General features: G+C 54.5%; 46 protein-coding genes and 1 other RNA gene (2 of these 47 cut by a window edge). 11 read left to right on the top strand and 36 right to left on the bottom strand.

The genetic code is table 11. The features are described 5' to 3' along the window. Positions 1 to 451, top strand: partial view of a right-handed parallel beta-helix repeat-containing protein gene (locus PKY88_02035; protein ID HOQ03981.1) — the end only. 1,613 nt of this gene lie to the left of the window's left edge; the window shows 451 of its 2,064 coding nt (coding positions 1,614-2,064); its start codon lies beyond the left edge, outside the window; the stop codon is at positions 449 to 451. A 72-nt stretch (positions 452 to 523) separates the two neighbouring features. On the opposite strand, the gene PKY88_02040 is transcribed toward PKY88_02035, so the two are convergent. From PKY88_02040 to PKY88_02125, 18 genes are all read right to left on the bottom strand, one after another. Next, complete coding sequence (locus tag PKY88_02040) at positions 524 to 1,033, bottom strand: prepilin-type N-terminal cleavage/methylation domain-containing protein (protein HOQ03982.1); 510 nt, start codon at positions 1,031 to 1,033, stop codon at positions 524 to 526. Between the two features lie 18 nt (positions 1,034 to 1,051). Next, on the bottom strand, positions 1,052 to 1,483 hold the full coding sequence (locus PKY88_02045; protein ID HOQ03983.1) for a type II secretion system protein: 432 nt from the start codon (positions 1,481 to 1,483) through the stop codon (positions 1,052 to 1,054). A 17-nt stretch (positions 1,484 to 1,500) separates the two neighbouring features. Further along, positions 1,501 to 2,661 (bottom strand): type II secretion system F family protein, encoded by a 1,161-nt coding sequence (locus PKY88_02050; GenBank protein ID HOQ03984.1) that lies wholly within the window; start codon positions 2,659 to 2,661, stop codon positions 1,501 to 1,503. Between the two features lie 14 nt (positions 2,662 to 2,675). Further along, positions 2,676 to 3,782 (bottom strand): type IV pilus twitching motility protein PilT, encoded by a 1,107-nt coding sequence (locus PKY88_02055; protein ID HOQ03985.1) that lies wholly within the window; start codon positions 3,780 to 3,782, stop codon positions 2,676 to 2,678. Beyond that, a complete protein-coding gene (locus tag PKY88_02060) occupies positions 3,779 to 5,713 on the bottom strand; it encodes an ATPase, T2SS/T4P/T4SS family (protein ID HOQ03986.1) in 1,935 nt (644 codons plus the stop codon). The genes PKY88_02055 and PKY88_02060 overlap by 4 nt, the downstream gene beginning before the upstream one ends. Then, on the bottom strand, positions 5,710 to 6,357 hold the full coding sequence (locus tag PKY88_02065; protein ID HOQ03987.1) for a hypothetical protein: 648 nt from the start codon (positions 6,355 to 6,357) through the stop codon (positions 5,710 to 5,712). Before PKY88_02065 ends, PKY88_02060 begins: the two co-directional genes overlap by 4 nt. 51 nt (positions 6,358 to 6,408) lie before the next feature. Further along, entirely contained in the window at positions 6,409 to 6,945 is a 537-nt protein-coding gene (gene pilO / locus PKY88_02070; protein ID HOQ03988.1) for a type 4a pilus biogenesis protein PilO, read from the bottom strand. A 17-nt stretch (positions 6,946 to 6,962) separates the two neighbouring features. Continuing rightward, positions 6,963 to 7,697: a PilN domain-containing protein gene (locus PKY88_02075; GenBank protein HOQ03989.1), complete on the bottom strand. Its 735-nt coding sequence runs from the start codon at positions 7,695 to 7,697 to the stop codon at positions 6,963 to 6,965. Between the two features lie 36 nt (positions 7,698 to 7,733). Beyond that, positions 7,734 to 8,708: a pilus assembly protein PilM gene (pilM, locus tag PKY88_02080; GenBank protein HOQ03990.1), complete on the bottom strand. Its 975-nt coding sequence runs from the start codon at positions 8,706 to 8,708 to the stop codon at positions 7,734 to 7,736. Positions 8,709 to 9,130: 422 nt separating this feature from the next. After that, complete coding sequence (locus tag PKY88_02085; GenBank protein ID HOQ03991.1) at positions 9,131 to 10,126, bottom strand: NAD(P)H-dependent glycerol-3-phosphate dehydrogenase; 996 nt, start codon at positions 10,124 to 10,126, stop codon at positions 9,131 to 9,133. A 62-nt stretch (positions 10,127 to 10,188) separates the two neighbouring features. Beyond that, on the bottom strand, positions 10,189 to 11,511 hold the full coding sequence (gene hflX / locus PKY88_02090; GenBank protein HOQ03992.1) for a GTPase HflX: 1,323 nt from the start codon (positions 11,509 to 11,511) through the stop codon (positions 10,189 to 10,191). A gap of 122 nt (positions 11,512 to 11,633) precedes the next feature. Beyond that, positions 11,634 to 12,902 (bottom strand): hypothetical protein, encoded by a 1,269-nt coding sequence (locus PKY88_02095; GenBank protein HOQ03993.1) that lies wholly within the window; start codon positions 12,900 to 12,902, stop codon positions 11,634 to 11,636. Further along, positions 12,899 to 13,732: an outer membrane lipoprotein-sorting protein gene (locus PKY88_02100; protein ID HOQ03994.1), complete on the bottom strand. Its 834-nt coding sequence runs from the start codon at positions 13,730 to 13,732 to the stop codon at positions 12,899 to 12,901. Before PKY88_02100 ends, PKY88_02095 begins: the two co-directional genes overlap by 4 nt. A gap of 13 nt (positions 13,733 to 13,745) precedes the next feature. Further along, positions 13,746 to 13,934: a DUF2892 domain-containing protein gene (locus PKY88_02105; GenBank protein HOQ03995.1), complete on the bottom strand. Its 189-nt coding sequence runs from the start codon at positions 13,932 to 13,934 to the stop codon at positions 13,746 to 13,748. A gap of 3 nt (positions 13,935 to 13,937) precedes the next feature. Next, positions 13,938 to 16,790, bottom strand: a complete 2,853-nt coding sequence (locus tag PKY88_02110; protein HOQ03996.1) for an MMPL family transporter — start codon at positions 16,788 to 16,790, stop codon at positions 13,938 to 13,940. A gap of 26 nt (positions 16,791 to 16,816) precedes the next feature. Then, a complete protein-coding gene (locus PKY88_02115; GenBank protein ID HOQ03997.1) occupies positions 16,817 to 18,514 on the bottom strand; it encodes an FAD-dependent oxidoreductase in 1,698 nt (565 codons plus the stop codon). A gap of 22 nt (positions 18,515 to 18,536) precedes the next feature. After that, complete coding sequence (locus tag PKY88_02120; protein ID HOQ03998.1) at positions 18,537 to 18,818, bottom strand: metalloregulator ArsR/SmtB family transcription factor; 282 nt, start codon at positions 18,816 to 18,818, stop codon at positions 18,537 to 18,539. Between the two features lie 199 nt (positions 18,819 to 19,017). After that, entirely contained in the window at positions 19,018 to 21,333 is a 2,316-nt protein-coding gene (locus PKY88_02125) for a TonB-dependent receptor (GenBank protein ID HOQ03999.1), read from the bottom strand. Positions 21,334 to 21,592: 259 nt separating this feature from the next. Between PKY88_02125 and PKY88_02130 the strand changes: the two genes are divergently transcribed. Beyond that, positions 21,593 to 23,566, top strand: a complete 1,974-nt coding sequence (locus PKY88_02130) for a TonB-dependent receptor (GenBank protein HOQ04000.1) — start codon at positions 21,593 to 21,595, stop codon at positions 23,564 to 23,566. Positions 23,567 to 23,628: 62 nt separating this feature from the next. Here the strand turns inward: PKY88_02130 and PKY88_02135 are convergent, their stop codons facing one another. The 7 genes from PKY88_02135 to PKY88_02165 all read right to left on the bottom strand — a co-directional run bounded on the left by PKY88_02135 (position 23,629) and on the right by PKY88_02165 (position 35,692). After that, positions 23,629 to 27,225, bottom strand: coding sequence for a DUF1080 domain-containing protein (locus PKY88_02135; GenBank protein ID HOQ04001.1), 3,597 nt, complete (start codon positions 27,223 to 27,225; stop codon positions 23,629 to 23,631). Between the two features lie 137 nt (positions 27,226 to 27,362). Continuing rightward, the gene (locus PKY88_02140) at positions 27,363 to 29,438 is read right to left on the bottom strand and encodes a hypothetical protein (GenBank protein HOQ04002.1); all 2,076 of its coding nucleotides are present in this window, start codon (positions 29,436 to 29,438) and stop codon (positions 27,363 to 27,365) included. 125 nt (positions 29,439 to 29,563) lie between these two features. Continuing rightward, positions 29,564 to 30,415 (bottom strand): LamG domain-containing protein, encoded by an 852-nt coding sequence (locus PKY88_02145; GenBank protein ID HOQ04003.1) that lies wholly within the window; start codon positions 30,413 to 30,415, stop codon positions 29,564 to 29,566. A gap of 84 nt (positions 30,416 to 30,499) precedes the next feature. Beyond that, the gene (locus PKY88_02150; GenBank protein HOQ04004.1) at positions 30,500 to 32,506 is read right to left on the bottom strand and encodes an alpha-L-arabinofuranosidase C-terminal domain-containing protein; all 2,007 of its coding nucleotides are present in this window, start codon (positions 32,504 to 32,506) and stop codon (positions 30,500 to 30,502) included. A 62-nt stretch (positions 32,507 to 32,568) separates the two neighbouring features. Then, positions 32,569 to 33,438, bottom strand: coding sequence for a prepilin-type N-terminal cleavage/methylation domain-containing protein (locus PKY88_02155; GenBank protein HOQ04005.1), 870 nt, complete (start codon positions 33,436 to 33,438; stop codon positions 32,569 to 32,571). A 56-nt stretch (positions 33,439 to 33,494) separates the two neighbouring features. Continuing rightward, complete coding sequence (locus tag PKY88_02160; GenBank protein HOQ04006.1) at positions 33,495 to 35,159, bottom strand: hypothetical protein; 1,665 nt, start codon at positions 35,157 to 35,159, stop codon at positions 33,495 to 33,497. Positions 35,160 to 35,173: 14 nt separating this feature from the next. Continuing rightward, positions 35,174 to 35,692 (bottom strand): sigma-70 family RNA polymerase sigma factor, encoded by a 519-nt coding sequence (locus tag PKY88_02165; protein ID HOQ04007.1) that lies wholly within the window; start codon positions 35,690 to 35,692, stop codon positions 35,174 to 35,176. A 360-nt stretch (positions 35,693 to 36,052) separates the two neighbouring features. Here PKY88_02165 and PKY88_02170 point away from each other — a divergent pair, with 360 nt between their 5' ends. The 3 genes from PKY88_02170 (at position 36,053) to PKY88_02180 (ending at position 38,793) form a co-directional block, all read left to right on the top strand. Further along, positions 36,053 to 37,015 (top strand): glycoside hydrolase family 43 protein, encoded by a 963-nt coding sequence (locus PKY88_02170; GenBank protein ID HOQ04008.1) that lies wholly within the window; start codon positions 36,053 to 36,055, stop codon positions 37,013 to 37,015. 9 nt (positions 37,016 to 37,024) lie between these two features. Then, positions 37,025 to 37,966, top strand: coding sequence for a family 43 glycosylhydrolase (locus PKY88_02175; protein HOQ04009.1), 942 nt, complete (start codon positions 37,025 to 37,027; stop codon positions 37,964 to 37,966). 152 nt (positions 37,967 to 38,118) lie between these two features. Then, positions 38,119 to 38,793 (top strand): PEP-CTERM sorting domain-containing protein, encoded by a 675-nt coding sequence (locus PKY88_02180; GenBank protein ID HOQ04010.1) that lies wholly within the window; start codon positions 38,119 to 38,121, stop codon positions 38,791 to 38,793. 12 nt (positions 38,794 to 38,805) lie between these two features. Here the strand turns inward: PKY88_02180 and PKY88_02185 are convergent, their stop codons facing one another. Both PKY88_02185 and PKY88_02190 read right to left on the bottom strand, forming a co-directional pair. Beyond that, a complete protein-coding gene (locus PKY88_02185; protein HOQ04011.1) occupies positions 38,806 to 40,314 on the bottom strand; it encodes a sodium:solute symporter in 1,509 nt (502 codons plus the stop codon). A gap of 55 nt (positions 40,315 to 40,369) precedes the next feature. Next, a complete protein-coding gene (locus tag PKY88_02190) occupies positions 40,370 to 41,314 on the bottom strand; it encodes a dihydrodipicolinate synthase family protein (GenBank protein ID HOQ04012.1) in 945 nt (314 codons plus the stop codon). Positions 41,315 to 41,542: 228 nt separating this feature from the next. Here PKY88_02190 and PKY88_02195 point away from each other — a divergent pair, with 228 nt between their 5' ends. Further along, positions 41,543 to 42,718, top strand: coding sequence for a DNA-binding transcriptional regulator (locus PKY88_02195; protein HOQ04013.1), 1,176 nt, complete (start codon positions 41,543 to 41,545; stop codon positions 42,716 to 42,718). Between the two features lie 408 nt (positions 42,719 to 43,126). On the opposite strand, the gene ssrA is transcribed toward PKY88_02195, so the two are convergent. From ssrA to PKY88_02215, 4 genes are all read right to left on the bottom strand, one after another. Then, positions 43,127 to 43,481: a transfer-messenger RNA gene (gene ssrA, locus PKY88_02200) on the bottom strand. Positions 43,482 to 43,546: 65 nt separating this feature from the next. Continuing rightward, entirely contained in the window at positions 43,547 to 44,272 is a 726-nt protein-coding gene (locus PKY88_02205) for a prepilin-type N-terminal cleavage/methylation domain-containing protein (protein ID HOQ04014.1), read from the bottom strand. Between the two features lie 58 nt (positions 44,273 to 44,330). Further along, complete coding sequence (locus PKY88_02210) at positions 44,331 to 46,025, bottom strand: AarF/ABC1/UbiB kinase family protein (protein HOQ04015.1); 1,695 nt, start codon at positions 46,023 to 46,025, stop codon at positions 44,331 to 44,333. A gap of 15 nt (positions 46,026 to 46,040) precedes the next feature. Next, complete coding sequence (locus tag PKY88_02215) at positions 46,041 to 46,328, bottom strand: hypothetical protein (GenBank protein HOQ04016.1); 288 nt, start codon at positions 46,326 to 46,328, stop codon at positions 46,041 to 46,043. Between the two features lie 326 nt (positions 46,329 to 46,654). Here PKY88_02215 and PKY88_02220 point away from each other — a divergent pair, with 326 nt between their 5' ends. After that, positions 46,655 to 47,593 (top strand): hypothetical protein, encoded by a 939-nt coding sequence (locus PKY88_02220; protein ID HOQ04017.1) that lies wholly within the window; start codon positions 46,655 to 46,657, stop codon positions 47,591 to 47,593. A 28-nt stretch (positions 47,594 to 47,621) separates the two neighbouring features. Here the strand turns inward: PKY88_02220 and feoB are convergent, their stop codons facing one another. Genes feoB through PKY88_02235 form a run of 3 tightly spaced genes read right to left on the bottom strand, consistent with a single transcriptional unit; the run spans position 47,622 to position 50,440 of the window. Then, positions 47,622 to 49,700, bottom strand: a complete 2,079-nt coding sequence (gene feoB, locus PKY88_02225) for a ferrous iron transport protein B (protein ID HOQ04018.1) — start codon at positions 49,698 to 49,700, stop codon at positions 47,622 to 47,624. An 8-nt stretch (positions 49,701 to 49,708) separates the two neighbouring features. After that, positions 49,709 to 49,957, bottom strand: a complete 249-nt coding sequence (locus PKY88_02230) for a FeoA family protein (GenBank protein HOQ04019.1) — start codon at positions 49,955 to 49,957, stop codon at positions 49,709 to 49,711. Then, on the bottom strand, positions 49,958 to 50,440 hold the full coding sequence (locus tag PKY88_02235) for a metal-dependent transcriptional regulator (protein HOQ04020.1): 483 nt from the start codon (positions 50,438 to 50,440) through the stop codon (positions 49,958 to 49,960). Between the two features lie 200 nt (positions 50,441 to 50,640). Between PKY88_02235 and glmS the strand changes: the two genes are divergently transcribed. Continuing rightward, entirely contained in the window at positions 50,641 to 52,509 is a 1,869-nt protein-coding gene (gene glmS / locus PKY88_02240; GenBank protein ID HOQ04021.1) for a glutamine--fructose-6-phosphate transaminase (isomerizing), read from the top strand. 86 nt (positions 52,510 to 52,595) lie between these two features. Further along, entirely contained in the window at positions 52,596 to 53,465 is an 870-nt protein-coding gene (gene prmC, locus PKY88_02245) for a peptide chain release factor N(5)-glutamine methyltransferase (GenBank protein HOQ04022.1), read from the top strand. Here prmC and PKY88_02250 read toward each other — a convergent pair. Both PKY88_02250 and PKY88_02255 read right to left on the bottom strand, forming a co-directional pair. Continuing rightward, a complete protein-coding gene (locus PKY88_02250) occupies positions 53,462 to 54,244 on the bottom strand; it encodes a TatD family hydrolase (GenBank protein ID HOQ04023.1) in 783 nt (260 codons plus the stop codon). The genes prmC and PKY88_02250 overlap by 4 nt on opposite strands. Before the next feature lie 26 nt (positions 54,245 to 54,270). Beyond that, entirely contained in the window at positions 54,271 to 55,746 is a 1,476-nt protein-coding gene (locus tag PKY88_02255; GenBank protein HOQ04024.1) for a glycine--tRNA ligase, read from the bottom strand. 176 nt (positions 55,747 to 55,922) lie between these two features. Between PKY88_02255 and PKY88_02260 the strand changes: the two genes are divergently transcribed. Both PKY88_02260 and PKY88_02265 read left to right on the top strand, forming a co-directional pair. Then, positions 55,923 to 57,479: a DUF5684 domain-containing protein gene (locus PKY88_02260; protein ID HOQ04025.1), complete on the top strand. Its 1,557-nt coding sequence runs from the start codon at positions 55,923 to 55,925 to the stop codon at positions 57,477 to 57,479. A 76-nt stretch (positions 57,480 to 57,555) separates the two neighbouring features. After that, positions 57,556 to 57,671: the 5' end (the start) of a 6-carboxytetrahydropterin synthase gene (locus PKY88_02265; protein ID HOQ04026.1), read on the top strand. 253 nt of this gene lie beyond the right edge of the window; the window shows 116 of its 369 coding nt (coding positions 1-116); its start codon is at positions 57,556 to 57,558; the stop codon falls past the right edge of the window.

Below are 57,671 nucleotides of genomic sequence, written 5' to 3' on the forward strand. Positions count from 1 at the left end.
CCAAAAGGGGGTCGAAGCGGAACCTACCTACTTCTCTCTTTATTTAGTTCGGGGTTTTGCCTATCTTCCCCGATGGTATGGAACCCCCGGACAGTATGAAAAACTGGCCGCACAGGCAGCCGAGCTTACAAAAGACAAACTTGGACAGTCCCTTTATTTTCTGCTGGCCAACCAAATGGTTCGTTACGAAAAAAGTATTGAACAATTTCAAACATCCGGTTTCGACTACAAGCGAATTCAGGAGGGAAAGAAAGATTTCGAAAAGCAATTTCCGGATTGTTTGGACATTCCAACCTTAAACCGTCTGTGTTTTATGGCCTGTGCCGCCGGCGACAAAGAAGATGCGAGAGATTATTTTCTGGATATCGGCGACCAATGGGACAAAAAAATCTGGCAGAATTTCGAAACCTTCGAAAAATACAAGAAATGGGCAAGAAACAGAGAAAACTGACCCGCAAACCGCCTTCATCAGGAGAAGGTTTGCGTTTGGAAAAGGAATCTTCGGTATCCGTTATTGGGGAATTTACAGGTTTCTTCGGACGACGGCGGCAGCGACCAGTTTCTTGGCCATCTGGCCCGCGTCATCGGTAATTGTCATTGTAATTCGGACATTGCGGACGAGGGTGGGCTGGCCGGGAACCATAGCCCGTGTAAAGGTCATCCCTGCAATATTTTTGCAAAGGACATAGGAACTCGTCGAGCCGGCGGAGTAAACATCCAGATACAAGACCTTTTGGTTTCCATCAAACCGATAGGTGATATCCGCTTCACCGTCGCCGTCTTTGTCGATGCTGCACTGTGTATTGTCCGCATCGGCGACAATTCCGCGGGCCGTACGGATGTCGTTTGTCATCCGCAGAAGAGCTGCACGGGCGATATTCATCTGTTTGGCCAGCCCTTCGTTATCCTTGTAGTTTTTCATGGAGGCATCGAACGCCACCGCAACGGCCGCCATCAGAACGGCCAGGATGGTCATCGAAATCAGGACCTCTATCATCGTAAAGCCGTTTGGAACGAAACGGAGCGTTTTCATATTCATTCTCCCGTACTCTTACAGGCGAGCCCGAATCCAGCTGGCCGAACTGACAGGCCGGCCGTTTTTGAGAATCGTGACAGTCATCCGGATAAAATCGGTGGGACCTGTAACGGTTTGGGTTAAATCCGAGGCATTCACGTAATCCACCTGAATCTGCTGGGTAAAAACCGCAAAATCCTCCAGCAGATTTTTCTGCACGTCGATGGGCGGATTGTAGGACTGGCCGTCATAGGCCGTCAGAGAATCAAACGGTTCTGAAGCCGTCATTTCCCGAATTTCCTCAATGAGAAACTCCGCTGTGGACAGGTCCACACCGGCGGCGTTCTTCATCGTAAAGGCGCTGCTGGTACCCAGGAGCGCGGCAATCGCCAGGCCGATCAGAACGGCGGCAAAGAGCGCCTCCAGCAGAGTAAATCCCATGCTCCTTCGATTTTTTGCATCGGTCATAGAATAAACCTCCTGCATCAGCCGCTGGTGACAACGCTGGACATTTTGAAGATGGGCAGAATAATGCTCATCGCAATAAAGCCCACCAGCAGTCCCATCACGACAATCATCAGCGGTTCAATCATACTGGTTACGGTTTTGATGACGGTCCGCAATTCTCGGGCATAAAACTGGGAGATGTCATTGAGAACATCGCCGAGAGTTCCGGATTCCTCGCCGGACTGAATCATCTGAACCACATTGGAAGGCATCAGCGTAAACTGTGCCAGACTGGAGGCAATCTTCTTGCCCTGCCGCACCTCTTCAAAAACCCCCTTCCACATGCTCTCATAGAGCGTATTGCCGGTGATTTGCGCGGTAATCGAAATGGTATCGAGGATGGGCACGCCTGCATTGGTCAGCACTCCCATCGTATGCATGCTGCGGGTAATATACAGGCTTCGGCACAGAGTTCTCAAGAGAGGAATCCGCAGTTTTGTGCGGTCCCACCATCGTTTTCCAATGGGGGTTTTTCGGGTGAAATACCAGAAGCCGACCAACAGCATTCCGATAGCCGGAAAGACAATGAACCAATAGGAGCGAACTCCGGTGCTGAGGGCCATAATCAGTTTGGTCGGAGCCGGCAGGAGATGCTCCTTGCCTTCAAAAACAACCAGAAACCGCGGCAGAACAAAGGTCAGCAGGAAGGTCACGCAGGTAACCGCCATGACGCCGATAATGATTGGGTAAATCATAGCGCTGATGACCTGGCTTCGGGTTTCCGCCTCCTGGTCGAGGTATTCGGCCAGACGCTGGAGCATCGAACTCATTGAGCCGGAGATTTCAGCGGCCGCCACCATATTGATGTACAGATTGCTGAAAACTTCCGGATGGGCGCTGAGAGCCTGCGAGAAGCTTTTGCCCGCTTCAATCTGCTGTTTGAGGTCCAGCACAATCCTGCGAAACTTCTGTTTCTGGATTTGGGCCCCGATGGATTCGAGGGCATCCTGCAGACTGATGCCCGCCCGCAGCATCACTGCCAGCTGATTGGTAAAGTTCAGAATATCTTTGCGGCTTGGGCCGAATTCGATTCGAAACCCCCGGGACTTGGGTTTGGGGGCCGCATGAGAGACGGCCGCAGCTTCTTCCAGCCGCTGCGAACGGGAGGTCTGTGTACCGAGTTTCTCCAGAATATTCATCTTTTCTTACTCCATCAGGCGGTTACTTTGGCTTTAGCAGAAGGAGCGGTTTTCCGGACGGGGGCCGGCGAAAGCAGTTTTTCCATCTTGGCCGGGTTGCTGGAGCGGTTAATCGCCTCTTCGCGGTCAATATAGCCGGCTTCATACATCTGCTGAATGCTGAAATCCATGCTCTGCATTCCCAGACGCCGGGAGGTTTCAATAATGTTGGGAATCTCATAAATCCGGTTTTCACGGATGCAGTTGCGGACCGCCGAGGTGCACAAAAGGATCTCCGTGCAGGGCACCATTCCCGGCTGGTCAACGCGCCGAAACAGCGTCTGGGAAATCACCGCCTGCAGCGTGTTGGCCAGCATCGCCCGAATCTGGTTCTGCTGGCTGGCCGGATAAATATCAATGATACGCTCGACGGTCTGAGACGCGTTCACCGTGTGCAGAGTGGACAGCACCAAATGGCCCGTTTCGGCGGCGGTAATCGTCGCACTGGTGGTTTCCAGGTCGCGCATTTCGCCGACCAGAATGATGTCGGGGTCCTGACGAAGGGCATGCCGCAGACCGGAGGCAAAAGTCGGACAGTCCGAGCCGATTTCCCGCTGTTCAATCATGCAGGACTGATTTTCAAGCAGATATTCGATAGGGTCTTCAAGGGTAATAATGCGTTTTTTGTATTTTTTGTTGATGACGCCGATCATCGAGGCCAGTGTGGTGCTTTTGCCCGACCCGGTATGACCGGTGACAATCACCAGACCGCGCGGCAGGTCCGTCAGTTCCTTGACGATTTCCGGCAGATGCAGGTCGTTGATATCCGGCACTTTGTTGGAAATGGCACGGAAAGAAATGGCGATGCTTTCCTTCTGGTAATGGGCATTGACGCGGAATCGGCTGCCGTCGTCAATCATCGTCGAAAAGTCCAGGTCTCGCTTTTCCTCAAACTTCTTGAATTTTTCCGGTCCGACCATCTCCAGCACCATCGCGGCCGCATCCTCCGCGGACACCTCCGGCATATCCATCAGAATCAGTTCCGTGTTGATGCGCATCACCGGAGGCAGATTGGTGTTGATATGCACGTCCGACGCACCGGACTGAATAGCAATCGCCAGGATATCTTTGACTGAAATCATACTTTTTTCCTCGCTCGTTCCGTTCGTTTCTTTTCCGTCGAAGCATTCTCCCCGGAAACAACCGACGATTCCGAAGCCGTTTTAACGGCCGCCTTGGCTGGCGGTTCCTCTTCTTCCAGACGGACCTCTTCGGTCACCCGAAGGACTTCTTCAATGGTAGTGATTCCTTTCTTGACTTTCTGAAGACCGTCTTCACACAGCGTCGGCCAGCCGCTTTTGGCGAAGGCCTTCCGCATGCTGTGGACAGAGGGGTCTTCGTGAATCAGCTGGCGGAATTTTTCATCCACAACCAGCAGTTCAAAAATGCCCGCTCGGCCGGAATAGCCGCTCTGGCGGCATTTGTCGCAACCTTTGCCGCGCATCATTTCATTAATCTCAATCCGGGCCCGCTCGAAATACCGCCGCACCGCATCCGGAACAGGAACAGATTCCTTGCAATTCTCACAGATTCGCCGCACAAGGCGCTGGGCCAGGATGGCATTCAGCGAGGCGGCAATCAGGTACGGTTCTACGCCGATATTCACCAATCGGGAGACGCTGCTGGGAGCATCGTTGGTGTGCAGTGTAGACAGCACCAAATGGCCTGTCAGAGCTGCCTGGACGGCAATGCGGGCGGTCTCCTGGTCGCGAATTTCGCCGATCATGATAATGTCCGGGTCCTGACGAAGCAGACTGCGCAGGGCCGCGGCAAAGGTCATTCCGGCTTTTTCGTTCACCTGAACCTGGTTGCAGTACTCCAGCTGATATTCGACCGGGTCCTCCACTGTGGAGACGTTCAGCCGTTCGCTGTCCATCTGGGCCAGGGCCGAATAAAGCGTCGTGCTTTTGCCGCTGCCTGTGGGGCCGGTGACCAGGAGAATGCCGTGCGGCAGTTCAATCTGGTCCTGGAAGGCCTTGAGCACCCGGGGCTCCATGCCCGACTTATCCAGGCCGAGCATGATGCTTTTGCTGTCCAGCAGGCGAACCACCACTTTTTCGCCGTGGCAGGTCGGCAGTACCGACACCCGCAAATCAACGCCTCGCCCGCCCATAATTACGGCGATTTTTCCATCCTGCGGGACGCGCCGCTCGGAGATGTCCAGATTGGCCATAATCTTCAGGCGTGAAACAATGGCCGGATGCATTTTAGCCGGTGCCTGCTGAATTTCGAACAAAACGCCGTCGATTCGATAGCGGATTTTCGTGTATTTTTCCTTCGGTTCAATATGAATATCGCTGGCCCCTTCCCGCAGGGCATTGCTGAGGATATAATTGACAAACTTAATGACAGGCGACTCACCGGCGCTTTTTTCGAGGTCTTCAATGCTTTCTTCGGTTTCCTGAACCAGTTCGATTTCGCCCAAATCGCTGATGATTTCATCGACGTTGTAATCGAACTTGCTTTCATCAAAGGCGTCGCAGACGGCCTCGATATTTTCAGGCATACAGACAACCACCCGAATGTTCATTCCCGTCTGCCGTTTGACATCATCAAACCCGAAAACATTGGCTGGGTCGCTGGCGGCCAGCACGAGCGTATTGTTCTCTACGGCCACCGGCATCAGGTGATTGGTGCGAATGTAGTCCTTGTCGAGTTTTTTGAAAACCTCCCGGTCCACCTTTTCGGGGTCCAGCCGGACAAACTCATAGCCGTACAGCCGGGCCTTGGCCTCCAGAATCGCTTCCGGCGAAATCCCCTTCTTTTTGAGGTGTTTTTCCAGCTCCTCCCCCCGGACTTTCTCCGTTCGGAGTTCCTGAAGCTGTTCGGCGGTCAAAACCCCCATCTCCGCCAGCACATCCGCCAAATCGCGGACATGCAGAGCAGCCTTGGGCTCCGGACAATACAGATTCCTCAGACCGGGGGCCAATTCGATTTGGCCGTTCTGATCTTCGAGGTCGGCCAGGGCCACCGGCTCCGAGGCCGTTTTATTTTTTCCGAATAATCGCCTCATTCCTCTATTTTCAGCTCCACAGTAAGGTCTTCCCAGCCGAGAACCACCCGGTCCGGATGAATCTCTTTGACCACAAATCCGCTGACGGCGTCCCCGATATAGAGGACCTTGTCGCCGATCATGCAGCAGGACCGGTCCGGGCGTGCGGTGATGCTCCACAGTTTCAGCCCGGCGGCTTTGCGGCGCATTTCTTCTTTGCGAAGAAGCGACTGACTGAAGGACAAATCCTCACCGGGAGAAACCGGCGTCCATTCCTGACGGAACGGATTTTTCTTCAGTTCCTCGACGGTAATTTGACCGAGCTGGGAAATCTGGGAAAAGCGGCTGGAGACGGAACTCATCTGAGAATTCATATCTTTCTGGAAACTTTTCAGCTGGGAAAGCATCTCGTCTATGTGAGAGGTTTCCGCCGCTGTGGCCCCCTGGGCCTGGGACAGACCGGACTTTTTAATCATCCACCAAACGGCCGCACCTCCGGCCAGAAACAACACCGCCAGCAAAACAGTTCCCTGCTTGACCGTTTGGTTCCGCACGGCCGGACGCAGAAAATCCTGAGTCGCCGGCGACGAAGGAGCTGAAGTTCCTTCAGTCTGCATCTGGGCGGCTGCCGGGGTCTGACTTCCATCTCGCAAAAAAGACAGCATAGGGCAACTCCTTATCCAAGGGACCGCTGCCGGACAAAACGAAGCGGTCCGTTACGCTTTGGAATTCTGGAAGAAAATACTCATGACAAACTTGGCCTCCATCTGGCCTTCGTATTTGGATTTCTTTTTCAGTTCGAGCTGGCGGATTTTCGTAATCCGGTCGAGCCGTTCCAGCTCAAGCAGGAAGGCATAATAGGAGTTAAAATCTCCGTGAAGCTCCATCTCAAGGGGCTGTTCAATGTATCCGCCGTTGGTCGTCGTCTTAAGGGTTCGAATCATCTTGGGCACCAGCCCGTGCCGCTGGGCGATAAGAGTGACGTTTTCGAGCACAGTGTGAATCTCGCTGCTGGGGGGCAGTTTGCTCTCAAACTCGCGAATAATCTTTTCCATCTGCTCCAGCTGCACACTGAGGTCCTCCGAGGCCGCCGTAGCCCGGCGGAGTTCCTCGAGTTTGGCCCGACCGGCCTCCATTTGCAGCCGCTGCTGAGTGAGATACTCATTGGCCGGACGAATCATATAGGCGTACGAAACGTACACCATGGCGACAATCATGATGAAAAAGATGATATGGCGAATTCCGCTGTTCATCGGACATCCCCTTTCGGTCAGATGGTTTGGTCGCGTTTTTTGCGAATTTCCTCAATATCTTTTCGGGTCAGTTTCAGGTCGGGGCGAATTCGTGCGGTCAGACGAAACTCCCGAAACTTCAGTCCTTCCACTTCCCGCTCCTCGCTCTGGACCAGCTGCACTTGGTCAAACAGAACGGCTTCATTGAGATTGGCAATATAATTGGCCACCTCGATATCGCTGGGCGCCAGCCCCTGAATGGTCAGCGTCACCTCCGATTCCGGAGGGGACGCCGGCGTCTCTGCGGCCGCCTTGGCGGATGCCGGACCGGGTTTCACAGCAGCAGCCGGCTTTTTGGCGGCTCCCGGCTTGGCGGCGGAAGGTGCCGGAGACGCCGTTTTGGGTTTTTCCTTTTCCTTCATTTCGAGGGCGGTCAAAGAGACTCCGCTGGGCAGATTGTTGGTCAGGCAGGCCAGGAGAATGCTGCGCGGCACCGGTTCAATCAGGTTGGCCGTCATCATCATTACATTCATACGGGTCTTGTTCTTGCTCTTTAACTCTTCCAGTTTGGCAATCTGTTCTTTGGCCTGGCTGAGCTGCTGACTGAGCTGGTTCAGTTCGGCCTGAACGGAGCGCTGGCGCATCTTCAAAACCGAGAAGGTGGCGCCGATTCCGCACAGAACCGCCACCAGCAGAATCAGATAAAGAGAATTGGCGCGGCTGGACTGCCGCTGCTGAATATAATCATCCGGTACAAAATTAATCGTTGCCATATCCGTATTCTCCACCAATCAGAACGGTTCTGTTTTCTACCCTTTCACTCCCTGTAAACTAAGCCCAAAGGCCAGAGACCAGTCCACCTTGGAGTTGCGCCGATCAATCATCATCTTCTGCTCCACCGGGTCCAATCGAATCGCCGAGAGAACATCGCCGACCTGTGCGGCAATCTGCATCCGCTGGGCCAACTCTGCAACCCCTTCACAGACGGCGCGGCTGACACCGCTTCCGGCCAGAAAAACCAGCCGCTCGATCGGAGCAGCCGACGGCATCGTTTGATAATAGCGGGCGCAGGCATCCAGTTCGGCAATGAGCCGATGCATCATACCGGCATCGTTATTCAGTTCAGCAAATCCGATGGGAACCACCCGCGCGAACAGAAGGGCCATCCCCCGGCAAATGACGACATTGCAGTGATGCGTGCCGACCGACATCAGTATCGACACGCGGTCCTGCTCGTGTTTCCGCCGGCAGAAAAACCTTGCATAACTCGTGATCATTGCCAGCGGCCACGGGATTATCCCCGCCACCTCCAGACCGGCCTGTTCATAAATCGCCAAATGCACCTCCAGCGCCAGCCGACCGGCACCCATCACAACGACCTCCACTTCCGCCCCCTTGCCCTCCGCGGGTTCAGCCAAAACGTACTTCAGCAGTCCTTCTTCGGGCTTAAACGGCAGTTTGGACTGGACTTTGGCAAAGGCGGCCTGTTCCATCGCCGCTGCCGAAGAGGCCCGAGGAACCCGGACCTGGTCGATAAACAAGTCATCCGACGGCAGGGCTGTTGTCACCTTGGCTCCCTTGAAGGAACTTTCACGGACAATTTCCCGCAGGGCTTCGAGGGCCCACCGCTGCCATTCCGGGGTACCAAACTTTATCTCATCGGGTTTGCTCCGTATTCCTCCGGCCTGGAGAAACAAACCCTGACCATTCTGTCCGAGCTGAACCGCCCGCAGATGGCCGCTGCCCAAATCCACTCCGATTGGACCGTACTTCTTACCAAACATATTCAGTTTCCCGGCACATAGCCTTTAAACTCCCTGCTCGCTCCCCCATCCGTACCTTATTTAGAAAACCCATCTAAACATTTTGTCTCCGTTCTTTCGTCGTCAGGAATCCCCTTCAACATTAGCACGCTTCCTGAGAGCTTGTTCCGACAACACCGCCTGGGTATTTAAAGTGTACATAATGTTCGCCTTTTCCATCTCTTTCCGGCAAATTGTCCTGCCGGCAGATTTTCCGTCTGATAATAACGCGGAAACTTTTCTTGAAACGGCCGTCGGAATCTGCACTCAATGTCAATGCACGGTTTTTCAAAACAAAATCAGGAACAAAGATTCCGAGAAGGAGGAAGGGCGGAAAAGTTTAGTCCTATAAAAAAAGAAGAAAAAGAAAGAATGAGGGAGAGAAATGTCTTCTTTGAACAAAATCACTCGGCCTTCAGAGAGCGGCTCATCAAAGCCGAGATGGCCTCCTTTGCCGTCATCCGGCCGGACACAACAGCCAGCACCGCCTCGGATATCGGCATCTCAACCCCCCACTTGGCCGCCAGGTCCACCACCGAACGGCAGGTCGTCACCCCTTCCACAACGCCCGCCGTCTGTGCCAGGGCCTCCGCGGCGGTCATTCCCCGCCCAATCCGTTCTCCAAACGTGCGGTTGCGTCCTTTGGGAGAGATGCAGGTTGTGACCAAATCGCCCAGGCCGCTTAAGCCCGCAAAGGTGCTTTCCTGGGCCCCCATTGCCACACCCAGCCGCTTGATTTCCGCCAGCCCCCGCGTAATCAGAGCGGCCTTGGCATTGTCTCCGGCCCCAATACCATCAATTCCGCCGGCGGCAATGGCAATCACATTTTTCATTGCGCCGGCCAGCTCAACCCCCTTCAAATCGCTGTTGGTATAAACCCGGAAAAAGGGGGTCGAGAACGTTTTTTGAATCGCTTCGGCCAGATGCAAATCCTCACAGGCCGCCGTCGCTGTGGCCGGCAGCCCCCGCATCAATTCCTCCGCAATCGTCGGCCCTGACAGAGCGGCAAGCGTTCGGTCGGCTCCGAGGACATCCGCCAGAATCTCCGACGGACGAAGCAGGGTGCCGTTTTCGAGCCCTTTGGTAACGCTGACAATCGGCACCTTCGGCGGCACAAAGGGCTTCAGGCGGCTCCAAACGGAGCGAACATACTGACAGGGAACCGCCGACACCAGCAGCTGGGCTCCTGCCATTGCTTTGGAGTCATCCGGCTCCAGCCGCAAATCCTCCGGCAGCCGATAGCCGGGCAGAAAGCGGGTGTTTTCGCGCGCTTTCTCGAATTGAGTCAGCTGAGCGGCATCATAACCCCACAGCGTTGTCCGGACGCCGTTGCGGCACAGCAGCATCCCGCAGACGGTCCCCATCGCACCATCACCGATGATCGTTACCTGTCGAAACATACCGACAGTAAAGCATACAAAGCGGTGTTTGGCAAGAAATGTCCGCAGATTTGCCGGACGGATTAGAGGCAGACTTCTTCGGGCTGGGCTCCCAAATGACGCAGATGCGGCAGCTGATTTCGGCCCAGCCACCCTTCCAGAAGCACCCCCTGTTCATCGTAGCATTCCTTCAGACCCGCCGCATGCGTTCGCAGAAAAGCAATAATTCTGCCCTCCGAAGGTGCACAGTGCAGGCGGATATAGATGTTCTGTCCTTTCACATAATCCAGAACTCGCTGCGCCAGCAAATCCAGATTCAGGCCGGAACGGGCCGAAATGCACAGGGCATCCGGATAAACAGACTGGAGAGAATCGAACAGCCCTCCGTCGGCAATACGGTCGCACTTGTTCAGCAGCAGCAGAACCGGCTTTCCGCCGCAGCCGATTTCCTCCAGAACCTTCTGGACACTTTGAATCTGGTCAAAGACCTCAGGGCTGGAAGCATCCGCCACGTGAAGCAGAAGGTCGGCGTGGACGGCCTCTTCGAGCGTGGCCTTAAACGAAGCAACCAAATGATGCGGCAGTTTGCTCACAAACCCGACGGTATCGCTCAAAAGCACCTCCAGACCGCCGTCAATCCGCCACTTGCGGGTGCGGGTATCCAGCGTCGCAAAAAGACGGTCTTCCACGAGCACATCGGCCCCCGTCAGGGCATTCAGAAGGGTGCTTTTGCCGGCATTGGTATAGCCCACCAGACAAATCTTGAAAAAGTCTTTTCGACCGGCGATTTCCCGCAGAATCCGCCGGTCAATCTCGGCCAGTTCCCGCTTCAGGTCTGTAATGCGCTTGCTGACGAGCCGGCGGTCGATTTCGAGCTGCTTTTCACCGGTACCGCGTGTACCAATACCGCCGACCGCACCGGCCGCCGTACCGCCCCCCGCGCCAGCCACGTTATCCAAATGGCTCCACATCCGCGTCAGACGGGGATAGGTGTATTCGAGCTGAGCCAGTTCCACCTGAAGTTTGGCCTGTTTGGTTTGCGCCCGCGTGGCAAAAATATCCAGAATCAGTTCGCTGCGATCCAGAACCCGCACTTTAACGATTTTTTCGAGCTCCCGAATCTGCCCGGGTGTCAGGTCATTATCGAAAATGACCAGATTGGCCTGGCTTTCCTGAACCTTTTGGGAAAGATATTCGGCCTTACCTTTGCCGATATAAGTAGAGGGATTGATGCGGCTGAGCCGCTGCTGCAGGCGGCCTACGACTATCGCCCCGGCACTTTCCGCCAAGGCCGTCAATTCCGCCAGGTTATCATTTTTCTTTTGACCGTTTTTATCTTTTGGATAGGCCCCGACAAGAATGGCGCGTTCCTGCTGGACCTTGATATGCTCTCTGATTTTTTCCAATTCCCGCTAAAACACCTCCAAAAACAGCTTCTTGTTTTATTTTCCTAGTATAACATTTCTTTGAAAAAAAAGAAAGGTTCACCGCCCAGGCCGTTCAACCTCCAAAAGGGCACTTTGCACCTCTAAAAACTATAACGGATTGCCGCATAAAGATTTGTGTTGTCCCGAAACTGTCCAAAGAAGGTGTTTCGATAGTCGCCGAAAAAGATATTGGACCCCATTTCCATCGACCAGCGGTCGCTGGCTTTGTAGTGCACGTTCGGCCGCAGATAGGCATCCTTGTCGGAGGGCGAATAATACCCAAAGAAAGAAAGCGTCAGGTTCTGGTTCATCAGCAGTTTGGTCAGCCGCAGCGTCAGAACATGGCGAAACTCATCCCGCGTCATTCCCGGCGACTGTTTGTAGGCGTCATAATCCAGCATTTGCTCAACATAATACTGCATTCCGGCCGTGAAATCCGTGCCGATTTCCTGCGTATAGCCGAGCAGATACCGCATCTCGGAATTCGCCGTCATCGGGTCATCGCCGTTTTCATCATCGCGCGACTGATAATAGCCGATTTCCGCATTCCCAATACCCTTGCCGACCTGCCCGCGGACGCTGGCGCCGTACACATTCAAATCCGGAAACGTTGCCAGACCGGCTGCATTCTGCCCGGCAGGACTTTTCCAGAACCCATGATAGCCGTACAGGGCAAACTCGTAATTGTTGATGTTTTTGTACAGACGCAGGGCCACTTCATCATCCCGAAACCAGCGGTCGGGCTTGTCGGTATGAATGTGCACATCCTCCCCCGCCGTTCGTCCCAGATTGGCATTCCAGTACGAGATTCCCTCGCCCCGGATGAACCGATCGCTGTCAAACTGGGGTGTATAAACGATATCCAGATTCGCCCAATCCTGGAAGAAGCTCACCTTAACGGCATCCGACGGGGCCTTCAGGTATTCAACATCGCGCCCGAGAAAGAAGGACTGCCAGTCTTTGGGGAACAGGTCGTTGATAAACAGCATATCCCCTGTGCCCCAGGTGAGAACCTGTCGGCCCAGTTTGACATCCATTGAGTCGCTCGGACGGAAAAACATCCACGTCTCGCGCGTCTGGTAGCGGCCTTTTTCCTGAACCCAATCCCCAAAGACATCCCCTTTGTATTTGAACTCCGCCCAGTCCGTATAGGTGAACAAATCGAGCTGGAAGCGGGTTTCCATCACAGACATATCCTTCTGATAGCGGTCATTCTGCAGGCGATAGCCGCCGCGGGCCTCCCAGAAGCCGTGCACCTCCGGCTCAGCCCATTGACTCCAAAACGACTGTTTCTGTACCTCTTCTCCACTTGCCGCTGCAATTGTCCAAAGCAAGACTGCCGCCGCACATCCTCCCGGAATCGTTCTCATCGCATCGCCTCCCGCGGCGGACGCCGCAGATAGCGTTCCGTAAACAAATCATCATTCAGGCCGAGATTGTACTGGACATTGCTGAACTTCATTTCCGTCGTGCTGCCGGTTTTGAGGTCTTTGACAACCGATTCGGTCACCGTCAGATACTCTACCTGACGGTCGCCTTCTTTGGCGGAAATCGGCTCAACCTTTTTGGCCTCGATGACCCGATAAAGGGTACCGCTTTTGTCGAAATATTCCATCTTCATCGGCATATAGGTCTTGCGGTCGATTTCCACCGTGAAATAGGAAAACTCGACAGAGGCCGGATTTTTCGGCGTGTTCTTAATCAGAAACCGCTCCTCGGTCACCTGAGCCAGCTCGTGGACATCCTCCTCCAGACTGCGTCCGGAAACGTCTTCATAGAGAAAATCGGAGCCGACAAAACTCGTTCGCTTATCCGAGGCGGCGATGCGGTTAACCAGGTCCAGCGAGGGCAGATACAGCCAGCGGTCATCATCTTTGTCGAGAGCGGCAAATTTGTGCACCATAAAGACCATCCTCCGCACATCCGGCGGCTGCAGGAAATACACAAAGTATTTCTGGTTGCCCCCTTCGCCGTTTTTGCGCAGGATGATAAACTCCCGGGTGCGGACGTTGCCGTTTCTGTCGGTAATCTTCATCGATACGGTGCTCTTGCCGTCCAGGCCCTGATAATAGGCCATATGATTGGCCCGCTGGACAATTTCATCGACAGAAGGGACCGCTTCTGCCTCCTGAGCCGCCGCCGGCAAAGCCGCCAAACCGGCCGTCAGCAGAACCGTCAGCCAGAATCCGAATGTTTTCATAGCACTCTCCTTTCTATCCCTGAATTCCAAGTTTCCGCAGGATTGTCATCATCGGACACCAATTGGTAAAGGCCGACTGCAGGAGATTGGCTCCCACAAAGGCCGTAAACCAGAGCCAGTACGGGCTGTGCACAGCCGCCAGCCCGACACTGAGCAGAATAAAAAAACCTGCAATGCCGCGCAGCATTCGTTCGACCGTCATATTTTACCTCCCTTCTTCAGAAGATACAGAGTTTTTCGGTTCGCTCATCCGGCAGGCCTGCCGGCGGGACAGCAGCCCGCAGGTCAGGGCCAGCAGCGGAATCAAACCCAGACTAATCCAGGTCAGTTTTCCCACACCCACGTGCCAGTACTGATGAACATTCAGTGCAATCAGGACGACGGTTGAAAGCGAAATAACCAGACAGAATCCGCAGTTGCAGGCCGGCCCGACCGGCTGGGCAGCCGGACGAAACAGGACTTTTTCGCCGATTTTCAGCAAGGCCGGCAGCACCAGCAGCGTAACCACACCCGACAGAGCCATAATCGCACACAGAAAGATGCCCACGGTCTTATACGGCACCAGCGGAGCCGCCAGCAGCGGCAGAAAGCCGATGGCAATCACCAGCACATTGCGGGTGATGGCCCGGGCCGGTTCGCCGAACATTTCCTCAGATACCTTCTCCCACGACCCGACCTTTTTGTAATGGTCCCGTGCTCGTTCGAGGAAATGAATGGCAAAATCCACCGCCATTCCGAGCGTCAGGGCGCTGAGCACCGCCACGGGCATATCATAATCCTTGCCCAGCCAGCCGATCAGACCGTAGATCATCACAATCGTGATGGTCAGCGGAATCATGCAAATCAGACCCCACAGCACCGAACGGAACAAAATCGCCATCATAATAAAGACCACCAGAAAGCTGCCGAGGAACGACTGGAGCATCCCCCAGACCATCTTGTTCTGCCAGATGATATTGATATAAGTCAGCCCCGCCCACTGATGCTCCAGGGCAATCGGCGGCGGACTGGTCTTCCAGTATTCCTCCACCGCCCGCACGACCCGCTCCATATCCCGGTTGTCGCCGCTGGTCAGCTGCATCCAGATAACCGCTTCGGTCATCTCCTGCGTCGTCATATGCCACAAATCCTGCGGACGATGGCTGTTCTGGTACTGAATCAGACATTCAGCGACCTGTTCAACCTTCTCCGGAACCCGGAAACTTTCCGGTCGGCCGTCCACCAGTTCCTGATTGACCTTCATCACAATATCTGCAAGGGAATTGCTCTTGCCGACCAGGCCGGCCTTTTCCAGATGGGTCTGCAGCCCTTTTATCCAGACCAGAACCTCCGGCCGTTTGAACGGCCGAAGCCGCTCCCGCTCCACGCCGAAAAAGGCCTCCAGTTCCTGCCAGCCGTAAAAATCCTGGTCGGAGGCCTGCTCCATCCGGGTCTGTACAAACCGAACCATCTCTTCCATCAGGGCCGGCGCCGTTGAACCCTCGGCTGCCAGTTCCTGCAGTTTGTCCCCAGCCGAAACAGCAGCCTTCTCGATGGACGGCTCTTCGGCTTTGCGGTTCTCCGCAAGCCGCCGGAGACGCTCCTGAACTTCCTGGACAAAGCCCGCCTGGGCCGGATGTTCATCCGGACTTCGAAGCACCAGATAGGCCATATAAGTGCCGCCGAAATGTTCATTCAGGGCGATATCGGCCTGCCGTATCGGATGACGTCTGGAGAACCATTTGACCGGATTATCGTTGATGACAATCTGTGCGATGCCGTACACGGCCCCTGCTGACAGCAGCATCAGAACCGCCAGAATCGGCTTGGCCTGCCGCACAGTCATTCGTCCGGTCCGGGCCAAAAGCCGCGTCAGCCAGGTCTGCGTCTCTTCCTGATGCACCGCCAGACCGAAATTCGCCAGGGTTCGCTCCGGAAGCAGCATCACATAAGCCGGTACAAACGTCACGGTAAAGACCCAGGCAATCATAATCCCGATCGATACAAACACGCCGAATACCTGCACCGGCGGAATCGGCGTCAGAGCCAGCGACAAAAACCCCGCCGCCGAGGTCAGCGAGGTGTACAGCATCGGGACAAACAAGATGTGCATCACTTCCAGAATGGTCTGTCGGCGGCCTTTTTCCCGCGTATAGCGGTCAAAAAACTCCGACAAAATATGGACCGAATCGACCACCGAAATCGGCATCAGGAAGATGGGAATCATTGAGCTCATAATATGAACCGGATAGCCGAACCCGATGAGAAGCCCCATTGTTGTAATGACCGAGACCATCGCGATTATCATCGGCGAAAGAACCAGCACCAGCTTGCGGAAAAACAGCAGCATCAGAATAAAAATCGTGAGCATCGCCAGCGGCGCCGAAACCGCCATCTGGATGAACATCTCTACGCCGAAGGTGTCCTCCGCTACGGGCAGGCCGGTAATATGATAGGACTCGGTACCGCCCAGCTGGGCAATCTTTTTATTCAGAGCCGAGTAGACCCGATAACTGAGGTGTTTGTCCGTCAGCGGCAAAAGCAGCATCAGCGCCTTGCCGTCTTCGGAAACCATCGTGCCGCGAAGAAGCTGGTTGGACATCACTTTGTCGCGAATCTCCAGCGCCTCCTGGTCCGTCTTCGGCGGCTGCGGCATCAGCCATTCAAATCGCACCATCCCGCCGCCCCCCTCGATATGGTCAATCAGCGAAGGAGCGATGATGTCCACTTCCACCACCCCCGCCTGCCTGCCCGGATTCTTCGGGTCCTCCCATCGGAGCGTCTTGGCAAATTCCGTCAGTTCATACACACGGTTCAGCGTCGCCGCATTGAATACACCCGCCGGATGTTTTTCATTAATCACTCCCAGCACCACAATGTCGCTCAAATCGAACCGCTGCTTGGTCTGATTGTGAAAAACCCGCACCGGTTCATCCGACGAAAGCATATTCTCCGGGTCCGTATCCACCCGAATCATCGGAATCATCACGGCACAGGCAAGCGTAAACAGAACCATCGTCCAGGTAATCCATTTGGGATGGTCCGCTGAAAAAGCAATGATTTTATCCTTGAATTCCATTGCTGCTCCTTTCTATTTCTCCGCAATCAGACAACACAAAATTCTTCTTTTAACTGTTTGGCCGTTTGGGAATCCGCTGTCTGCCGGCGGGCAACCGAACACCAGGTCTGATAGCCGCCGCTCAGATTGCGCACGTGAAATCCGTTTTGCAGGAGAATCCGTGTGGCGGCATAACTGCGCACCCCGACGCCGCAATAGGGATAAATCGTGCGGTCTTTGGGCAGCTCACCCAGACGCTGCCGCAATTCGTCCAGCGGAATATGGACCGCACCCGGGATATGGCCGCGCTTCCATTCCCCGTCCGTGCGGACATCCAGAACAAAATCCCCTTCCCGGAGACTTTCAAAATGCGCCAGCGGCATCGTCCCATCCAGCACATTAGCCCCGACAAACCCAACCATATTGATGGGATCTTTGCCGCTGCCGTACGGCGGGGCATACGCCAATTCCAGCTCCATCAGGTCAAAAACGGTCATCCGCTTCTGAACCGCCGCCGCCAGCAAGTCGATGCGCTTGTCCACCCCATCCCGTCCGACAATCTGGGCGCCCAGAATCCGCCCGTCCGGTTTGCTGAACAGCACCTTCATATGCAGCGGCGCCGCCCCGGGATAATAACCCGCATGATGGGCCGGATGCAGATAGATTTTCTCATAGTCTATCCCCGCCTTTTTCAGAGCCGCTTCCGGAGTCCCCGTCATCGCCGCGGCCAGGTCAAAGACCTTCAAAATGCCGGTCCCGATGGAACCGCTGTACCGGCGATTCAGACCGCAGATGTTGTCGGCCGCCATTCGTCCCTGCTTGTTGGCTGGACCGGCCAGCGGTATCAGCGCCGCTCCGCCAAGAACCGGATGTTTTACCTCGATTGCATCTCCAATCGCATAAATCGACAGATCATTGGTTTGCAGGGTCTCTGAAACTTCGATTCCCCCCAAAGTTCCTATTTTTAAGCCGGCCTCTTTTGCCAGTTTTACTTCCGGCTTGACGCCGACAGATAAAATGGCTAAGTCGCACTGCAAAAGCATTCCGGATTTCAGACGCACGCGAAGAGCATCGGCCGTTTCCTCAAAAGCCGCAACGCCGTCATTGAGCCACAAGGCGACATTCTGCTGCTGCAAATGTTCCTGCAGATAGAAAGCCATCTCCGGGTCCATCACGGCGGGCAAAACGGATGGGGCCAACTCTACGACAGCCGTCAGCAGACCGCGATGACGAAGATTTTCCGCCATTTCCAGTCCGATATAGCCGCCGCCGACAATCACGACGCGTTTGGGATTGTTGGTTTGAATAAAAGCATCGATTGCATCTACATCCGGGACCGTACGCAGGGTAAAAATCCGTTTCGAATTGATTCCCGGAATCGGCGGTCGGAACGGCTCGGCCCCTGGAGAAAGAATCAAAAAATCATAGGATTCCCTGTATATCCTGCCTGTGCGGTGATCCTGAATCTCGATTTGTTTGCCGGCACGGTCGATTCGAAGGGCCTCATTCTGAATCCGGACATCCACTCGGTACCGTTTGGAGAAGCTTTCCGGGGTCTGCAAAAGCAAATCCTGGCGATTGGCAATTGTCCGACCCAAATAATACGGCAGACCGCAGTTGGCAAAGGAAATGTACGGCCCTCGTTCGAGAAGGATGATTTCGGCTTGTTCATCGAGACGGCGAAGCCGTGCCGCCGCCGTCGCCCCGCCTGCTACTCCTCCAACAATCACAATCTTGCGACTCATTCGATGACCTCCTCAGATGGGATCAGGGTTCACAATGATTATAAACACAATGGAGAAGGTGAATCACGTTTTTATTTTTGATGCGGTAAAAAACGTTGGTCCCCTCTCTTCGGCATTCGAGAATATCCTTATCGCGAAGAATGGCCAGCTGCTGGCTGACCACGGCCTGCGGGCAGCCGATCCGCTCCATAATTTTATTGACGCAAAGCTCTTCATGGGCCAGCGCCTCGATAATCTGCAGGCGGATGGGATGAGCCGCCGCCCTTAGAACCGCCGCCGCTTTTTGAGCAATTTTCGCATCCATAATTTTCCCCTTATACATAGGACCATCTTTATATCTTTATATCTTTATAGTCATATATTTGGAAAAACTCTTTTGGTTCGAGACTTTTTAAAATAATTATATCTTGTTATATAATAAGATTTTATGTCTCTTTGAATTGAACAAAATTAAAACGATGACGGATGCCCCAACTTTGACGAAAACAAGACATGTTTTGTATTTAAAATTTATAGGTCATGGAAACCCCAATTGACGGTGCATGTGAACGGAAGGCGCCGCTGGCACCATAATTCCGCTTATTCAAATCCTTGTCGAAAATTCCCAGCAGATTCATCCCATCAACTCGAAAGGTCAGGTTTTGATTGGGTCGATACTGAAGGCCCAAATTCAGATAATAATTGCCCCGGTAGCCGCGCTTCCAGTCTGGATCTATCGGATAGTACTCGTTCTGACTAAGCTGGTATTCGTCAAAATCCTTCAGACCGCCGAATCCCCAGTAAATCCGCATCGACCCGTCTGCGGACCATTGTTCGCTCAGTTTGTGCTGAAAGGTCAGCTTCGTCACATGATTGGACCACAAGGCCCCGTCATCCCCATACCCATAGGCCTGCGAGGTAATAATGGTGGTCTGCCCCGGTGACAGCGAAAAATCATACAATTTGGTAAATCCATGGGAAAGGGTGAATCGTGTAGCTTCTGTATGATAAGAAGCCTCCAATTCAAAACCCCAGTTTCGCTGAGTCCCCACCGGCACAGCCGCTCCGGCAGCCGCCGAATAGGAAATCAATTCCAGATTATAGTGCCAGAATAACGAAGCTGCCAAATCCAGGTTCTCGCTCTGGGCACGTTCATACCGCAGCTCAACATTGTCCAGAATTTCCGGGTCGCCGTCCGGCAGATTGACCAATGCATTCGCCCGCATTTCTTCTTCAAAATTAGTCCGTACGGAACGCGCCCACAAAAGCTTATAAACATCTCGTTTCGTGGGAGCATAAATCAGCGAAGCCCGCGGGGAAAACAGCCGGCTGCTGTAAGTATGATCGTCAATACGTCCGCCGAAAAACGCGGTCCATTGTTCACTGATTGTCCACTGGTATTCCCCGAACAGCGAATATAAATTTGTAGACCAGCGATTCATTGGAACCCCGGCATTGGCCATCGCATCATCTGTAAAATCCATATCCGGATATCCATGAGCTTTTCGTCCCAGCTCATGATGCGAAACCTCAACGCCCAAGGCCGCCCTGTGACTGTCATTGAAGGAATGGCGAATCATGGCCCGCCCGTAGTATTCGTCTTCTCGATAGACCTCGTTAAACCAGTTTACAGTCCGGCGTCGATAATCGAACAAATCATAACTGAATGCCAGACTCAAATCCGTCTGTTCAGACAAATTCGTCTCATATCCGACATATCCCGTCAGCTGCTGATACTGATAAAAATTTTGTTCCAGTGCCGACGAAGCTTCGTACTCCGGATACCAGATAATACCAGGATCTCCCCAGTCTCCGCTCCAGTCCGGAGGAAAAATTGGCAGCCAGTTTCCCGTCATGCGGCTTCTGATATAATCCGTCCATCCGTAAGGGACACGCGCTAACGCCCCCGTCGTCCACGGAAATTGCTGCCCGCCGCGCGTATAGCGCAGCCAATAGGTCCAGTTTCCCTCATCGTATTGAGCAAACAATTTGATCGGCGGCAATCCCCTCGCGGCCGCCTGATCCGCGGGCATATTGATACGGGTCATCGCCTCTCCGGCGGCCGTACCGTCCCCCGGAAGATACGGAGCGCCGGGAGACTCATTCCAGCCAAAATCAGACGTAGTCGGAAAATCAAATCCATAATGCACAGGGGCATCATACTTGTCCGCCCCGTTGTATTTGCCGATGCCCACATAGGTAAACAGTCCGCCGTCCCTGTCCGCGAAACGGCGGCCGTGCCGAATTTCCGTTGAATAAAACTCCTCCACCGCCCCGCTGCGGAATGTCACATCCGTTCCTTCAAAGGTCAGCCCGCTGTGCGTAACAATGTTGATGACCATTGAGACTGCCCCCGGACCATACAAAGCCGAACCGGGTCCTCGGATAATATCAATATGGTGAATATCCTTCAGAAGCACCAGGTCCCGCTCGCTGATTGCCCCATAGTGCATTCGGTCATTCATCACTTTCCCATTCACGGTCAGCAGATACTTGTCGTCCCGGTCGCTGATGATTCCCCGCAGTCCCAGATTATCCGGCTCCCACGTATTGCGAAGCCACTGCAGATTGGGAACATAAATATCCAGCAGTTCAAACAGACTTCTGGCTCCGGAGGCCGCAATATCCTCTTGGGTGATCGTTGTAACCGATGCCGGCACCAGACGCGGCGATGATTTGGTCAGAGAAGCTACAGAATCCAGCCGGACTTCCATTAGCTGTTCCAGCGACATATCAAAAAAATTATCCGGTGTCAGCTCAGCCGGTTCAGCTGCATCCAAAAAACCCGACAAACAAACCCCTGCCAGCACCCCCAGAAACAGCAACCCAAGACGGTTCATAGAGTACCTCCTGTTTTCTTTCACTCTGCAAATCTCCCCGGCCGCCGACCCTCAAAACGAAAAATCGTCCTTTTTACCTTGCGATATAATGTGCCTTGATTTCCTGAAGACGAAAAGCAGCAAATATTTGCTCTTAAACGTATGTTTTGTTCCTCCAGAGTCCGATAAGGGAGCAAAAAATCGACTTAAACAGGTCGTTTTTTTTGCCGATAACCAAGGTGTTCTGTTTCGAGAATCCGATTCTTCGAAGGGAACTCTTATGCGGTCGGCGCCGAAAAAAAAGGGGGCTCCAGCGGCGCAATGGATTGTGCTTCTTCTTATGAGTACCGTTGTATGGGGGGATTCCGTATCCGGTCTTGAATCAAACGACCTTTACAATCTCTCACTGGAACAGCTGCTGAATATCGATATCTCCGTGGTATCCAAAAAAGAAGAGACTCTGTTTGAAGCCCCGGGTGTAGCCGTTATCGTTCCGCAGGAGGAATGGACCCTGTTCGGCGACCGCACGCTCTTCGGGCTGATGCAGCGGCAGCCCAGCATCTATACCCGCAGTTCCTTTGTCTTCTCCGACAACCTGGCGGGCTTCCGCGGGAATATGTCCACCCATGCGGAAATGCATACGCTGATTCTCATCAACAACCGGCCGGTCCGTGAAAGTGCGCTCGGCTACAACTTTCCTCTCTATATGGCCTACCCGCTGGCGGCACTGGAGAGCGTGGAGATTATCCGCGGCCCCGGTTCGGTTCTCTACGGCACCAACGCCTTTACCGGCGTAGTCAATCTGAAAACCCGAAACATCCCCGAAAAACCCGAATGGACGCTTTCCGGAGTGGGCGGCTCTTACGGGTATTATCAGGGTACGTTTGCCGGAGGCGGACGGTTCGGCTCGCTGGGACTGTTCGGAACGTTTCAGTCGCTCGGTCAGCAGGGAGAACCCTACAAGATGTTTGACAGTCTGGGAGTACCGGGCCGCGATGACCGCCACAGTCGGAACTTTTCCGGAACACTGCATTTGTCTTACGAGGACTTTACCGCGGACGTTTTTGCCGCCGATATCGACACCTACTCGATGGGTGTGATGCCCTTCTGGTCCAATCCGCACCACGAATCGCAAACCAGCCGGCTGTTCTCCAATCTCGGCTGGCGGCATCCTCTGGCGGACTCGGTTGAACTGGAACTGAATCTGACCTACAACCAGCAGAAAGACAGTCTGTCCAGCCCTGCTCCCCTGAAAATCGGCACTAACAGCGAAGATTGGCTGGGGGAAATCACCCTCTATGCTGAGCCGACCGAGGGACTCAACCTGGTCTTCGGCTATCTGAAAGAGCGGCGCCGCAACTTCCGTGCGGATGAGGATCACTTCCAGTCCATCCCGCCCTACAAATATTACCCCCAAAGCGCCTACGCACAGGCGGATTATCAACTCGGGACGTGGGCCAAGTTCATTACCGGAACCCAATGGAACGAATCCGGACAGGGCAGAGAAGACTTTGTGTTTCGTCACGGTCTGATTCTGACCCCCTTCGAACGATGGGGAGTCAAGCTGCTGTACGGAGAGGCCTTTCGGGCCCCCGTGGCGATGGAATCGGACCTGTATGACCCGCCGATTCTGACAGGCAATCCCAATCTGGAACCGGAAACCATCGCCACCTATGATGCACAATTGTTCTATCACACGGAAAAAACCTTTGCGGCTCTGACGGTCTTTCAAAGCACCATCGAAAAACTGATTATTTACAACACCTCCGTCTCACCGTGGTCCTATATGAACGGCGGCAAACAGACCTTCAAGGGCCTCGAAGTCGAATGGAAGCACTTTTTGTCGCCGCGCTGGCAGATTCTGGGGTCGTACCTGCATCAGGAAAATCAGGCCGATGCCGGACTGAATCCCACCGTCGTGCCGGAAAACATGTTTAAGACGGGAACCGCTTACGAATGGGAGAAGGGGTCTGTGGGCGTCTTTGTGACCCATTTCGGCAAACCGCCGCAGGTAGACTCGCCGATGAACATCAACCCAAACCCGAAGGCCGTCACTCTGCTTTCCGTCAATCTGCAAATGGACATCTCGGACTGGATGGGAATGAAAAAAGGATGTTCCACCCTGATGCTCAAAGGGGAAAACCTCCTGAATGACAAGGAATTCGCTCCCACGTTCGCCTACACCGGCACACCCAACTCGTTCCCCTACTGCGCCGGAAGAACGTTTTATGCCGGTGTAAAAATCACCTTTTAAAAAAGAACAGGGCCGCCTCGCTGAGCGAAGCAGCCCTGCTGACTCTGCCGAAGAAAAACCGTTTACTGTTTGCTGACGGTAATCACACCAGCGGAATAGGCCGGCATCCGCAACCGCAGCGTTTGGCCGTTCAAACCGACAACCTTGGCCTGCACACGGACGGCATTCGGCTCCGCCAGCGTGTTGCGGGCATACAGACTGCCCGGTGCAACGTAATGCATCACAGCCGTTTGAGGCACAAAGGAACCATCAATCTGGAAGGCCAGCGATTTGTCTGCCGGGTCTGGATTCACCACCCGAAGGATCAAAGTTTGGCCATCCTCCGACAGGACGCTCACCACATTCAGATTGTTGTCCTGACCGGTTGTCTGAACCCGATAGGGAGCATAGTGATCACGCCACAGCTTCATTACGACATAATTGGGAGCCGGAAACCAGCCGGTATGGTCAAAGTTGATAAAGGCGTTATCCCAGCCGCTGGCCGAGGTATGCCGCAGGAACAGCGCAGGACCGCCGATTCTGAAGTTGGCCCCCTGCCGCTCGAAGGTGTTCAAAATCCCGCCGGCAAACAGGCCGGTCCGCCAGTCGGTACTCTGGGCATTCCATTCCGAATTGTAAATCTTGATATTGGGATTGGCGGAGGCAGCAATACGGCCGGCCAGATTGATCAGGTAGTTCTCATAGTTCACCGGCCCGGACTTAAAGCCGCTCGGGTCCTCATAGTAGTGGACACTGATAAAATCAATCAGCGAAGCACAGCCGTTCAGAATGTCCTGATTCCAGCTCTGGTCATAGCCGCCGCTGCCGACGGCAATCAGATAAATCGGCACGCCCAATTCATCCGCCTTGGCCCGCATGGCCGGGGCAAACAGCTGAACGCGGGCAATATAAGCCGCAGACCCCGCCGCCCAGGTTTCGTTGTCAAGTTCCCAATACACCACATTGTACGGCTCCGGATGACCGTTGGCCGCCCGCACGGCCCCCCAATAGGTTGTCTGGGCATCCCCGTTGCAGTATTCCATCCAATCGAGGGCATACTGCAGATACGTCTCCGGCGTATCCGGACTTAATTTCCACTGTGCCGGAGCCCCGCAGGCACTGTTCAGAACACCGGTGTTGATGCAAAGGAGGGGCTCGGCACCGATACGCTCGCACATCCGCAGAAACTCATCGGTTCCGAAAGAGTTGGTGTCCTGGTCATCCCACATATAGGCACTGTACTTGCGGCGCTGATGCTGCGGGCCGATTCCGTCCTTCCAGAGGTACAGCGAAGCAAAACAGCCGCCCGGCCAGCGGATAATCGACGGACGCAGGGCCTCCACCGCCGCCAGCAGATCCGGACGATAGCCGCCGACCGCCAGCGCATCAGCCCCCATCATGCTCACCTGATCGATATATACCGTTCCGGTGCCGAGCAGAACAATCCGCAATGAACCGTTATTGGTCGTGCCGCTCGAGACAATCTGAAACGGATATTCGGTCCACTGAGCTGTCGGAGCCGGCAAATCCGCCTGCCCGAGCACCGTTGAGCCGTCCATCAGCTGCACCCGAACCCCGGCCGGCAGCGTCCCTTTCATCCAAAGAGAGCCGCTGTACACCTGCGGGATAAACTTAAAGTTGTCCTGCTGAAGGCCTGCACCGGCAGAGGCGGCTGTAATTTTTACACTCACGTTATCATTGAGGGCATCGGTATCCGCGGAGGCCGTACCATTGCCGAAGAACGTCCAGTTTTTCGCCGCAAACTGACCGGACGGCAGGGTCGGCAGTCCGCTGAACAGGACCGTCGAATCCGTCAGCGAAACAACCTGAATGTTTCGATAGCGGGCCTGCGTCGCCCACGTCCCCACCCCGACCATACCGGTCAGGTGCGGACTGCTGCTGTCCGTATAGTCAAACAGCTGGGTATCATTGAGCCAGACCTGGAACCGATTGCCTTCACATCGGATTCGAATGGAATACCAGACTCCTGCCGTGATGCTCCCGGGCACAAAGGAGGTTACCACGCTTCGGCCGCCGTTGACTTCTTTTTCAATGGCGTGCTGCGTGTTGTTCCAGCCGCCGATATTGCACCAGTAAAAATTGTTTGCATCCGAGGCCCGGAAGAGAATGAGAAAGGCCTCGTTTCCGCCGTCTTTTTTCGCCTCGAGCGTCAACTCATAATCGCCCCAGGACGGGTCGCCGAACTCCATATGAACATCCGTCGCCAGCGACGACTGCACCAGCTCGTCGCCTTCAATCGACCACAACCCGCCGCCGCTGGAAGCATCCAGCTCAAAACTGCGGTTCCAGACCAGTTCACCCCAGAGGCCGCCGTTGGCGGAATGATAGATGTGTTCGAGGAAATGCCCGTACACCTTCTCATCGATCGTATTCAGCACATCCGAAGGATTGACGGCAAAGGGCTGCTGAGAAATCTGAATGGAGCGTTCATAGACGTCTTCCTGATAGACCAGCGTATCCCGCAGCCAGTCCCCCGCCAGCTGCTCCAAATCGAGCGGGGTCTCCGTGGTCAGCCAGACCCGGCTCAAAATTGCCAGGTCCTCCAAATCCACAACGCAATCCAGATTGTAGTCGGCCTCCACATAACCCCAGACGCCGCAGACATCCTCATAAATGGAAACCTGGAGCTCATAGAGACCGCCGTTGTAGGATGGGTCGCTGCTCGAAACCGCATGGAGAATTTGTTCGGTTGTTCCTAACAGACCGACGTTTGCAATTCCCACTGTTACCGTCTGCGGCTGATTCCAGTTGGAGGGAGTAAAGGTGAGGACGTTCGGCTGCCCGCCGCCGTTCCCGACGGTCAGAGAGACCGGCGGCTGAACCGTAATGACCACATTGGACGTCGGTGCAGCCAGAAGCTGAATCGTATAACTGTCGGTTCGGGACGGCTGACTGGTAAACAGGACCGTCCGTCCGTCGCTTTCGGTAAACTGAACCAGCGGCTCGCTGAGGGCATTGGGCCCCCAGGCAGCATGCTGAGCAATTTCGGCGGCGCTTAAGGCCGAATCCCAAATCCGAAACTCGTTGATGGAGCACTGCACATACGGATCGGCATTGTAGAGACTGCGGGCCAGATAGGCATAGGTCGTGCGAAGCCGGCTGAGGGTGGTTGTGCCCAACTCCGCCGTGCCCTGCAGGACCCCGTCGATATAATAGGCCAGCCCAGTCCCGTTGATGGTCAGGGCGTAATAATGCTCCTGCCCGTCATTGAGTTCCGGGCCGTTGACGCCGACCTCATACGACCACGGAGCCGAACTGCTTTCTGTGTTGGCAATGGCCGCCCGTGAGACCTCATCTCCTCGCGTTGTGCACAGCATCAGATAATCCCGCCCATAGCCGTTGCTGTAGCGTCCGCCGAATGCCGCCGTCATGGAATACGACTGATTGACGGCCGGCTGGGCGGACCACAGCTCGAGGGTAATCGCCGAATAAGTATTAACAGCAATTGTCGCGGCCGGCAGATTCACATAATCATCCACCCCGTCACAAATCACCTGCCCGCCCGATACAGACGCTCCGTTCATCAATGTTCCATGCGCTGTACCAACACTGTCCGAGGCATCCGAAGTAAAACTGTACCGATGGCGAAGAGCTCCTGAGGCCAGACCCCAGGAAAAGACAAAGACCAGAAAAAACCCCACCCGCATTTGTGTTTTCATAATACCCCCAATCGCAAGAACCAATCCATTTTCATTCCCCCCGCAGAATACACAAATCCGCTCCGGCACGGTTTTGAGCCGTGCCGGAGCGGTGAAAACCTCAACTCACTAAAACCAGGCCGGTACAATCCTGCTGATTACTGACAGGCACTGGCCGGATAGATACCGCACTTGAGCCACTCAGAAGCTATCAGCGCAAAATCAGCCAAAGTCACCTCGCAGTCATTGTTGATGTCATACGAGGGTTTCCACCGGCAGTACGGACCTGTATCGGCCACGTACAGGTCGGCCACCTGGTCTGCCGTCAGAGCATAGTTGTAAATGCGGAATTCATCCAGACCGCCGTTGTAGTACTGGTCACCCGACCAGGCACTGCGTCCAATCCAGGAATTGGTGCGTGTGACAATATTCGGCAGCGGGACGGTGCCGGAGGCAAGCGGCAGACCGTTCTTGTAAATAACCACATTTCCGTTCTGGGTCATCGTCACCGCAAACATCTGCCACTGGTTGAGTGCAAGGGCATTGGCGGCATCGACCAGACCGCCGCTGGAGGTTCCCAGATAAACATGGAACCGCAGCGTTGTGCCTGTTCCGACTCGGCTGAAGAAGATGTTGTCGCTCGGAGCCCCATTGTTCAGCGAAATGAACCGAGCCCAGTTGGCCGCCGCAGCCGGGTTGGCCCAGAAGGAGAAGGTCAGACCCGGCGTGAAGTTGTCAAAGACATCCGGCAGGTCCACATAGGCTGTTCCGCCGGACAGGAAGATGGCCTGGCCGACTTTGCCTGCCGCATAACTGTAGGTGCTTCCGGTTGCCGTTCCGTTATTGCCGTTGCCGGAATAGTCGTTGGAATCTCCATTGAACGGATAGTACGCCAGCATCCGCTTGACCGCCAGACGAACCGAATTGGACTCCTTGGTTCCGCCGGTATTGATGGCGCGGGCAAAGTATGTGCCTTCATCAGCCACTTCCAGATTGGCGATGCTCAGTGTAGTCGTCCACTCATCCCCGACATTGGTCAGCGTAATCGTCACATCCGGATCCGCACTGGTCACTTCCACATTGTTGCGGAACCACTTAACGGTCGCTGCCTGGGTGCTCACGAATTTGGCCGACAGAACCGCTGTCTCGCCCGGAAAGCCGGATGTGTGGACCGGCTGAACCGTAAAGATCGGGCCTTCCGGAGCCGTTGTAAACAGATACATCGGGCCGACAAACCGCTTGCCTGTACCGGACTCAATCACATCCACACGCCAGGCATAGGTTTTCTGCTTGGTCAGCGTGGTTGCATTCAGAGAAAGAGCCGTCGTGGTGGCATAGGGGGTTCCCGGATTTACCGTCAGAGCGTAATTGGGGTCGACAATGTTCGGGTCTGTGGAAATGAAGACTTCAAAATGATCAACGCTGATTCCCGAATCGACCGTCCAGCTGAGCGGCGTATAAGGATTGTAGGGAACATCCTGGGCATTGTTTGCCGGAGACATACTCAGAATGACGCAGTCCTGATAGGTATCCGGACCCAGCTGATTGCTGAGCGTCACGCCGGTCTGCGTGAGAGCATGATTGTAGATGCGGTATTCGTTGATATAGCCGGCCCAGGTGCCGTCCACCGTATAAACGCCCTTGCCGATGTAGGCCTTGGTGTTGCTCAGATTGGCCAGGGTCGTGCTGCCCAGCGGAGCCGTTCCCTGCAGAACACCGTCGATATAGAGGGCCACGTTTGTGCCGTCCACCGTCATGACATAATGGTGCTCAATACTGTCATTGTATTCCGGGCCGTTGACGCCGACTTCATCGCCCCAGGGGGCATCTGAATCAGGCGTGTTGGCAATGGCGGCGCGGGCTACATTGTCGCCGCGGCCGGAGGTCAGGAACAGATAGTTCATTCCGTAGCCGTTGCCCCACGTATCACCAAACGATGTGGTCATGGTCCAGCCGTTATCGGTGGTCTGGGTGGACCAGTATTCAATAGTCAGCTGCGAATAGGTATTAATCGCAATCGTTGAACCGGGCAGATTGACAAAAGCACCCGCCGCATCCGTGCCGCCGAAAAACTGAATTTGTCCGTTTGCAATCGCCGGATTGTTCACCAGCGTTCCGTCCGCTCCGCCCACAGAGTCGCTGGCATCGGATGTAAAGCTGTAGCGGTGGGTAATCGCCGCCGAGGCCGGCCAGACCAGCAGGCCCGCCAAAAGCAAAATCATTAATCGTTTCATAAGAACACCTCCCAAATAAAACCTCTTTGGTTTATGGCCTTGAAGACACACCCTCCAAAGCCGTTTGCTTTCATTACCCTTTTTCCTCAAAAAGCAGCTTCTTGACTCCGCTGAATTTACGCTTTTTAGGAACGCTTGCGTCCCAGCATCAGAGACCCGAGTCCCAGCAGCATCATCGTGGCCGGCTCCGGAACCAGAAACTCACTCGGACTGAGGGCAGCATCCGAAAACCGAATGTCATCCATATAGCCGTTGATGTGGTCCACAAACCAGGTGTTGTACCAGCCGCGTCCGAACGTCCAGTTTGCACTGATCAATGCCAGTGCGTTATTCCCGCTGCCCATTGGTGTTTCGGCGGCCAGAACCCAGCCGGCGCTGCTGTTGGGAGTCCCGTTGACCCACAGCCGAAGCGTGCTTCCGTCGCTGGTAGCGGCAATTCGGTACCACTTGTCCTGTTCCATCGTAAAGGTAGATGTGGCAAGATACCGACTGCCGTCGGCTGTACGGAAGTTAATCCGGAAATAATTGTCCCACGTCTTCTGCAGATACAGAATCGACTCCGGATCCACACCCGGGTCGGCACTGCCGTCACGGCCGATAAAGGTCTGCCAGCGGTTATCGGCAATTCCGCCGATCAGCTTTACAGCGCATTCCATCGTCCACTGAGACGGAGCCCACGCTACCAGCCCGGCATCGAAGGAATAGCCGTCCTGATGATAGTCGGCATTCCGCATGGCAAGACCCGCCCCCGTCGGGGTATGGTCCGTCCACGACGGGCCCCAGTAGTCATTCCAGCCCCGCATCATATAGTGATTGACGGTATCATAGGAGCCGCCGGAACCTTCCGGCTGTCCAGCCGGCGTAAACGGCTGGCCGGCCACGCCATCCTCAAAATCCCAGTACGCTACGGTTGTAGCCAGACTCGCTGCACTCATCGAAAGCATCATGACAAACAGAATCTTCATTTTTGTCTTCATCTTTCCGCAACCTCCAAAAAAGGAAATCAAACCGCTTGAAAAACCCAACCACACACTCCACACTTCACACGCTTTTCACACACACTATGGTTTCAGCGTCAGCACCGTCAGCGAATAGGGGGCAAACTCATACGCAAACCGGCTGCCGACGCCGTCAAACTCGCTTTCTTTCGGAACCACCCGCTGCGGATGAGCAAGCGTATTCTCCTCCTCCGCTCGGCCGGCAAGCACAGCCACTTTGGCCTTCGGGGAAAACGTCTTGCCTCCCTGCAGCCGAATGTCCGCTGAAATCGGTTTATCAGACGGATTGACCGCCTTCAGATACACCCGCCCGTCCGCCTCTTCCGTGACCGACACATACAGCCGCTGCGGTCCTTCCGATTTCACCTCGCTTTTCAGGTAGCCCGTTCCCTTGTAATGACTGAACAGCTTCTGCACATAATAATTCGGCGTCCCAAAGCAGGTCAGATTGTCAAACCAAATCAGATTCGGCTTCCACTGCCAGCCGTCCACGTGGGCCGATAGCGGCGCATACGCCGTCATCACAACCACATCGCCGTTGCGTTCCAGACCGGTCAAAAACGCCGCCTCCGCCAGGGCGCAAATCAGATTGTTGCGGTTTTCCGGACTGGCAACGCCGTGCGACATCGCCGCATACTCGCCCACAAAAATCTTCGGCCCCTGCCGGTCATAGGAATCATAGTGATCGAGCAGCTCAAAAAACCGCGGATAGCGCCGATAGAAATGCTCATCGACAACATCGGGCTTTAAAATTCGCCACTGCGACCAGAGATACTCAATCTCCGCCGGCCCGTTGGGGAAAATCTCCGGCTCTGAGCCGCAGCCGGCAATCAGCTTGATATTCGGATATTTTTCACGGATGGCCTTTTCAAAAACCTTGTAGCGTTCGATATACTGCGGCCCCCATTGCTCGTTGCCGATTCCGAGGTATTTTAAGCCGAACGGTTTCGGATGGCCCATTTGGACCCGCACCCGCCCCCACGTGCTGTCAGCGGGCCCGTTGGCAAACTCAATCAAATCCAGTGCATCCTGAACGTAGGGCCCGAGTTTGTCCAGCGCACAGACCTCGCCGGAATTAAACTGACAGGCCATTCCGCAGTTGAGAATCGGAACGGGCTCCGCCCCGATTTGCTCACAGAGCAGAAAATACTCAAAAAAGCCCAGTCCGAACGATTGATAATAATCCGGTGTGAGGCGGTGACGAAACTCCGTATTCCACCGGTTGATAATCGTCTTGCGGTCGCGAAGGTCGCCGATGGTGTTTTTCCACTGATAGCGAACCGCCAGCGTGGAGCCCTCCACGATGCATCCGCCCGGAAAACGCAGAAAGGCCGGCCGAACCTCCGCCAGCAGCTGCACCAAATCTTTCCGCAGTCCCGGAATCGGACGGTCGGCCTGCCGGGCCGTATCAACCGGAAACAGCGAAATCATATCCAAATCGACCGTCCCCTTCGACATCGTCAGCACATTCAGGTTGGCCTTCGGCTCCGTGACGGCCGCCTTCATCGTAATCTGATAAAAGGCCCAATCCGCCCCTTTGACCTCGAGGGACCCCTCGAGCACCTTGGCTCCTGACGGAGATACGGCCTCAATCCGAAGCGGCATAGAGGTTCCGCTCGGAACCCGGGCAAAAACGGTAAAATAATACTCCCGGCCCTGATGAAGACCGATGCCGCGAAAGCCCTCGTTGGATACGCCGAACCCCCTTCCGGGTTCCTCCACGGTGATTCGCAGAGCGCGGGCATCCGATTCTTTATAGGGCTGTTTCGAAACGACGGCTGCCTCTCCCTTGGCCCCTTCCTGCCGGAGAATTGACCAGCCCATCATTCCATCGGGAAATTCGAACGAGCGGTTCTTGACCTTCTCTTCATACAAACCGCCGTCCGCCCCGAAATTGATGTCCTCAAAAAAAAGACCGTACATCATCGGGCTGACCGAATGGGTCGGCCGGTCTGTATAAACCGTCAGATTGATCAGCGGCTGAGCCGTACAAACAACAGCCCCAATCCGCAAAAGCATCCCCGCTGCGGCCGCCCTGCCGCTCCAGCAAACTCCTTTCAACTGTCTCAACGGTCACCCTCCCAAAAAACGATTTCCGCGTTTTTTCAACCCTGCAGAACGCAGCGTTTTTCTCACCACCAGAACCACATCCCGATTTGAATCCGTGGATTCATCCGGTCAAACCGCCGCCAATCCACATGCCCATCCGTATAGGCAACATTGGCTCCTTCCGGAAGAAATCCGGCATTGTTGCGCTGCCGGGAATAGTGATTCGTATTATCCCAAAGGGTTCCGTCACTCATCTGAGGGTCATCAATTCCCCCCTGCGTGAGCTGATCAAACCGATTTCCCGCCCGGCTCGTACCATCACTGAGCACGGCATCCATAATCATAATCCGGGAACTGGCTGCCTGAACCTGGGAAATCTTCCGAATCCACTTGGCCTGTTCTCTCGGATTATCCAGATTGGCTGGCAAAGTGGAAATTCCTTCGGTATTGAATTTATCGAACATATAAATATAAGGAAGCACCCGATAATAGCTCAGCCGCTGCGATTGAGTCAGGGTATCTTCATTCCGAAGAGGTACAGGGCTCCGGTAAGGGCCGCTTCCATACAGCCAGCTGAACTGCCAGAAACGGGCATCATCGTACCTTTTAAGCTTGTTGGCCGGATAAAAAAACGTTTTGTTGTCATCAAAGCCCGCATACCGGGACATCTGATTCGTTGTCTCAAACAGCATATCCCATAGCCAGTACAAGGTCACAGAGCTCTTATAAATTGGAACCGAAGAATTATTGTCATTGGCATACAGAAGCGTCCCAAGAGACTGCTGCTTAAGATTGTTGGCACACATTGTTTTCTGGGCATAGGTCTTGGCCCGGCTCAGGGCAGGAATCAGCACACTCAGCAGCAGGGCGATAATGGCAATCACCACCAGCAGTTCAATCAGCGTAAATCCCTTTTGGGGCCGACGTTGAATGGGATTGTTTCGGTACATCATTTGTTCTCTCTCACTAATTTAAGGTTTCGATTTCCAGTTTGGCTTTTTCTTGACGCTTATGGCTCCAGCCGCAAAACCGGCGCCCCGAACAGGCACCAGTCTCCGTGCTCTTCATTGTATCCGGCAGGCACCTGCTTGCCCGGATGGGTGACCGCCGCCAGGGTCAGGAAGCGGTCTTCGGGTTCCAACGGGATGGAAATGCGGCAGAACTGGCCTTTCTGGACGGCCGGCTGGAAAAACCGCACCTTGCCGTCCACCAGAACATACAAGTCCGCCAAACCATATTCCGGTGCGGTGGCGGATATGCCCCCGATGGATTCAAACCGAAGAATGCCGACGCCCTTGAGGGCCTGCCGCATCGCCTCCAAATCGAAGGTAATCCCCTGATTGGCGTGGATAAAAATCGCCGGGCTTTCCGCATTCCCATAGGAAACTCCATTCAAAACCAGCCCGGGGCCGCCGCCGCCGAATGACTGCTGCGTTCCGTTGACAATGCTCACATAGTAGTGCCGGTTGGTTTTCGGGCACTGGTCAAAAATATCCCCTCGGCTGGAGATTACTTGGGGTCCCTGAGAAGCGTCCGGTACAAAAACGCCGTCGATAAACGGATGCCAATCCACGGTTCTGTAGCGGTTATTCGCATCCGGAAAACGCTCATAATAATAAACATCCATCCGCATTCCACGGGCATTCGCCGGGTCAATCCCGCATTCCAGACAGCCGGTTCCCAGACCGTTGCCGCCGCCGACCATATCCGCCAGATTGAGGGTTTTTTGCCCTTTCCAGACCATCTGGGTTTTGGTGTCAATCCGCTGGGCAAAACCGGCCTCTTTGAGAGCAATTTCCTCCACGGTTGCACCGCCGTCGCGGACTCGGCGGGCCTGGCCGGCCTGCACGGAATAAACATCCTGCTCCCCCCGGCCCGTTACGAGCGAGGTTTTTCCTTTGGTTACGTGCAGTTCGACGGAACAATCCACATTGGCCTGAACGCCGAACTCCGTACCCAAATCCACAATCCGCATTCCGTTGGCCAGCACCGTGAAACCGGATGCATAATCCGGCACCCGGGCATACACCCGCCCGTACGCCAGCGAAAGCATATTGTCGGATTTGCAGACAAACTCGGCCGGTCCCTCAATAACCGCCCGCGCACCGGAATAAAACTCAACTTCCAGTGTTCCCGACCGAAGAATTCTGGGCTCATCGGTATTGTAGAGCAAATCCTGAACCTTCAGTCCTTCTTCTCCATTCTGCCACCTGGGCTCGACGGCCTCCGTCACAAACGCCACCGGTTCCCGTTCCGGCAGGAACTTGATGGAGGCAAAAAAGACCACCAGTGCCGCCATAGAGGCCACCAGGCCCCACAGCGCCGCCTTCTGCCGGTCCGGACGCGATGCAGCCGTCCGGCGAACCGGTTCCGCTGCCGGCTCCTCTTCTTCCTCCGGCAGCTCAATCGAAGGAGCCACTCGCTCCTCTTCTGCAAACAACTTCAGCAGATGGAACTGCTCATCAATCTCATTCGCCGTCCCCAGCGACGCCGACGGAATCACGGTGCTCTTGCGAAGCGCCGAGGCCACCAGGTAAAAATCCATCGCGTAGCGCAGGGCTTCGGCATCCTCCGACAGAATGGTATTCAGATGCGCAATCTGCTCGGAGGATGCTTCATTTTCAAGCATCTGATACAAAAGCAAATCCAGTTCCTGACGCTGCACTTCGTCCATCCGCTGTCCCCGTTCTATGGATGCATCCGGACACACTGCACCAACTGGCTGTGAATCCGGCTTAAAATTTTATACACATTCAGGACGGAAAGCCCCAGCAGCACGGCAATCTGTTTGGGCTTGAGGTCCTGATAATAGCGAAGTTCGATAAACCGTCGGCCGCGGGGACTGAGCTGTTTGAGGCACCGTTTGAGTTTCTCCAGCACCTCCTCGCCCTCCTTATCCAGTGTTCGAGTGGCCGCCATCAGCTGGTCAAACAGCCCGCTGTGCAGATCCACATGCACATTCCGCTCTTTCTTCTTGCGGTATTCGAGAATCTTGTAATAGGCCACCTGAATTCCCCAGGCCACAAAATCCTCGATCGGCCGGCAGTCTTCATATTTCTGCCACATCGTATGAACCGTTTCCTGCAGGATGTCATCTGCATCTTCGAAGTTGCGGACCACGCTGAGAATAAAAGCGTAAATCCGCATCTGCTTCTGCATCAGCAGGTTCAAAAATTCATCTGATTTATATTGGTCTTTTTTGTCCACTATTAAGCGTACCTACATCTTAACCCTTCCTCAAGTAGTGCCCTCAGAAATCAAAATTTAGACAGAAAAGAAAACAAAAAACGGTACTTTTTTAAAAAATCATTATAACACGACATTGTATGTCATTTATTGGCAATACAAGGAAGCGGAAACGATGCTGTTCTCTTTACCCCGCAGCTCTAAGATGACTTCAACGATGATATGTTATTATACCAAAAATGGATGTAAAAGCGTGGAGAAAAATCTTACCAAAACCCCTTTTAGCCTATTGCTCCAAACTATGTGATTGTTTGACAGAAAACCGTTCTGCGGCTACGATGCCGGTCAAAAATGAAAGGGAACTCGAAATCGGAGGTTTTTATGCATCACATCAAAGCCGGTCAAAATTCAGCCGCTGCTGTTCTTTTTGCCTTTCTGTCCGGAATTGCCGCCCTCGCGGACAATCCCGTTATCACGCACAAATTCACCGCTGACCCGGCAGCAATGGTTTATAACGACACAGTCTATCTATACACCGGCCACGACGAATGCCCCGACCGGCAAAACCGCTATGTCATGCATGAATGGCTGTGCTTTTCCTCCACCGACATGGTTCACTGGACCGAACATCCGGTCCCCCTGCGGGTGAGCGATTTCCAATGGGCGCAGGATGATGCCTGGGCTTCGCAGATCGTCCACCGCGACGGCAAATTTTATTGGTACGTCGCCGTCTCCCACAAAACCATCCCCGGCAAGGCCATCGGCGTAGCCGTTTCGGACAGCCCCACCGGCCCCTTCAAAGATGCCCGCGGTTCAGCCCTGATTACCAACGATATGACCACAGACGTGAGCATCTCCTGGGATGACATCGACCCGACCGTCTTTATCGATGAGGACGGCCAGGCATACCTGTTTTGGGGCAATACGAAATGCCGCTGGGTTAAACTCAAGCCCAACATGATTGAACTGGACGGTCCTATCCACACAATTGACAGTCTGCCTCATTTCACGGAAGCCCCCTGGATTCACAAACATGGCGGCTGGTATTACTTGTCCTATGCCTATCAATTCCCGGAAAAGACCGCCTATGCGATGAGCAAAAGCATTACCGGGCCGTGGGAGTTTAAGGGCATTCTGAATGAACTGGCAGGCAACTGCAATACCAATCACCAGGCCATCATCGAATACAAAGGCAAACACTACTTCATCTACCACACCGGCGGCATTCAGCCGAATGGAGGCAGTTTCCGCCGTTCCGTGTGTATTGATTATCTTTATTACAACCCGGACGGCACGCTCAAACGAGTCCTTATGACCACCGAAGGCGTTCAGCCCGCTCAATAAGAAGTGTCTGTGAAACGGATAGTCCTCCTCACCATTCTTTCCTGCGTGCCGGCGGCGGCCCTGGCGGAAAACCCGCTCTTCGACGGGGCGGACCCGCACGCCATTTGGCTGGAAGACCGCCTTTACCTTTACCCCACTTCCGCACGGGGACGCTTTTATGCCTATTCCTCCGAAGACTTGCTTGACTGGCAGCGGCACGGACCGATTTTCATTGTCAGCCGAATCGAATGGCTTACAGAACGCAAAAGCGGCTGGGCCCCCTGTCTCATCGAAAAAAACGGCACCTTTTATTTTTACTATTCGCTCGGCCCCAAACCCTCCCACATCGGGGTTGCGTTCGGCCAAAGCCCGCTGGGACCTTTCACGGATTCCGGGCGGCCCCTGCTGTCCGACCACAATGACCCCAATTTCGAAGCGATTGACCCAATGGTCTTTCAAGACCCCCTATCCGGAAAATATTATCTTTATGCAGGCGGCAGCGCCGGTTCCACCCTGAGGGTTTTTGAATTGACGGATGACCTGCTCGGGCTCAAACAGGAAATCCCGGTGCAGACTCCGCCGAATTTTACCGAAGGCGTCTTTATCCATTATCGAAACGGCCTGTATTATCTTTCCTACAGCCACGGCAGCTGGCGGCATAGCTCCTATTCGGTCCATTATGCCGTCTCAAAAAGCCCTCTCGGTCCCTGGGACTACAAAGGACCAATCCTTGTCAGCAGCGACCGCTATAAAGGTCCCGGCCATCATTCTTTTGTTTATGTACCGCCCAAAGACCGCTGGTACATCTTTTATCATCGCTGGGAAAACGTCGAAGGAGACGGCCCCTACTCCGGCAGCCGAAAAATCGCCGCAGACCTTGTGGAATACGAGTCCGACGGGGCTATCAAACCTATCACAATGACCCCGACAGGCAGGTCGGAATCGTCTCCAATTCCAAAAAATTCGAATTAAATCCTTGACTCAAAAAGATATTTTTGTTAACATAGGCAAAATTAGAAACCAAAAAAGAGGAAATATAGATAAACGATGGGGGCGGACCTCACAACGAAATCTAACATTTCCTGGTAACTTTCTTTAATCCTGTAAATCAGAAAGGTTTTCTTATGTGGAAAAAAGGGTGGAGTGTCTTTGTGCTTTTATCAACTTGTCTATGCAGTATTTCGTTCGGAGCCATCACCCTTCGCACCTCTCCATCCGGTGATGCGATGTATGCCTGGAACAGCAAATATGGCCCCTACGGCTACACAATCGGAACCAATGAAATGGGCGTTGGCCTGTCTATGGGCGGCAGCTATGGAAACGATTACACCATTTCCATCTTTGAAATTCCGATAGCCGCCTTGTCCGGCCAGACAATCACAAGCGCCATTCTGGAAGTGGAATCATTAGGATTTGATACCGGCTACTGGTATGGTTCGGCTGGACTTCGGTGGGTCGATACAGGCACCATGAACCTGACCGGCGATGTTGTTGCGGATAATCTCGGCCCCGCGGCGGCCGTTGTCTCGATTGAGTATTATCTCTTTAACTCCGGAACGGTGGAAGGAACACCCGGCATCAAACAATTTGACGTGCTGAATCACCTGCTCGACGACCTTGCGGCTGGACGAACTTACACAACGTTTGTTCTGTGCGGTTCTCGAGATACAGGCGGCGCAATTTACACCGCCGAAAGCGGACGCGGACCGCAAATTATCGCGGTTCCTGAACCAACATCGCTTCTGCTGCTTGCTTTCAGCGGTCTTCTGACGGCCGCCAAAAAACGCCGGACGCATTAATTGTTCGTCTTTTCAAGCACCTTGTCCCTCCGGACAAGGTGCTTTTTCATTTGCTCCTTTGACCCGGCTGAGGGCAAGACCTGTCAGAAGAATCGCTGCCGTGCCAATCACCGGAATCAGAAAATCGTTCCACGAATAGCTGAAACGCCCGAAAAAGGCCGGGAACATTTTGGAAACCGTCATCCAGAGAATCAGAAGGATTCCCAGCGCCGTTGCGATTCCGCCTGCCGCATTCCCCGCCCTTCTGGACAGCAAGCCCAGAAGAAACAGCCCGAGCATGCCCCCGCTGAAAATGCCTGCCAGCGTCTGCCACGTTTTGAATCCTTCGCCGAATCGGCTCATCACGAAGGCCGCCAAGATGCCGACCAGGCCGAAGAAGCCGGTGGCCCAATAGAGAACGTTCAGACACTGCCGGTCCGTCGCATCCGCCTTGAATCGTCGAAAGAAATCTGACATAATCAGGGTGGCCGCCGAATTTAAACTCGTCGAAACGGTGCTCATCGCCGCCGCAAAAATCGCCGCAATCAAAAGCCCCCTCAGCCCCGCCGGCAGGGTCTGAACAATGTAGTAAGGAAAGATATAGTCCGGCTTGGCCGCAATGGCCTGCGGAATCTCTGCGGCCTTGATCTTATAGTAGGCAAACAGGAGCGAGCCAATCAGAAAAAACATTGCCGATACCGGAATATACAGCAGGCCGCCCAGCAGCAGACTCTTGCCCGCCTCCCGGTCGTTTTTGGAGGATTTGTACCGCTGGACATAGTTCTGGTCGATGCCGAAGTTCTGCAGATTCAGCACAATGCCGAAAAGCAGAACCACCCAAAACGTCTCCTCCCGCAGGGAAGGCCCGAAACTGCCGAGGGAAAACTTCCCCTCCGCCAGGGCCGTTGACAGCAGTTGAGCGGGACCGCCCGACACGGAAAAAAGCATCACAAGGGTGCAGACCAGAGCCCCGCCGATGAGAATGAAACTCTGAATTGCATCCGTCCAAATCACCGCCGTAATCCCCCCCATCAGCGTATAGACGGTCACGGAAATCCCGAGAAGAAAGATAATCGCTTTGATATCCCATCCGAGCAGAATCTGCATCGGCACAGCCGTCAGGTACAGTACAGCACCCATCCGGGCAATCTGCGTCGTCAGAAAGCAGAGATTGGCGTACAGCCGGGCCCAATAGCCGAACCTCCGCTCCAGTTCCTCATAGGCGGAAATGGATTCAGCTCTCCGCCGATAATAGGGAACGAAATAATGATAAGCAATAAAAACCGCAATCGGCAGCGACAGACTGAACGTAAAAAAACTCCAGTTGTCCGCATACGCCTTGCCGGGAATGCCGATAAAGCTGATGCTGCTCAGATACGTGGCAAAAATAGACAGGCCGGTCAGCCAGCCCGGAAGCGAATGGTGCCCGGCCACAAATCCCTCTGTGGACCGGCTCTTTCGGTAAAAGAAAACACCGACGCCCAATGTCCCGACAAAATAAAGAATCAGGACTACCAGGTCAAACGCACTGAACTTTCCCATTTTGCCGTCCTTGTGCCTTTGTTCTTGACGGTCCCGAAAAACCTATAGATGCCCCTCAGCGGCCGTCCGCAAACGCATAAACCTTCCGCCATTCAATCAGAAACTTGCGTATCTTCTCCCGCTGGGGCTCCGTAAAACAGCCAAACGGTTCCGCCGGCAGGTCGCTGCAAATCCCCATGAGGCTCAAGGCACATTTGATTCCTCGCAAGATTCCCGAGCTGGACTGGCCGACACTGTAAACCTCCGTGCTCAGTTTCATAATCAACAGATGCAGTTCCTGAACCTTCCGGACATCAGAGGACGCGGCAGCATCATATAAATCCACATACAGCCGGGGAAACAGGTTGGCTCCCCCGCAGACTCCGCCGTCAGCCCCCAGCAGAAGGGATTCCGCCAGCAGCTCCTCAGTGCCCATCAGGATTTTGAAATCCGGATTTTCGCTGAACAGCTGTTTTATTTTTTGAAAATACAGCATATCGGCGGAACTGTCTTTTATGCCGATGACACCGGGCAGTTCCCCAAGTCGGCGCACGGTTTGAGGTTCTATTCTTATCTTTGTACAGAGGGGAATATTGTACAGAACCACCGGCAGGGGCACTTGCGAAACAAGACGCTCCACATACCCAATCAGCTCCTCCTGTCCCAGCGGCAGATAATACGGAGGAGCCGTCACAACGGCATCGGCACCGCATTCGGCGGCGGTATGTGCCAGGGCAACGGATTCTGAAAAGACCGTATCCGTAATGCCCACGAAAACCGGAACACGCCGGTTCACCTGCCTGCAAACCCGCCGAACCAAATCCGCCCGCAGCGCAGAAGACAGATAGGGCCCTTCCCCGGTCGTACCCAGCACAAACAGCCCGTGCACACCGCCTGCCAGGATATGTTCAACCAGTCGGGTCAGACCGTCCGGGTCAATTTCCTTCCGGCTTCGAAGCGGAGTCACCATCGGCGGGATGATTCCCCTTAAGAGCTTCCCTGTTTCCTGCACATTCTTCATCGCTGCTCCTGCCGTATCAGGATTCACTGAATGCTCCAGCCAAACAGTCTTTGAAACGGACTAATAAAATGATTCTAACGAAACTGCCTTCATCAAACCACTCCAAAACGAACCGTCTTTTTCGCCATTTTGTGCCGGCCACCTCGGACCCCAAAACCCCTTTGACAGACCCTCGCCGCAAGGGTATTGTTCTCAGAGACTGGAAAACTCAACAAAAAGACGGAAACTATGGCGGACCCTTTTAAGAAGGTTGTATTCTTATACGCTCCGAGCGAAGATCGAGGACTCTGGGACGGGGTCGTTGAATATGCCTCGGTCCATCGGCGATGGCTTCTGTACTCCCCGCTGCTGCTTCAGTTTGAGACCGATGAGGAGGAAATCTATCGATGGCTCAAACAAATTCGTCCCGACGGCCTGATTGTCCCCAATTCCCGAAAAAACCTCGGCAGAATTCTCCGGCTTTCCATCCCGACGATTCTCCATCGAAATGTTAAGCCGCGGCTGCCGGGTCGGCCCGCCATCGTCGGCAACGGAGAGCGCATCGGCAAAATGGCCGCCGAGCATCTCCTGAAGCTCGGGTTTAAGCACTTCGCCTCTTATATCTGCACCGCTCATGTGCCGATGCAGGAGCGGGCTGAAAGCTTCGCCAAATCCATTCGGGAATCCGGCTTTGACATCCGCGTTCTGGTCAGACCCAGACCCAGCAATCTTACCTCCTGGAACAGGGAGCTGCTGATTTTGGCTGACTGGCTGAAATCTCTCCGCAAGCCCGCAGCTGTATTGGCCGGTGACGACACGCTGGCTGTTGATATCTTAACCGCCTGCCGGATTGCTGACCTTCTGGTCCCGCAGCAGATTGCTGTTCTGGGTGTCAACAACAACCGGACAATCTGCGAGACCCAAATCCCCCGCATCTCCAGTGTGTCCCTCGACTACAGAAAGGCGGGGTTTGAAGCCGCCGCTCTTCTGGATCGGATGATGAACGGACAGGTCCTTCCGCAGGACCAAACGGTTTTTATTGAGCCGACTGCCGTCATCCCCCGCCAGTCTACCGACTTTACCGCGATTGAAGATTATGAAATCGCCAAAGCCATGACCTTTCTCCGCCACCATTCAACGGGACGGCTTCAGGTCTCCGATGTAGCCGCCCACGTACACTTGTCTGTAAACGCCCTGCAGAAGCGGTTCAAAAAAGCCGTGGGCTGCTCCGTGGCTCAGGAAATCAGACGGGTCTGTGCCGACCGAATCGCCGACCTGCTGATTCATACCGATTTGTCCATCGAGGAAATCGCCTTGTCGGTCGGCTTTTCAAACCCCAGCCATATCGCCCGATTCTTCCGAAAATCCAGAGGCATCTCTCCCCTGGCGTTCTGCAGACAGTACAGCCCCCGACACGACCGCTGACGGCAAAGGGAAGATGGGAATCAAAAAGTCTATAGAACGGCGTTCGATGTTTAGAAACGTTTTTTTGCGAAGGCTCTGCCGGAAGATGTCTTCAGATATTTTTCAAATTGAAGGGCTTTCTGCTCGTCAGAGAATGCTATCGCTGTTTTTATCATCCAGGGGATATATTTAGAGGTATGTTCACATTTCTTTTGATTGTGAGCTTTTAAGCGGGCCTGCAGATTCTCTGTGATACCTGTGTAAAATCGCTCAGGTACGCTCTGCGATTGCAATATATATACATAATAAAATTTCACACCGGCCTGCCGAGTCGTAGTTCGCTGCGGGACCTTATTCAGTTACATGTCCGGCTTCGTCCTGACGGACTCCGCCGCGACTGTCTTCGTTCTCTGACAAGCAGCGAACGAAGACTGGAGGCGGGGGGATTCGAACCCCCGTCCCGAGACATTTCCAGTCCGGCATCTACATGTTTAGTCGTCTGTTTGGGTCTCGCTCGAGCGGACGCCAAACGACCGGCTTCCGCTCTCGCCAGTTCACTGCTGTCTCGCTGTCGGACCGTGAACGGAGCCCGTCAGCCAGCCCGCTGAGCGGCGTTCGCGTCAGTCCCGCGGGCAGGACCAACGGAACGGGCTGCGTTAATTACGCAGCCATTGCATACTGGTAGTTGCCAGTTATCTTTTGCAGCGGATGATTAGGCAGGCCAACCGCTATCCTGCACATGCAGCCGAACCTTCTACCTGTCCGGTCGATTCCTTTCGCCCCCGATTCACTTGTCAAAGATGCTTCTTATATTGTAGCAAATCTGCCCGCTAAATACAACACCGGCCTTCAGCGGCTCTGCCTTTCCGCCAGACGCATCCACTCGTCCAGATTCTGCTTAAGCTCCTCTACGGTCATTGCCGCACAATGCCCATCCCAAAAGCTCACATTGGCCCTCTGGCGGCTGTGACGGAACGCCGCCGTCCCGTATGTCTCAAAACCCAACCATTCCTCTCCGGTTTCTGTGTATTTATCACACCCCCACCAATTAAACCACCAGTCCAGGGCGTCGGCCATACACAGAATCCGCCCGCTTTGACGCAGCAGCCGCTCCCGGATGGAATCCTGAAAATAATACACATGGGCGTTCAGCCCGTAGCTGCGGTCCATCGCATACAGCCCTTCCTCCGGATTCTTTAGGGCAAACGAGGCAGAAGGACAGATATATTTCTTCTCATACGACGGTTTATATTCCTGGATATTCTGCGGAAAACGGCGGATTTTGTATTCCTCCGTCAAAAACGGCAGCCCGATTCGGCCGCGAAACTCATCCAGCGTAAACCACGGCCGCATAATCGGGTCCTGCACCGAAATCGGCAGCAGGTCTCGTGTTTCCGTAAAATACCCATAAAGAGCAAACGTATAATTTTTCATCAGCGACCGGCAGACAATCGACCGCCCCGCCTCCCGGGCCTGACGCAAAGCCGGCAGAAGCACACCAACCAGCAGGCCTAAAATCGCAAGCACCACCAGCAGTTCGATAAGCGTAAACGCATTGTGCCGCCGTGTTTCCATTTCGACCGTCCTTTCCGGTCTGTTTTGTTTTCTACGAACCGCACAAGGTGCCGGTTTGTCAAAAACGCCGGCCGCGAAGAATGGAAATCAAAAGCCAGATGCCGATGGCCGCCGCTGTCAGATACCCAATTACTCCCAGGGCCTCCAGCGACATCAGCCCCAGCACGGTCCCCTCCTGAGCCACCAGCAGACTGGAGCCGATCAGCAGGGCCGCAATAATAATGGCAAACGACATCCGATTGGAGCTGTTGTCCAGTGTCCGCTCCAGCTGCTCCAGATGTTCATGATGAATATGAATCCGAAACTGCCCGCGGCGGATTTTGCTTAAAATGGCCGCCGCATCCTCCGGAAATCGGCCCGCCAGCTCGCCCGCCCCCTGTGCGGCCTTGCCCAGCTGACGGAGAATTCCGCTGGGTTTGACGGATTCGAGCATAAACCGCTTGGCATACGGTTTCAGATGTTCAATAATCTGAAACTCCGGGTCCAGTCCCGTCGCAAAGGATTCAATGGTCATCAGACACTTGAGCATCAGCGTAAAATCACGCGGCGGCTGAATATGATGCGACCGGATAATCTCAAAGCCTCGCCCGATGGCCTCCTGAAACGGAATATCCTTCAGCGGAAGATGCGAATAGGTATCCAGCAGTTCCTCCAAGTCCCGCCGCAGGTCCAGCAGATCGGTCTGCTCATCGAGCATTTCCGAACGCTCCAGCCCCTGCAGAACACGCGTTACATCGCCGCTGACGATAGACAACACAATCGCCTGCATCAATTGGCGGTCCGGACGGCTCAGCCGCCCCACCTGCCCGAAATCCAGCGGGGCCAGCACGTTGCCCTTCATCACAAAGAAATTCCCCGGATGCGGGTCCGTGTGGAAAAACCCGAAATCAAACACCTGCTTGAGCACAAAATCCGCCCCGCGACGGGCAATTTCCTTCGTGTCGTATCCTTCCGCCTGCAGCCGCTCGACTTGAGAGGGTTTGATGCCCTCAATAAACTCCATCGTCAGGATGCCCTCGGAGCAGTATTCCTCAAAGACCTCCGGCACGTGCACCGTCGGGTCATCGGCAAAGTTCTGCCGGAAGCGCTGAAGATTTTTTCGTTCGCGGGACAAATCCACCTCTTTGAGCACCGCCTGGGCAAACTCGCGAACCATCCGCTGCGGGTCAACGGTCTGCCCGTTCCGCAGCCGTCCTTTCAGCAGCGCCGCCAAATCCTCCAGTATCTCCAGCTCCGTTCGGATCACCCGAACAATGCCGGGCCGGCGGATTTTCATCGCCGCCGGTCGGCCGTCTTTAAGCCGGACGCGATGCACCTGAGCAATGCTGGCCGCCGCAATCGGTTCCGGCTCAAAGGTCTCGAACAATTCCTCCGGATAGGCGCCTAACTGCTGCCGAACTTCCTGTCGAATCGTCTCCGGCCGTTCCGGCGTTACCTGGTCCTGCAGCCGCTCCAGCTCATCCACCAGCTCCGTCGGAATCAGGTCCGGACGCGTGCTGAGCAGCTGCCCCAGCTTGATAAACGTCGGCCCCAGCTCCTCCATCGCCAGGCGAATCCGGCGTGCAGGAGAGGTCTGGGCCAGCTCTTCCCGCCGAGCCGTCGGAAATCCTTTCGAACCCAGCCCCACTCGAAAACGGCGCGCAACAATACCGGCAGCTTCCTCAAAGCCGTACTTAATCAGCACAGACATAATATGCCGATACCGCGCCAGATGAGCGGCGGTTCTCTTAACTCGGTAAAACAAACCCCGCAAAACGGTTTCTCCTTCTTACTTCTTGAGCAGCTGGTCGATTTTCTCTTCCAGACGCTTGAGGTCTTCTTTCGTCGCCAAAGGCATCTGTGTCAGAACCTTGTGAAGCTGTTCTGAAATGATTTTTTCCAAATCTGCACGGCTTTTGGCCGCCAGTTCGAGAATCTCTTTGACAAAGCCGCTCTTCTCCTCTCGTTTGGCCTTCCCTTTCTGGACATATTCCTCGAAGATAGCCTCGGCCCGCTCCCTCGTCATCGTCATTGCACCCAGCCCTGCCAGAAATAACTTATCAAGTGTCTCAAACATCGTCCGCTCCTTTCTATCACTGAAATGACCATTCAGGAAATCCAACAAATGGAATCCGTTTTCTGATTCTCATTATACCGAAAAAGATGGTCCGGAACAACGTCTATCCGAAAGACCGATAAGAATCTTTCGGTTTTTTCTCTTCAATTTTTATGCACGAAAAACAGAGTTTTGCCGTAGAAGACGCAATAAAGACCGTTTGACAGCCGACAATTCATAAATGAAAGACAGACAAACTCCGGAATGTTTACAGGAGTATTGATTTGCACATTTGTTTTTGGTACAATGAAAAAAACAAATATTCGCAGGGCTTTGGTGTAGGAAAAATGACGCCCATTGTAAGGATAAGTTATTTTTTCTGGCTCGGCTGTACAATTTGGGGGGGTATCCTGAACGGCGGCTTTGAGATCCCTGATCCCAATACGACCGAGTGGTTTATCCCTCCGTGGGGCTGGGCTCGGGCTGTTGATAATCCCTACCGAGACTGCTATGCAGGGCTGCACCGCTATTTGGTGCCCAATCCGCAGTATGACCGCAGCAAACGGGAAGTCCATTGGACCCTTCCCGAACCATATGAGGGCCGACGGTTTGTTGTCTTATCCACAGGCGACCTTGGAGATGAGTCGGACCCTGCCATCATCCATTCCACAATCTCCCAAACAGTGACTTTTCTGCCGGGTCAGCGGCTGTCCGGTGCCTACTTTTTCGGCACGTGCGATTTTCTGCAGTACAACGATTACGGCAAAATCTATTTGATGCCGGAGGACCCGAACAGCGGCCTGCCCTCCGAAATTGTGCTGGCTTACTGCGATGTAATGCAAGTCGGGGATTTCCAATCCACAAACACCTGGATTCCATTCCAGTACGACTTCACAGAAGAAACCGCCGGAACCTATCGGCTCATCTGTACCGTACGTGACCAGCTGGACACAATCTACAAAAGTTATCTGGCGGTGGATGGATTGTCCGTCTGTACTGTCCAGCCCGGCGACATCAACCACGACTGCTCCGTTGATGCGGAGGATTTCCAAATCCTCTCTCAGGCATGGCTGAGCTGGTGTCCGGACCCGAACGCCTTCGACCCCAACACTTTCCTGCCCAAACCCGATTATCCAGGCATGACCATCCCGCCCGAAACCGTCTATGACCCCAATCTGATTGACCCCAACTGCCCCTGCCCTCAGGCTGACCTGAACAAAGACTGGTTTGTGGACACCCTGGACCTGATGATTCTGACCGACAACTGGCTCAAGAACGGCCAATGAGCTGTTTGCTTCTTGATTCCGGACAATCCTAAGCTGTCAGAAAAGAGACAAGCCGTCCGCCCTGATAAACAAGAAGAGTAATAAGATAAGCCAGGGCCGTCAGTCCCCCGAATTGCAGAAGAGCCCACCTCCATGTCCCGCTTTCCCGGCGTGTGACGGCCACTGTGGCGACACAGGGCGTACTAATCAGACAGAACAGCATAATGCAAAACCCCTGGAGGACGCTGTAATCTTCCCGGATGCGCTTCTGCAATTGTTCCAAATCCTCTTCGCTGCCGAGCGAGTAAACAATCGACATCTGGGAGACAAACACTTCTTTGGCCATAGCCGCCCCAATCATCGCCGTGCCGATTTTCCAGTCAAACCCCAGCGGTTGTATCGCCGGCTCCATCCATTTGCCGATGCGGCCGGCCAGGGAATACTCCAGCTCGACACGCTCCACCTGGTCCTCTTCCGCGGTCAGGAACTCCTGCGGAGGGCGCGGATACCGCGTCACCGCCCACATCACAATCGACAGGGCCAGGATCACCGTCCCCGCCTTTCGCAGATACAGCCAGCCCCGGTCCCACATATGCAGCAGGAGCCCCTGGAGCGTAGGCAGCCGATACGGCGGCAGCTCCATCACAAAGGGAACGGTCTCGCCTTTCAAAATCGTGCTGCGAAGCAGCCGCACGCAGACAATCGCCAGCCCAATTCCAATCAGATAAATCAGCCACATCATCGGTCCGCGAAGCACCGGCGGAAAGAAGGCCGGAATCAAAAGTCCGTAAATCGTAATCCGGGCCCCGCAGCTCATCAGCGGAATCACCAGCATCGTCGCCAGCCGCGTCCGCCGCTCCTCCAGAATCCGCGTGGCCATAATCGCCGGCACCGAACAGCCGAACCCAATCAGCATCGGAATAAAACTCTTGCCGTGCAGCCCGATTCGATGCATCAGGCGGTCCATAATAAACGCCGCCCGCGCCATATACCCGCTGTCTTCCAGAAACGCAATCCCCAGAAACAGCAGCAGAATATTCGGCAGAAACACCACCACCCCGCCCACCCCCGCTATCACCCCGTCGATCAGCAGAGATTTGATTTCTTCGGAAACCTCTTCCGGCCAAAACCGCTCAATCAATTGCGCCAAATACGTAAATCCGTCCTCCAGCCAGCTCTGCGGCCAGGCACCAACCTGAAACGTCAGGTAAAAAACAATGTACATCAGAACGGCAAAAATCGGCAGCCCCGCATACCGATGCGTCAGAACCGCATCCATCCGGTCGCTGAAATCCCGCCGCTTCAGAACCGTCTGGCGGACCGTCTCCTGACAGGCCCCGGAAATAAACCCATACCGGCGCTCCGCTATCAGCACCTCCGGGGACTCCCCAAAAACCGCCGCCAGATGCCGGCGGATCTCCTGCAGCACATCGGATACCTGCGGCAAACGAATCTGTTCCTGAATTTCCGAGTCGCCTTCAAGCAGCTTCAGCGCCGTCCACCGCCGCCCGTATGACCGGATAAGAGAATGGTTCTCATCAAGCACCGATTCAATCTTTCCGATCGCCTCCTCCAGTTCCGGTCCATACCGAATCTCCGCCGGCACCGGACGCACCTGTTCGGCGCAGCGCAGGATTGTCTTTTTGAGTTCGTCGATTCCCTCTCCCTTCGTCGCCGTCAGCGGCACAATCGGAGCCCCCAGCAGGACACTGAGCTGCTCCAAATCAAACTCCAGCCCCCGCTGCCGCGCCACATCACTCATATTAAACGCCAGCACCAGCGGCACCTTCATCTCCATCAGCTGCACCGCCAGATACAAATGCCGCTCCAGATTGGAGGCATCCACCACGTCCACCACCACATCCGGCTTCTCCTGAAGCAGAAAATGCCGGGCCACCAGTTCTTCCATCGAGTACGCCGTCAGACTGTATACGCCGGGCAAGTCCACAATCCGCAGCGTCCGCCCATCAATCCGACAGATGCCCTCTTTTTTCTCCACCGTCACGCCCGGATAGTTTCCGGTATGCTGACGCGTGCCCGTCAGGGCATTGAATACCGTCGTCTTTCCGCTGTTCGGATTGCCCGCCAGCGCCGCCAGCCATTTCGTCTTTTTTTCGGATGCGTCCATCGTTCTCTCTACAAAGGCGCCACTTCCAGTTTTTCCGACATCCCCCGCCCCAGCACAATTTTGGTATTCTTCACCTGCACAATAATCTGCCCGCGAAAATCATTCCGCAGCACCTCCAGCGGGACATTCGGCACCAGCCCCATTCCGGCCAGCCGCAGCGTCAGCGCGTGTCCGCCCGCAATTCGTACCAGCCGAACCGTTTGTCCGGCCGGCACCTGAGAAAGAAACCGCACCGATTTTTCCGCCGGAGATTCCATTTATTGTTCCTCTGCTTTCTGGGTTTTCTGCTTCTGCTCCTGAAGACGAAACTTTCTGAACTCCGCCGTCCAGTCCTTCCCCTCCAGAGATGAACGGCTCAAAAACTCGATAAACACAACCAGCCGCTCAATGACCTCCGAGCCGAGCGTATGTTCCGCCCGGCAGGCCGCCTCCTGCGAAAGCCCCTCCTCCAGCCCGAGCACTTCGGTAAAAAACGAATGCAGGACCTGATGACGCCGAACCACCCGACGTGCCTGCCGTCCTCCCTCCTCCGTGAGGCGAACCACTCCATACGGCTCATAATCAATCAGCCCCTTCTGGGCCAGCGCACGAAGCGCACCGGTCACAGAAGCCCTCGTGACCCCCAGATGTTCGGCAATATCCTTGCTGCGGGCCGCCGACTTGGCCGACAGAAGATTAAAAATCGCCTCCAGATAATCTTCCAGCGAAGCACTCAGTTTTTCGTGTTCCGTTGTTTCCACCGGCTTTTCCTTAAAAATTAGGAATTCTTAACATAGTTAGTCTATCCTAACTTGTCAAGCATTTTTTTAACTCATTTTTTACAAAGCATTTACACCCGCAAAATGCGGCCGACGTATTGAAAAAGCCGGATTTTCTGCTTTACGGACGTGTTTCTTTAGACGATAATTTTCTCAAATCAGCTCAAAATTGAGGAAAAACTATGTGCGGAATTGTGGCTTATTTTGGAAACAAACCGGCCCAGCCCATTCTGATTGAAGGGCTCAAACGGCTCGAATATCGCGGATATGACTCGGCCGGCATTGCCCTGCTTGAAAACGGAACGTTTCAGGTCACCAAAAGCCCCGGGCGAATCAGCAATCTCGAGGATTTGCTGGCAGGCCGCCAATCCTCCGCTACCGTCGGCATCGGTCACACCCGCTGGGCTACGCACGGGCGGCCCAACCAGGTCAACGCCCACCCGCACGTAGACTGCACCGGCAAAATCGCCGTCGTTCACAACGGCATTATCGAAAACTACGCCACGCTCAAGAAATGGCTGCTTAAAGAGGGCTGCACCTTCCAGAGTGAAACCGACACCGAGGTTGTCGCCAACCTTATCGGCTATTTTTATCAACGAAACCAAAACCGCAACGGCCAGCTGGCCCCGCACGGCTGCAACCGGTTTGAATGGGCTGTCCAGCAGGCCCTCAGCGAAATCTACGGCACCTACGGACTGGCAATTCTCTGCGCCGACTGCCCCGATGTGCTCATTGGAGCCAAAAAAGGAAGCCCCCTGATTCTGGGTGTCGGAAAAAATGAGTTTCTCATCGCCTCCGACGCCGCCGCCATCGTCAAGCATACCACCCAGGCCATTTATCTGGCCGACGGCGAGATGGTCATCGTGGACTCCGCCGGCTTCCAAACCAAAACCCTTTCCAACGAGCAAGTCCAGAAGGAACTGAAAGAAATTGAAATCTCCCTAGACCAAATCGAACTGGAAGGGTTCCGCCATTACATGGAAAAGGAGATCGCCGAGCAGCCGACAGCGCTGGAAACCTGTTTGAACGGCCGCGTGGACCTCAAAAACGGCCGCATCATCCTCGGCGGCGTTTCCAACTATCTGCGGGAACTGACCCGCGCTAAACGCATTATCCTGACCGCCTGCGGAACCGCCTGGCACGCCGCCCTCGTCGGGGAATTCCTCTTTGAGCAGCTGGCTCGAATCCCTGCCGAGGTCGAATACGCCAGCGAATTCCGATACCGCAACCCTATCCTCGAAGAAGGAACCATTGTCATCGCCATCAGCCAGTCCGGCGAAACCGCCGACACGCTGGCCGCCGTCGAACAGGCCAAAGAACGCGGCGCCCTCGTGCTGGGCATCGTCAACGTCGTCGGCTCTTCCATCGCCCGGCTGACCGATGCGGGCGTGTATCTTCGCGTCGGGCCGGAAATCGGCGTCGCCAGCACCAAGGCCTTCACCGCGCAGGTCGCCGTCCTGGCGATGCTGGCCATTGAACTGGGCCGCCGCCGCCATCTGAGCACCGACACCGTGCACAATCTCCTGCAGGAGCTCACCTCCATCCCGCAGAAAATCAAACGCATTCTCCGGCAGTCCGAGGCCATTCGCCAAATCGCCGACGCCAACAAAGACCGCGAAAACTGGCTCTTCCTCGGACGCGGCTTTAATTATCCGGTCGCCCTCGAAGGCGCCCTGAAACTCAAAGAAATCAGCTATATCCACGCCGAAGGGCTTCCGGCCGCCGAGATGAAGCACGGCCCCATCGCCCTGATTACCGACAAGATGCCCGCCGTCTTTATCGCCACCCGATGCTCGCAGTACGAAAAAATCATCGGCAACATCGAAGAAGTCCGCGCCCGCGGCGGAAAAACCATCGTCGTGGCCACCGAAGGCGATGAGCAAATCAAACCCTATGCCGATTACCTGATTCCCATTCCGGAAACCTGCGAACCGCTCCAGCCGATGCTGACGGTCGTGCCTCTCCAGATGCTCGCTTATCACGCCGCCGTCCTGCGCGGACACGACGTGGACAAGCCCCGCAATCTGGCCAAAAGCGTCACCGTCGAATAAAAAACAGGTGCACTCGCATCCGGTCCGGTTTATAATCATCCGAAGAGGCAGGTTCGAACTCCGAGGGCTTCCGAGAGACGAACAGAATGGAAATCTGGACCATCCAAAAACTGCTGAACTGGATGACGGCGTACTTTACCCAAAAACAGCTGGACAGTCCCCGGCTCAGCGCCGAACTGCTTTTGTGTAATGTGCTCGGTCTGCAGCGGATTGAACTGTACACCCTTCACGACCGAGTCGTTCAGCAGCCCCAGCTGGGACAGCTCCGGGAGCTGGTCAAGCGGGCCGCCGAACACGAACCCATCGCCTATCTGGTCGGGCGGTGCGAATTCTACTCGCTGTCCCTGAAAATCACACCGGACTGTCTGATTCCCCGTCCGGAAACGGAGCTGCTCGTGGAAAAAGCCGTGGAATTTCTCCGCAGGCGGCCCGCTCCCCGGCAGGCCCTCGATTTGTGCACGGGCTGCGGCTGCATCGCCGCCGCACTGGCCAAAAACTGCAAAGACCTCCATATAACCGCCGTCGATATCTCCGAAGCCGCCCTGGCCGTCGCCGCCGAAAACATCCGTCGGTACAATCTGGAGCCGTCTGTGCGGCTGCTGTGCGGCAATCTGTACGAGCCGCTCATCGAGGAACTCGACGGCCCCTGCTTCGATCTGATTGTCTCCAATCCGCCGTACGTCAGCGACGCCGAATACGAAAAGCTGGCCCCCAACGTCAAAAATTATGAACCGAAACAGGCCCTCTGGGGCGGGCCGGACGGGCTGGACTTTTACCGCCGAATCCTCGAACAGGCCGGGCGGTTCCTTAAACCGGACGGCGCTGTCATGCTCGAAATCGGCTATGAACAGGGACCGGCCGTCAAACAAATGCTCGAACAAAGCGGGCTCTTTGCCTCTGTGGAAATTCACAAAGACCTGGCCCAAAAAGACCGAATCGCAATCGGCAGACGCTAAACCCGCTGCGCCAGACCGAAAAACGCGATGCTGTTGGCCGTCATCTTCCGGGCAAACTCCTCCATCGGCATCCCGTAAAGCTCGGCCAGCTTGGCCGCCGTATGAACCAGCAAGGCCGGCTCATTGGGCTGAACATGCCGAACCGGCTCCGGCGAAAGATAAGGACAATCGGTCTCAATCATCACCCGCTCCGGCGGCATCATCCGGGCCGACTGACGCAGCAAATCCGCCTTCTTGAACGTGACAATCCCCGTGAAGGAAACAAAATATCCGCGTCGGAGCACTTCTTCGGTCTCCGTCGGGCTTCCGCTGTAGCAGTGAATCACCACACGGGACAGGCGGGACTGGTACGAATCCAGAATGGCCATCGCCTCCGGAAAGGCCTGCCGAATATGAACAATCACCGGTTTGTTCAGCTCCGCCGCCAGCTCCAGCTGAGCCCGAAAAATCCGCCGCTGATTGTCCGCCGACGAATGAAGATAATGATAATCCAGCCCCGTCTCTCCGATGGCGGCGACACGCGGATGGACGGCTGTCCGGCGAAGAAGCTCCAAATCCTCTGAAGAGATTTCATCGGCATGATGCGGATGATACCCCACCGCCGCCCACAGCCCCTCCGTTCGTTCGGCACACGCCGCGGCCCGGCGGTTTTCCTCCGGACTGGTGCCGACGGTAATCCAGCGGGTCACTCCCGCCTGCCGGCTGCGGGCCAGCACACTCTCCAAATCCTCCCACAGCGGAGAATACGTCAGATGGGCATGAGTATCCACCAGTTCCATCGGCCCGTTTCCGCCCGGTCCATCTGCTACAGGTCCAGTTTGTCCCGCAGATAACTCTTCACCTGGTCCAGAGGCACGCGGACCTGCTCCATACTGTCGCGATGGCGAATCGTAACGGTATTGTCTTCTTTGGTCTGGCCGTCCACTGTCACACAGAAAGGTGTGCCCGCCTCATCCTGCCGGCGATAACGGCGTCCGATGGCTCCCTTTTCATCATAGAAGACCGGGAAGTACCGCTTTAAATCCTGGTAGATATTCATCGCAATTTCCGGCATTCCGTCCTTCTTAACCAGCGGGAAGATGCCCGCCTTAATCGGGGCCAGCGCCGGATGAAACCGCAGCAGATTCCGCTGTTCACCCCGCACCTCTTCCTCATCATAGGCATCCACCAGAAACGCCAGCATACTGCGGTCAATCCCTGCCGACGGTTCAATCACATACGGAATGTACCGCTCCCGCGTTTCCTCATCGAAATAGGCCAGCGGCCCTTTCAGATAATCCTCCGCCTCCTCTTTCAGGGTAATCTTCGTCAAATCCCCCTTCTTGTCGTACCATTCGTTCATCGTCCGGATGCCCCGCTGATGCTGCCGCAGGTCAAAATCCGTGCGGTTGGCGATCCCCTCCAGCTCCTGCCAGTCGCCCGAGCCGAACGGAAACTTGTATTCAATGTCCACGCACGCCTTGGCATAATGCGCCAGTTCATCTTTGGCATGCTCCCGGAAACGCAGATTTTCCTTTCGAATGCCCAGATTGATGTACCAGTTGAACCGCTCCTGCTTCCAGTGCTCAAACCACTCCTCATCCGTTCCCGGCTTGCAGAAAAACTCCAGTTCGGCCTGTTCGAATTCACGAGTGCGGAAGATAAACGCTTTGGTCGTCACTTCGTTGCGGAAGCTCTTGCCGATTTGTGCAATCCCGAACGGAATCTTCACACGGGTCGAATCTAAAACATTGCGGAAATTGACAAAAATGCCCTGCGCCGTTTCCGGCCGCAGAAACAGCGTCATCGTATCTTCAACATTGGCGCCCATCCGGGTTTCAAACATCAGCTGGAACGCCATCGGCTCTCCAAACTGGCCGACCGTGCCGCAGGCCGGGCAAACCTTTCTGGACAGCTCCGCCGCCTTGCTCTGGGCGGCTTCAATATCGATATGTTCCGTATGCTCCTCAACGCTGCCCTGATGATCCTGCAGATGGTCCACACGCGAACGGGTGCCGCATTTTCGGCAGACCGTCACCAAATCCGCAAACTTATCCGCATGACCGGAGGCCTTCCACACCATCGGATGCATTAGGATGGAGCAATCCAGCCCCACCACATCGTCCCGCATCTGGACGACATGCTTCCACCAGGCATTGCGGATATTGCGTTTCAATTCAACCCCCAGCGGACCGTAGTCATAGCAGCTGGCCAGACCGCCGTAGATTTCACTGGATTGAAAGATAAACCCCCGCCGCTTGCACAGTGATACAATGTCATCCAGTTTCGCCAGTTTTGCCATAAATCCCTCACAATAGAGACTTTAAATTCGAGATAAAGAATCCATATTGTACCAAAACCCCTCGAGAAGTTCAAGGCCGTTTTGACACCGCTTTTCCAAAGAGCAAAAAATCCATAGAAAAATCTTCAGAAACGGATTACAGTAATAAACCAAAAAAAATGAGGCAGGACGGGACCATGATTCATTTCAAATGCCCTCATTGCCGAACAGCCCTTCAGATGGAAAACCACTATGCCGGACAGGCCGCCCTCTGTCCAACCTGCAGCGGACAGATTCTCGTGCCGTTCCCGGGGACATCCGCCAAACCAATCATTTGTATCTGCGGCCGCTGCAAGGCCTTGTATCAAATCCCCGCTGAACAGGCAGGCCGACAGGTTTCGTGTCCGACCTGCCGAGAACCCACCCAAATTCCCGAGCAGGAAAACGCGGTTTCCGACAGTCAAATGCTTCGCTTCACCTGCCGCTCGTGCGGACAGGGCTACTGCCTTCCTTCCCGCTATGCCGGCAGAAAGTTCACTTGTCCGGCCTGCAAACATGCCTGTTTGGTGCCGACTCCAAAGCCCGCCGAGCAGGAATTGATTCTTCTGGAGGAAAAACCGCCTAAAGAAACCTCCGCCGTGTTTTCCGAGCCGCCGCCGATTGAATCCGAACCTTCTCCAACGCCGAGAAAACCTGAAAAACAAAAATCTGTCCTTTTCAAAGCTGTTGCCGGAGTCCTCGGCGGCATCATCGGTTTTTCCATCGCATTTTGGCTGGTTTCATCCCTCAAGAAAAGTACCCCCACCCCGCTCCCTCCGCCGCCGACAAACAAATCTTCGCAAGAAGCCGCACAAAATCAGCCGATAGACCTTGCATCACCCGCCCAAAACTATCCGCAAGCCGTTGATTTCTCCCGTTCCATCATCACCAAACTTAATCGGAAATCGGAAGATGTAAAAGAATTGATTTATTTGTTCCCGGACCAGATTCAAGTGTCGGAACAAGATTTAGATTCTCTTCTCAATGCTCTGGATATCGGGCGGTTCTCCTCCCTCGAAACCGCGATAGAAAAGGCACGGGTCGAACCCGGAGCTTCCTATTTTATCACAAAAACAAAGGCCATATCAGATTCAAACAGAATACGGACAATCCGGATAGGATTTGTTGAAATAGAGAACAATACAGAGGAAACCATTTCTGTGGACCGATTTGTCTTTGGAATCTCTATTTTCGACGAGAATGATACACTTTTGGCCTCGGCAGGTCAAAGCGACCAAAACGAATTGCTGTCCCTCCTCAACGATACGGTCAAGAAATATGCAATCAGTTCCCCGTCGAGCTCAGCAAAGGAACGTTCATTTTCTGAGAGATTCGAAGAGTTTGAAGAAAAATATTATTGTCCGATTGCCATTGTCCTTTTGCTGATTGGTTTGACAACCTTAATCTCGATGTGGGTTGTCTTCAATAAAGCGGGCGAGCCGGGATGGGCTGTCTTTGTTCCAATTTACAACACCATTGTCTTTGCACGCATCGGAGGAAAATCAGAATGGCTCGGATTTCTCTGTGCCCTGAGCCCGATGATCCCCTTCGTCGGTTCGATTCTAAACCTCTTTCTTTTCCTTTATCTTTCCGTCAGCGTGGCCAAAGCTTTCGGCAAGGGAACCCTTTTCGGATTCGGGATGGTTTTTCTGCCGTTTGTCTTCTTTCCAATCCTGGCCTTTTCCGAGTCGGCTTATCCGCAGGCCGATGTCTAACTTCTTCTGAAAGCAAATTTTGCGCTCTCAGCCGTGTTTTTCTTGTTTTTTTCTGATTCTTGAGTACCCTGAAGATGTGTATATAATAATAGCAGAAACCGAGTTTCGGGCCTCCCATGGTCTGGTGTTGGCCGACGGAGGTCGAGAAGACCTTCATTCGCACCTTTGGCGGGTACGAGCAGCAGTTCACTG

Source organism: Anaerohalosphaeraceae bacterium, assembly GCA_035378985.1.
Lineage (GTDB): Bacteria > Planctomycetota > Phycisphaerae > Sedimentisphaerales > Anaerohalosphaeraceae > JAHDQI01.

Bases quoted from the DNA above. Each gene is read 5' to 3' on its own strand.
- PKY88_02040 (HOQ03982.1), bottom strand. From the start codon at position 1,033: ATGAAAACGCTCCGTTTCGTTCCAAACGGCTTTACGATGATAGAGGTC.
- PKY88_02045 (HOQ03983.1), bottom strand. From the start codon at position 1,483: ATGACCGATGCAAAAAATCGAAGGAGCATGGGATTTACTCTGCTGGAG.
- PKY88_02050 (HOQ03984.1), bottom strand. From the start codon at position 2,661: ATGAATATTCTGGAGAAACTCGGTACACAGACCTCCCGTTCGCAGCGG.
- PKY88_02055 (HOQ03985.1), bottom strand. From the start codon at position 3,782: ATGATTTCAGTCAAAGATATCCTGGCGATTGCTATTCAGTCCGGTGCG.
- PKY88_02060 (HOQ03986.1), bottom strand. From the start codon at position 5,713: ATGAGGCGATTATTCGGAAAAAATAAAACGGCCTCGGAGCCGGTGGCC.
- PKY88_02065 (HOQ03987.1), bottom strand. From the start codon at position 6,357: ATGCTGTCTTTTTTGCGAGATGGAAGTCAGACCCCGGCAGCCGCCCAG.
- pilO (HOQ03988.1), bottom strand. From the start codon at position 6,945: ATGAACAGCGGAATTCGCCATATCATCTTTTTCATCATGATTGTCGCC.
- PKY88_02075 (HOQ03989.1), bottom strand. From the start codon at position 7,697: ATGGCAACGATTAATTTTGTACCGGATGATTATATTCAGCAGCGGCAG.
- pilM (HOQ03990.1), bottom strand. From the start codon at position 8,708: ATGTTTGGTAAGAAGTACGGTCCAATCGGAGTGGATTTGGGCAGCGGC.
- PKY88_02085 (HOQ03991.1), bottom strand. From the start codon at position 10,126: ATGTTTCGACAGGTAACGATCATCGGTGATGGTGCGATGGGGACCGTC.
- PKY88_02095 (HOQ03993.1), bottom strand. From the start codon at position 12,902: ATGAGAACGATTCCGGGAGGATGTGCGGCGGCAGTCTTGCTTTGGACA.
- PKY88_02100 (HOQ03994.1), bottom strand. From the start codon at position 13,732: ATGAAAACATTCGGATTCTGGCTGACGGTTCTGCTGACGGCCGGTTTG.
- PKY88_02105 (HOQ03995.1), bottom strand. From the start codon at position 13,934: ATGACGGTCGAACGAATGCTGCGCGGCATTGCAGGTTTTTTTATTCTG.
- PKY88_02110 (HOQ03996.1), bottom strand. From the start codon at position 16,790: ATGGAATTCAAGGATAAAATCATTGCTTTTTCAGCGGACCATCCCAAA.
- PKY88_02115 (HOQ03997.1), bottom strand. From the start codon at position 18,514: ATGAGTCGCAAGATTGTGATTGTTGGAGGAGTAGCAGGCGGGGCGACG.
- PKY88_02120 (HOQ03998.1), bottom strand. From the start codon at position 18,818: ATGGATGCGAAAATTGCTCAAAAAGCGGCGGCGGTTCTAAGGGCGGCG.
- PKY88_02125 (HOQ03999.1), bottom strand. From the start codon at position 21,333: ATGAACCGTCTTGGGTTGCTGTTTCTGGGGGTGCTGGCAGGGGTTTGT.
- PKY88_02130 (HOQ04000.1), top strand. From the start codon at position 21,593: ATGCGGTCGGCGCCGAAAAAAAAGGGGGCTCCAGCGGCGCAATGGATT.
- PKY88_02135 (HOQ04001.1), bottom strand. From the start codon at position 27,225: ATGAAAACACAAATGCGGGTGGGGTTTTTTCTGGTCTTTGTCTTTTCC.
- PKY88_02140 (HOQ04002.1), bottom strand. From the start codon at position 29,438: ATGAAACGATTAATGATTTTGCTTTTGGCGGGCCTGCTGGTCTGGCCG.
- PKY88_02145 (HOQ04003.1), bottom strand. From the start codon at position 30,415: ATGAAGACAAAAATGAAGATTCTGTTTGTCATGATGCTTTCGATGAGT.
- PKY88_02155 (HOQ04005.1), bottom strand. From the start codon at position 33,438: ATGATGTACCGAAACAATCCCATTCAACGTCGGCCCCAAAAGGGATTT.
- PKY88_02160 (HOQ04006.1), bottom strand. From the start codon at position 35,159: ATGGACGAAGTGCAGCGTCAGGAACTGGATTTGCTTTTGTATCAGATG.
- PKY88_02170 (HOQ04008.1), top strand. From the start codon at position 36,053: ATGCATCACATCAAAGCCGGTCAAAATTCAGCCGCTGCTGTTCTTTTT.
- PKY88_02180 (HOQ04010.1), top strand. From the start codon at position 38,119: ATGTGGAAAAAAGGGTGGAGTGTCTTTGTGCTTTTATCAACTTGTCTA.
- PKY88_02185 (HOQ04011.1), bottom strand. From the start codon at position 40,314: ATGGGAAAGTTCAGTGCGTTTGACCTGGTAGTCCTGATTCTTTATTTT.
- PKY88_02190 (HOQ04012.1), bottom strand. From the start codon at position 41,314: ATGAAGAATGTGCAGGAAACAGGGAAGCTCTTAAGGGGAATCATCCCG.
- PKY88_02195 (HOQ04013.1), top strand. From the start codon at position 41,543: ATGGCGGACCCTTTTAAGAAGGTTGTATTCTTATACGCTCCGAGCGAA.
- PKY88_02205 (HOQ04014.1), bottom strand. From the start codon at position 44,272: ATGGAAACACGGCGGCACAATGCGTTTACGCTTATCGAACTGCTGGTG.
- PKY88_02215 (HOQ04016.1), bottom strand. From the start codon at position 46,328: ATGTTTGAGACACTTGATAAGTTATTTCTGGCAGGGCTGGGTGCAATG.
- PKY88_02220 (HOQ04017.1), top strand. From the start codon at position 46,655: ATGACGCCCATTGTAAGGATAAGTTATTTTTTCTGGCTCGGCTGTACA.
- feoB (HOQ04018.1), bottom strand. From the start codon at position 49,700: ATGGACGCATCCGAAAAAAAGACGAAATGGCTGGCGGCGCTGGCGGGC.
- PKY88_02230 (HOQ04019.1), bottom strand. From the start codon at position 49,957: ATGGAATCTCCGGCGGAAAAATCGGTGCGGTTTCTTTCTCAGGTGCCG.
- glmS (HOQ04021.1), top strand. From the start codon at position 50,641: ATGTGCGGAATTGTGGCTTATTTTGGAAACAAACCGGCCCAGCCCATT.
- prmC (HOQ04022.1), top strand. From the start codon at position 52,596: ATGGAAATCTGGACCATCCAAAAACTGCTGAACTGGATGACGGCGTAC.
- PKY88_02250 (HOQ04023.1), bottom strand. From the start codon at position 54,244: ATGGAACTGGTGGATACTCATGCCCATCTGACGTATTCTCCGCTGTGG.
- PKY88_02255 (HOQ04024.1), bottom strand. From the start codon at position 55,746: ATGGCAAAACTGGCGAAACTGGATGACATTGTATCACTGTGCAAGCGG.
- PKY88_02260 (HOQ04025.1), top strand. From the start codon at position 55,923: ATGATTCATTTCAAATGCCCTCATTGCCGAACAGCCCTTCAGATGGAA.